Raw genomic sequence first — 55,434 nt, 5'->3', positions numbered from 1 at the left:
TGGTCCCAGGCGTCAGCTTCCGCTTTTTTCAGATTGTCCGGCGTTTTCGCGACACGATGGCATTAACGTTGCGACGCCATATGTGTTCTGAAATTGACCATCACGCGGGAATGCGGGTAGGACTGCGCAGAATTGCGCCTGAGCCAGGGAGAAATTTAATGTCGATCATCGAGCGTGAGGCGATGGAATATGACGTGGTTATTGTCGGGGCGGGACCTGCCGGCCTGTCGGCGGCAATCCGGCTGAAACAGCTCGATCCCGATCTTTCGGTGGTCGTGCTCGAGAAGGGGTCGGAAGTCGGCGCCCATATCCTGTCCGGCGCGGTGCTCGATCCCTGCGGTCTCGACGCGCTGATCCCGGACTGGAAGGATCGGGGCGCGCCGGTAAAGACGGAGGTGACCGAAGACCATTTCCACGTCCTGGGCGAGGCAGGCTCGATCCGCATTCCGAACTGGCCGCTGCCGCCGCTGATGTCGAACCATGGCAACTATATCGTCTCCATGGGCAATGTCTGCCGCTGGATGGCCGAACAGGCCGAGGAACTCGGCGTCGAGGTCTTCCCCGGCATGTCCTGCTCGCAACTGGTCTATGGCGAGAACGGTGAGGTTCGGGGCGTCGTGGCGGGCGAATTCGGCCGCGGCCCGGACGGCGAGCCGACCGAGGCCTACGAGCCTGGCATGGAATTGCTCGGCAAATATGTCCTGATCGGCGAAGGCGTGCGCGGGTCTCTCGCGAAGGAGATCATCGCGAAATACGACCTGCGGACCGGCCGCGACGCGCAGAAATACGGCCTCGGGATGAAGGAGATCTGGGAGATCGACCCGTCGAAGCACCGCGAGGGCAAGGTCTGGCACTCGATGGGCTGGCCGCTCGGCTCGAACGCGGGCGGCGGTGGCTTCATCTACCACGCGGAGAACAACCAGCTCTATCTCGGTTTCGTGGTCCACCTGAACTATGAGAATCCCTATCTCTATCCCTACATGGAATTCCAGCGGTTCAAGCATCATCCGCTGGTGCGCGAACTGCTCGAGGGGGGCAAGCGCGTGGCCTATGGCGCGCGGGCGATCTCGGAGGGCGGCTATCAGTCGATGCCAAAGGCGGCCTTTCCGGGGGGTGCGCTTCTCGGCTGTTCGGTCGGGCTCGTCAACGTGCCGCGGATCAAGGGCAACCACAACGCGATGCTGTCGGGCAAGGCGGCGGCGGAGCATGTCGTCGCGGCGCTGGGGGAGGGTCGCTCCGGCGACACGCTCGAAAGCTACGACACCGAACTGCGCGAGGGGGCGGTGGGCCGCGACCTTAAGCGCGTGCGCAACGTCAAGCCGCTGTGGTCGAAATATGGCCTAACCGCATCGCTGGCGCTTGGCGGGTTCGACATGTGGACGAATAACCTTCTCGGCATCTCGATGTTCGGCACGGTGAAACACGGCAAGACGGATGCGGAGGCGACCGGCAAGGCGGCAAAGTTCAAGCCGATCGACTATCCCAAGCCCGATGGCGTGATTTCCTTCGACAGGCTGACGAATGTTTCCTTCTCGGCGACGAACCACGAGGAAAGCCAGCCCTGCCACCTGAAGCTCAAGGATCCGGAGATCCCGCTCAGGGTGAATCTGCCCGAATATGCCGGCCCGTCGGCGCGATATTGCCCGGCGGGGGTCTATGAATACGTGGGCGAGGGCGCGGATCTGCGGTTCCAGATCAACTTCCAGAACTGCGTGCATTGCAAGACCTGCGACATCAAGGACCCGCCCCAGAACATCAACTGGACGGTGCCGCAGGGCGGCGATGGTCCCAACTACGGGAATATGTGAGCTTCACGGCAACGTGTTGCGACCGACCGGAAAACGGGGGCCCCGGCGGCTCCCGTTTGCGTTGCGGCGGGCCGCTTTGGCGGATAGGCTCCCGTGGACGACAAGCCATGGAGTAGACAGGTGACAGCACGCGCCGGCCGCATGATAATCGCGATGACCGCAGCGGGACTGGTGCTCGCGGGCGGCCTTTCGCCCCGCGCCGCCACGGCCGATGTGGGCGCCTATCTGGCGGCGCGCCAGGCGACGATCGACCGCTCCTTCGAGGACCTGTCGCAATATGCCGAACGTGCGCTCGTGGACGATCCCGAGAATGCCGCGCTGCTCGAAGCGGTGGTGTCCTCCGAACTCTCCATGGGGAATTTCGATGCCGCGCAGCAGGATGCGGAGCGCCTCGACACGCTCGAACCGGGAAACCAGATCGCGGCAATGGCCCTGCTGACCCGCATGGCGCGGGAGGATGACTTCGCCGCGGTGATCGCCGCGCTCGATGACGGCAAAAGCATCAGCACCGTGGTCGACGGGATGTTGCGGGCCTGGGCGCTGGTCGGTGAGGGCGACATGAGCGCCGCGCTCGAGATCTTCGACACGCAGGCCGCGCAGGTCGAGGGGTTTGAATTCTTCGGCCCCTACAACAAGGCGCTGGCCCTGGCGCTGGTGGGCGATTTCGAGGGGGCGGAGCAGACCCTTTCCGATCCCGCGATGGCGCCGACCCGTCTCTCCGTGCTGGCGCGGGCCCAGGTCCTGAGTCAGCTCGAACGCAACGAGGAGGCGCTCGCGCTCCTTGACGAGGCCTTCGGCGGAGCCGAGGACCCCGGCGTCGAAGCGCTGCGCCGCACGCTCGAGGCCGGAGAACGCGCGCCCTTCACCGTCGTGCGCAATGCAAGGGACGGGATGGCCGATGTGTTCTTCGCGGTCGCCTCGGCGCTCGATGGCGGTCTCGACGATGCCTATACCCTGCTTTATGCGCGCATGGCGCAGGAACTGCGTCCCGATCAGGCGAGCTATGCGCTCGCCGTCGCTTCCCTTCTCGAACGGCTCGGACGCCATGCGCTCGCGGCGGAGGCCTTTGCGGCAATCCCGCCGGAGGACCCGGCCTATCCGATGGCGGAGCTCGGACGGGCGAACACGCTCCGCGCCTCGGGGCAAGACGAGGCGGAGCTCGAGGTGCTGCGACAGCTCGCGAAGGCGCGTCCCGAACTCGCGAGCGCCCAGATTGCCCTCGGCGACGCGCTGCGCCGACACGAACGCTATGAGGAAGCCGTGGCGGCCTATTCGGCCGCAGTCGATCTGACCGGGGAGCCGACCCGCTCCGATTGGCCGCTGTTCTTTACCCGCGGGATTGCCCATGAGCGTCTGGGCCAGTGGGAGGAGGCTGAGACCGATCTGCGTCAGGCGCTCGCGCTTCAGCCCGACCAGCCGCAGGTGCTGAACTATCTCGGCTATTCCTTTCTGGAGATGAAGTCCAACCTCGACGAAGCGATGGACATGATCCGCAAGGCCGCCGAGGCGCGGCCGCAGGACGGCTACATCACCGATTCCCTGGGTTGGGGGCTCTACCGTCTCGGCCGGTACGAGGAGGCGGTCGACCCGATGGAGCGCGCGGTCGCGCTGATGCCGGTCGATCCGATCATCAATGATCACCTGGGCGACGTTTATTGGGCGGTCGGTCGCGAACGCGAGGCGCGGTTCCAGTGGGAGCGCGCGCTGTCCTTCGAGCCCGAGGACGAGGATGCCGAACGGATCCGGCGCAAGCTTGACGTGGGGCTCGACCGGGTGCTCATCGACGAGGGCGAGGCGCCGACCCGGAGTCCGAATGACGGTTAAGGTTTTTGCTCCCGCGAAGATCAACCTCACCCTGCACGTCACCGGACAGCGGGAGGACGGATATCACCTCCTTGACAGCCTCGTGGCCTTCGTCGACGTGGGCGACCAGATCACGGCCAGCCCCGCGGCGGCCTCGACGTTCGAGGTGACGGGTCCCTTCGCCGCGGGCGTGCCGACGGACGAGACGAACCTCGCGCTGCGGGCCGCGCGCCTTGCGGAATGGCCGATGGAGATCCTGCTCGACAAGCGGCTGCCGCCGGCCTCTGGCATCGGTGGCGGATCGGCGGATGCGGCCGCGACGCTCAGGGCGGCGGCCCGGCTCGGCGCCACCCCGGTCAGTGCGGAACGGGCGCTCACCCTCGGCGCCGATCTTCCCGTCTGCCTGTCCACGCGTCCCGCGCGGATGACTGGAGTGGGCGAAAGGCTGCGGCCGGTCAGCATGCCGGTCCTGCATCTGGTGCTGGTCAATCCGCGGGTGGAGGTGGCGACGCCCGCCGTCTTCGCGGGGCTTGAGCGGCGCGACAACACGCCCATGCCGGAGATCCTGCCGGACTGGCCGGATGCGCTGGCGATGATCGACTGGCTTTCGACTCAGCGCAACGACCTCGAGGGGGCGGCGGTCGGGATCGCGCCCGAAATCACCGCCGCACTCGCCGCGCTGGCGCAGGCGCCGGGGGCGCGGATGGTGCGGATGTCGGGATCGGGTGCGACCTGTTTCGCACTGTTCGAGGATCGCTATCGCGCCGATGTCGCCGCGGCGCAGCTCACCGCCCGGAATCCCTGGTGGTGGGTCCGCTCGGCCAGCACATTGCCGGTCTGACAGAGCGGGGCTCAGCGCAGCCGTGCCACCACGTAATCGGCAATGTCGGAGAGCATGTCGACGATCTCTCCCTCGGGCAGGACATCGAGCGCCACCTTCGCCCTCTCCGCCCAGTCGAGCGCGACTTGGCGCGTCGCCTCAAGGGCGCCATGCCGGGTCAGAAGCGCGATGGCATGATCGAGATCGCCCTCCTCCTGCCGGCCCTTCTCGATGGTGCGGACCCAGAAGGCACGCTCCGTCGCGTCGGCATTCGCCACAGCCTTGATCAGCGGCAGGGTCAGCTTGCGCTCCCGGAAGTCGTCGCCGACGTTCTTGCCGGTCTGTTCCGAGCCCCAGTAGTCGAGAAGGTCGTCGACGATCTGGAAGGCGATGCCGAGCGCGTCGCCATAGGTGTGGAGCGCGGTAACGACGCTCTCGTCGGCCCGTGCGAGCACGCCGCCCACTTCGGTCGCCGCCGCGAACAGCGCCGCGGTCTTGCCGCGCACGACCTGGAGATAGACCTCCTCGTCGGTTGCCAGATCCTGCGCCGCGGTGAGTTGGAGCACCTCGCCCTCCGCGATGGTTGCGGAGGCATCGGACAGGATCTTCAGCACGCGCATATTGTCCGCGTCCGTCATCAGCTGGAAGGCGCGGGCAAACAGGTAGTCGCCGACCAGAACGGAACTCTTGTTGTCCCACAGGAGGTTCGCCGTCGGACGGCCGCGCCGCTGCGCGCTTTCATCCACCACATCGTCGTGCAGGAGCGTCGCGGTATGGATGAATTCCACCGTGGCCGCGAGATGGACGTGGTACGGCCCGTCATAGCCGCAGGCCCGTGCCGCTGCGAGCGTCAGCATCGGACGCAGGCGCTTTCCCCCCGCCTCGATCAGATGCGCCGTCACTTCGGGAATGCGCGGCGCGTGTTCGGAGGACATGCGGTCCCGGATCAGCGCATTCACCGCTGTCAGATCCTGGGCGAGATGTGCGGCCAGTTTCTCATGCGGCTTCTCGGACGCCTGACGTGACGGCTTGTCAAAGCTCATGGGGAACTCCTCGGCTCGACAAACCTTCCGGTCTGCCGTTAAATCGGGGCGATGAAACAGCTCCTGCGCACAACCGATCCGACCCAGATGGTCTACGCCAAAGCCCTTCTCTCGGGGGAGGGTATAGACTGCTTTGAAATGGACGTCCATATGAGCGTCCTCGAGGGCTCGCTCGGGATTTTGCCGCGCCGGCTGATGGTGCGCGACGATGATCTCGCACAGGCGCGGCGCATCCTGACCGACAACGATTTCGAGCTCGAGGATCTGTGAGCGCGGCCGAACTGACACGCGACGCGTTTCTTGGCGGGCGGCTCCATCTGTGGCAGCCGCGGGCCGGCTATCGCGCCGGGGTCGATCCGGTGCTGCTGGCCGCAGCGGTTCCGGCGCGGCCGGGCCAGTCGGTGCTCGAGCTCGGCTGCGGGGCGGGCGCGGCGGTGCTCTGCCTGAACGCGCGCGTGCCGGGGCTGTCGCTCACCGGGGTCGAGTTGCAACCTTTCTATGCCGAACTCGCGCGACGTAATGCCGCGGAGAACGAGGCGCCGCTGCGCGTGGTGGAGGCGGACCTGCAACGGCTTCCGCCGGAGCTCAGAGCGCAGGCCTTCGACCACGTCATCGCAAATCCGCCCTATTACGAACGCCATCGCTCGACCGCTTCCGAGGATGCCGGTCGCGACGTCGCGCTGGCAGGGGAGACACCGCTTGTCGAATGGATCGCGACCGCGTCCCGCCGCCTCGCGCCCAGGGGATACCTGACGCTCATCCAGAAGGCCGACCGCCTGCCTGAGCTGATCGCGGCCTGCACGGCCCGGCTCGGTTCCCTGCGCGTGCGGGCGATCCAGCCGCGGGTGGGGCGGAAGGCCGAGCTGGTGCTCATGCAGGCGCGCAAGGGCGGGCGCGCCGGCTTTGTTCTCGAGGCTCCGCTCATAATGCACGAGGGGGCGCGCCATAGGGTAGACGGAGAGAGTTACACCCCCGAAGTCCTCAACATCCTGCGAGGTGGCCAGGCCTTGCCATGGAGCGCCTGATCTTTGGCAAAATGTCGCAATCGTTCATGAACGGGTCACTTTGTTGCAAATCAAGGCCGTGACACGACTCGGTTTCTATGGTGCACTCGTTACATAGTTTTCATGGAGCGGTGACGTTCCTGAAGCTAGCCATGACAAGAGAGGAGACGACATGAGCTTGACTTCCCATATCGAAGAACTGAAGAAAAAGCACAAATCCCTCTCGGAGGCCGTGGAACTCGCGCAGCGCTCCCCCAGCGCTGACGGCCTTCGGATCGCTGACCTCAAGAAACAGAAGCTCCGCCTCAAGGAAGAAATCACGCGTCTGAGCACAGCCTGACGCACGGATTACCCGGTTTGGCGGCTTGCGAAAGCGGCCAGACCGGCCCCGGCCGTGACGAGGGCCGCAGCGATCAGAAGCGACAGGTGCGGCACGGCGATCCCCGCCAGAACCAGAAAGACCGTGGACAGCAGCGGAGCGGCATAGGAGGCCGTTCCCAGAAGTTGAATGTCCCCTTTCTTTACCCCGATATCCCAGACATAGAACGCCCCGCCCACGGGGCCGAGGCCGAGGGCGGCGATGCTTGCCCAGCCGGCCGGCGTGGCAGGCCAGACAGTCTCCTCGAAGGTGAGATGGGTCACCGACGCGAGCAGGGCGGCGAGGATGCAGAAGACCGCGACGGAAGCGGTCGTGACGTCGCCGAGGCGACGGGAGACGACCGAATAGCCGGTCCATGTGATGGCCGCCGCGAGCGCGTAGAAATATCCCATGGACGTCCCCTCTCCGATGCCTGAGCCGCCGAGGATGACGAGGGCCGCACCGCCGAAACCGAGGGCGGCTCCCAGGATGTGCAGCGGGCGCAGGCGCTCGCCGGGCAGAAGGCCGGAAAGCAGCACGATCATCAGCGGCCAGAGATAGGTGACGAGCGAAGCTTCTGCCGCGGGAGCGTGGCGCAGCGCGGAAAAGAACAGGAAATGGAAGCCGAAGATCCCGAGCGTGCCGAAGGCATAGACGCCGGGTGAGACGCCGGACAGTTCCTTCCAGGCGTTTCGCCGCCACAGCCAGACAAGACCGATCGCCCCGCCGACCGCGAAGCAGAGCGCGTTGAGCTGAAGCGGGGGCACCGGCGCGCTGCCCACCGTGAACAGGGCGAGCAGCGCCCAGAGCAGCACGGCGATAAATCCGAGGGTGGTGGCGGTCTTGCGGGTCATGGGCGCGATTTAGCCATGCGCCTCGGGTGGCTCAAATGAAAAAGGGGCCGCGCGGTGGCGACCCCTCCTTGCGGAAATGCGTGAGCCTCAGGTGAGATACTGTCCGCCATTCGCGGTGATCGTCGACCCGGTGATGAACCCGGCCTCGTCGGAGGCAAGGAAGACCACGCAGCGCGCGATATCCTCGGGTTCGCCGAGCCGTCCGACGGGAATCGTGGCGATGATGGACTCGCGCACCTTCTCGGGGACGGCCATCACCATCTCGGTGGCGATATAGCCGGGGCAGATCGCGTTGACCGTAATGCCGGCGCGCGCCCCTTCCTGTGCGAGCGCCTTGGTAAAGCCGAGATCGCCCGCCTTCGCCGCCGAGTAATTGGCCTGGCCGAACTGGCCCTTCTGGCCATTGATTGAACTGATGCTGATCACGCGGCCGAATTTCCGTTCGCGCATGCCGGGCCAGAGCGGATGCGTCATGTTGAACAGGCCCGACAGGTTCGTGTCCATCACCTGAGTCCATTGCTCGCGTGTCATCTTGTGGAACGGGGCGTCGCGGGTGATGCCGGCATTGTTCACGAGGATGTCGATCGGGCCGAGCTCGGACTCGACTTTCGCGATGCCCTCGGCGCAGGCGTCGTAATCGGCGACCGACCATTTATAGGTCTTGATGCCGGTTTCCTCAGTGAATTTGCCGGCGGCCTCGTCATTGCCTGCGTAATTGGCGGCGACGGTGTAGCCCGCGGCCTTCAGTGCCTTGGAAATCGCCGCGCCGATCCCGCGCGACCCGCCGGTCACGAGTGCAACTCTGGACATGGGTTCTCCTCCTCATCTAAATTTCTGTTAGAAATCTTGTTATTAAAATTATTCCTCATTCGCAACAATATTGCTGCGCGAATTTGGAAAATCTCTCTCCTGCACGGCTCGGGACGCAGGTCCGTCACCGTCCATCTCACGCTCATGTGGTGCCGGAGATCAAGTCGTTTTTCGCATGAAGTGTCGCGGGTGCGGATGGGTATGAAAAAGCGGGGCGCGCTGCGCCCCGCCACATCTGCCCCTGCCGGGCTTTGCTCAGTCGCGCTCGACGCAGAGGGCAACGCCCATGCCGCCGCCGATGCAGAGCGTGGCGAGACCCTTCTTAGCGTCGCGTCGCTGCATCTCGAAGAGCAGTGTGTTCAGTACCCGCGCGCCCGAGGCGCCGATGGGATGTCCGATAGCGATCGCGCCGCCGTTCACGTTGACGATCGCGGGATCCCATCCCATGTCCTTGTTCACCGCGCAGGCCTGCGCCGCGAAGGCTTCGTTGGCCTCCACGAGATCGAGATCCTGGGGCTTCCAGCCCGCCTTTTCGAGCGCCTTGCGAGAGGCGTGGATCGGTCCGACGCCCATGATCGCCGGGTCGAGGCCGGCCGTGGCGTAGGAGGCGATGCGCGCGAGCGGCCGGATGCCACGTTTTTCCGCGTTCTCCGCGGACATCAGCAGTACGCCGGCTGCGCCGTCGTTGATGCCGGAGGCATTGCCCGCGGTGACCGTGCCCTCCTTGTCGAAGGCGGGGCGGAGTTTCTGCATCGCCTCGATCGTAGCACCCTTGCGGATGTATTCGTCATCTTCGACGACGGTTTCGCCCTTACGGGTCTTTACGGTGAAGGGGATGATCTCGTCCCTGAACCTGCCGGCCTCCTGGGCAGCTTCCGCCTTGTTCTGGGAGGCGAGGGCGAACTCGTCCTGCTGCTCGCGCGAGATCTGCCATTGCGCGGCGACATTTTCGGCGGTGTTGCCCATGTGGTATCCGTTGAACGCGTCCCACAGCCCGTCCTTGATCATCGAATCGATGAACTTCAGATCGCCCATCTTGTGCCCCTGGCGGAGATTGGCGAGATGGGGCGACATCGACATGCTCTCCTGGCCGCCGGCGCATATGATCTCCGCATCGCCGAGCAGGATGTGCTGCGCTCCGAGCGCGACGGCGCGCAGGCCCGAGCCGCAGACTTGGTTGATGCCCCAGGCGGCCGATTCCTTCGGCAGTCCGGCGTTGATATGCGCCTGGCGGGCGGGATTCTGCCCTTGTCCGGCAGTCAGCACCTGACCGAGGATCGTCTCGGACACCTCGCCCTTCTCGATGCCGGCGCGCTCCACCAGCGCCTCGAGGACGGCCGCGCCGAGGTCATGGGCGGGCGTGTTGGCAAAGGAGCCCAGAAAGCTCCCGACGGCGGTCCGCGCTGCGGATGCGATGACGACATTGGTCATGGTGATTATCTCTCTCCCAGTATGTCTGCGGGGCAGATTGCCCAATGGCGGCAATCTTTGCAACTTTGTTGCGCGCTCCCTGCTTAAAGCTCTATGCTGCGCGCGCAGCATTTTCAACCGGCAATGCGTCGGGGCTGTGAAAATAGGCGGATCATCCGGCCTTTTTCCGCGCCTCCCCCGTGCGCCAGGCCGGGTTGATGGTGGCGGCGCCGAAATAGTGCCCCTGCATGCAGTCGATGCCGATGGAGGAGAGATAGCGCGCATCCGCTTCCGTCTCCACGAATTCGGCGACCGTATACATGTCGAAATGTTTCGCAACCGAGACGAGCGCCTGGGCGAGAACCTGGTTGTCGGGACTCGTCGCGATGCCGCGGATGAATTCGCCGTCGATCTTCACCATGTCGAAATAGAAATCCTTGAGATAGCGGAACGCGGTGAAGCCCGCCCCGAAATCGTCGAGCGCGAAGGAGACGCCCATCTCCTGAAGATCCGACATGAAGACGGCGACGAGATCGGGCATGATCATGGCGGAGCTCTCGGTGATCTCGAGGATCAGCCGCTCCGCGATGGTGACGTCCCTTTCGATCCCGCGGAGCAGCGTCTCCCTCCATCGGGGATAGCCGATGGACCGTGCGGACATGTTGATTGCGAGCCGCAAATCCTTGTGCCGGTCGAGGGCCTCGAGCCCCAGTTCGAGCGAGAGGCAGTCGAGGATCCGGCCGGTCTCGCTGCGCTCCGCGATCTCGATGAATTCACGGGCCGGGATCACGCGGCGGGTCTGATCGAGGACGCGGACCAGCCCCTCGTAGAAGGCGGGTCGGTCGGGGCGAAGCGTCTGGACGACCGGCTGGTAGGCAAGCATGACCTGCTTGTTGCGAAGCGCGTCCCGCACCATGTCCATCGTCCGCTGGTCGCGTTCGGCAATTGCGGCGGACAGGGGGCTTCCCATGTCGTCGTAGCCGTAGATCGAATCGTTCATGCCGTCGCCCTGCCTGCACAATCGGATGCCTTTCCCGAAGATCGTCGGGGGATCCTAACGGCAGGTAAATTCGCCAATTCCGCTCAAATTTGCGGAGAAGGTATCTAAAATCTTCAAACCGCATCGTCGAAGCGTAATTTCCACAGGACGGCGGCTCCGCCCGCAACTTCGTGCGAGTTTTCGTCGAATTTTGCCCTTTCGTCCGGCGCTAGAGGCACCGTCACCTCTCTCCGCCGGCGCGTGCCCTAAGGCGCCGAAGCGAGCCCGTACTGGCGCAGCAGCTCTTCGGTCAAGGCCTTCGCGGAGGAGGAAAACCACTCCGCGTCCCCCGTCATCCGCGCGATTTCCTGCCCCTCGGGGTCTATCAGGACTGTGACCGGCAGTCCCAGCACCGCCATGTCGCGGGCGAGCGCGCTCTGCGGATCCAGGAGCACGGGCAGCGCCGTCAGGTCTGTCTCGTCGTAGAACTTGCGGATGGCCGGCAGCGGATTGCGCCCTGTCGCGACCGTCAGCACCTCAAGCCCCTCCGCGCCATAGGCCGTCTGAAGCGCGTCGAGCTCCGGCATCTCCTTGCGACAGGGCGCGCACCAGGTCGCCCAGAAATTCAGGAGGACGAGCTTGCCCGAATGATCCGACAACCTGTGCTCGCCCCCCTCCGGATCGGTGAAGACGACATCGCTGACCGGCTTCGGCGTGTCGTGAAAGGACAGTTTCTGGAGACTGTCCTCGCGCAGCGCCGCCGCCCTCTCCAGATCCGCGCCGGACGCGGGAATTGCGCCAAGGCTCAGGGCCGTATAAAGGGTGGCGGCAATCAGTTTTTTCAGCATGCGGGACACATCCATGGCCGACAAGAAATCAAATGCGATGTGGGGCGGGCGGTTCGCCGCGGGGCCGGATGCCATCATGGAAGCGATCAATGCCTCCGTCGATTTCGACAAACGCCTCGCCTCGCAGGATATCGCGGGGTCGCGGGCCCATGCTGCGATGCTCGCCCGACAGGGCATCCTCAGCGATAACGATGCGGAGGCCATTCGGAAAGGGCTTCTCACGGTTTTGTCAGAGATCGAGGCGGGTGAGTTCACCTTTTCCACCGCGCTCGAGGACATTCACATGAATGTTGAGGCGCGCCTGAAGGAGATCATCGGCGAACCCGCCGGGCGCCTGCACACGGCGCGGTCGCGCAACGATCAGGTGGCGACCGATTTCAAACTCTGGACCCGCGATCAGATCGACGCGGCGATCTCCGGGCTCGAGGCGCTGATCCGTGCGCTGATCGCGCAGGCGGAGGCGGGTGCGGACTGGGTGATGCCGGGTTTCACCCACTTGCAGACCGCGCAGCCGGTCACCTGGGGTCATCACATGATGGCCTATGTGGAGATGTTCGGGCGCGACATGTCCCGCTTTGCCGATGCGCGCGCGCGGATGAACGAAAGCCCGCTCGGCGCCGCCGCGCTCGCGGGGACGGGGTTTGCGATCGACCGGCACATGACGGCGGAGGCGCTGGGCTTCGACCGCCCTGCGGCCAACTCGCTCGATGCCGTGGCCGACCGCGATTTCGCGCTCGAATTCCTGTCCTCGGCCTCGATCTGCGCGATGCACCTGTCGCGCTTCGCCGAGGAACTCGTGATCTGGTCCTCCGCGCAATTCCGCTTCGTCACCCTGTCGGACCGCTTCTCCACCGGTTCCTCGATCATGCCGCAGAAGAAGAACCCGGACGCGGCCGAGCTCATCCGCGCGAAGATCGGCCGCATCGTCGGCGCGATGATCGCGCTCTTCACGGTGATGAAGGGGCTTCCGCTCGCCTATTCCAAGGACATGCAGGAAGACAAGGAACAGGTCTTCGACGCTGCCGACACGCTGATGCTGGCGCTTGCGGCGATGACTGGTATGGTGTCGGACATGACCGCGAACGTGGACAAGCTGCGCGCCGCGGCGGCGTCCGGCTTTTCGACGGCGACGGATCTGGCCGACTGGCTGGTGCGCGAGGCGGGGCTGCCGTTCCGGGACGCCCATCACGTCACCGGTGCGCTCGTCGCGATGGCCGAGACGAAGGGCGTGGACCTGCCCGATCTGACCCTTGCGGAGATGCGCTCCGTTCACGATGCGATCACCGAAGGCGTGTACGACGTCTTGACGGTTGAAAATTCCGTCGCCTCGCGCACAAGCTATGGCGGCACGGCGCCCGAACAGGTGCGTGCCCAGATCGCGCGGTGGAAGGAGAGGCTTGGATGAAGCGTATCGTTGCGGCCCTGACGGTGGCGGTCGGCCTGTCCGCCTGCGGCGTCGAAGGAGAGCCCGTTCAGCCGGAAGTTCACGCGCGGACCACGGTCGGCGTGAATTCGAAGTGGGGGAGCTATACTGACACCTCCGTCAACATTCACTTTCCGTTGAATTTCCCCACGAATTGACGCGCCTCCGCCGCGTTCCGAAAGAGAGCCCATGGATCATTTCCTCTACAAGAACGGCGTGCTTCATGCCGAGGATGTTTCGCTGTCCGAGATCGCCCAGCAGGTCGGAACGCCGTTCTACGTCTATTCCACCGCGACGCTTACGCGGCATTTCAGGCTGTTCGACGAGGCGCTTGCGGGAATGGATCACCTCGTCTGTTTCGCGATGAAGTCGAATTCCAACCTCGCCGTACTGAAGCTCATGTGCGAGCTCGGCGCGGGCATCGACGTGGTGTCCATCGGCGAATATCTGAAGGCGAAGGCGGCGGGCGTGCCCGGTGAGCGGATCGTGTTTTCCGGCGTGGGCAAGACGCGCGCGGAAATGCGGCAGGCGCTCACGGGCGGCATCCGGCAGTTCAACGTCGAAAGCGAGCCCGAGCTCGAGGCGCTCGACGAGGTGGCGGTGTCGCTTGGCGTGAAGGCGCCGGTGGCGATCCGGGTGAATCCCGACGTCGATGCGAAGACCCATGCGAAGATCGCCACGGGGAAATCGGAGAACAAGTTCGGCATTCCGATCTCGACCTGCCGCGAGGTCTATCGCCGCGCGGGCGCGATGGCCGGGATCGACGTGATCGGGATCGACGTGCATATCGGCTCGCAGCTCACCGAGCTCGAGCCGTTCGAGCTTGCCTTCTCCAGGGTCGCCGAACTGACCGGGGCGCTGCGAGCCGACGGGCACGACATCCGCCGGCTCGACCTCGGCGGCGGCCTCGGCATTCCCTATGAGCGTTCGAACACCGCACCGCCCCTGCCGGTCGAATATGGCGAGGTGATCCGGCGCACCGTGGGGCATCTCGGCTGCGAGATCGAGATCGAGCCGGGGAGGCTGATCTCCGGGAACGCCGGATTGCTCGTCTCCTCGGTGATCTATCTCAAGCATGGCGCGGGGCGCGATTTCCTGATCCTCGACGCGGCGATGAACGATCTCGTGCGGCCGTCGATGTATGACGCGCATCACGACATCGTGCCGGTGATCGAACCCGAGGCCGGTGCGGAACAGTCCGCCGTCGATATCGTCGGCCCCGTCTGCGAGACCGGCGACACCTTCGCCAAGGCGCGCCACATGCCCGCGCTCGGGGAGGGCGATCTCGTCGCCTTCCGTTCCGCGGGGGCCTATGGCGCGGTGATGGCCTCGGAATACAATTCGCGTCCGCTCGTGCCGGAGGTCCTCGTGAAGGGCGATCAATTCGCTGTCATCCGGCCGCGCCCGAGCTATGAAGAGATGATAAACCGGGATAGCATTCCGGTGTGGCTCTGAACGTCCCGCGATCCGGCGCGGCGCGAGCGGGCCGGATTGGCGAGACCGATGGCGTTTGACCGAAAGCTCGATCAGGATCTGACCAGGAGCCTCGCCCGACGGGTGAGGACTGCGCTGCGTGCCACATGGGCGGGGCTGCTGTTCGAACGCGCCGGTCAGGCCCTCTGGCCCTTCTTCTCGCTGCTGTGCTTCTTCACGGGTCTTGCCCTTCTGGGGGTCCACGATCTCTTTCCGACCTCCTTGCGCATGGGGCTGCTGATCGGCGCGGGCGTCGTTCTGCTCGTCGCCTTCGCGCTCGGGCTGCGTCGGTTCCGCCTTCCCGGCAAAGGCTTGGCTCTCGCCCGCGTCGATGCGAGGCTGCCGGGCCGTCCGCTTCAGGCGCTGAGCGACGCGCCGCTCGCCGGGGCGGGAGATCCTGCCTCCGAAAGCCTCTGGGCTGCGCACCGGCGGCGCATGATCGACCGACTGGTCGCAGTGCGGGCCGTCGCGCCGATGCTGCGCCTTGCACCGCGGGATCCCTTCGCGCTGCGGCTCGTCGCACTGACGACGCTCGGCATGGGGCTCGTCTTCGGCTCTTTCGACCGGGCGCGCACCGCGGGCGATCTCGGCACGGGCGGGCCGGAGATCGCGATGGGTCCGATCTGGGAGGGTTGGGTGCGACCGCCTTCCTATTCAGGCAAGCCGACGCTCTATCTCGGCGACCTTGGAGAGGGCTTCGAGGTGCCAAAGGGCGCCGACGTGACGGTCCGTTTCTATGGCGAGGACGGCGTTCTGACGCTGCGGGAGACCGTCTCGGGAGAGACACCCTCCGAGGCGCGCGATTTTCCCATCCGGCAGGAGGGCGAGATCGAGATCGACGGTCCGACCGGCCGTCTCTGGAACGTCGCGCTGCAACCCGACCGGCCGCCCGAAGCCGAACTCGTGGATGCGATGACCCGCGCCCCGTCGGGCGAGATGCGGCAGAATTTCCGCCTCAGCGACGATTTCGGCGTCGCGCGCGCGGTCCTGACGATCACCCGCGACCCGGAGGCCGTGGAAGCGCGCTACGGCTACCAGCTTCCGCCCGAGGATCGTCCGGCGGTGGAAGTGCCGGTCGCCCTGCCGCAGACAGGCAATCGCGGCGAGATAGAGGGGATGATCGCGGAAAACCTCGCAGAGCATCCCTTTGCCGGGCTGCCGGTGCAGATCTCGCTCACCGCGTGGGATGAGGCCGGGCAGGCGAGCGAGGAGGCGCTTGGGGAGGGGATCCTGCCGACGCGGCGGTTCTTCGATCCGCTGGCGGCGGCGATCGTGGATGTGCGGCGCGAATTGTTGTGGAACCGCGAGAACGCCACACGGGCGGCGCAGGTGCTGCGCGCGGCGACGGTGGACCCCAACGAGGTCTTCGACAACATGAACGATTTCTTCCGTCTGCGCGGCACCGTCGACCAGATCGAGACGCGCGAGGGCGCGCTCACCGACGAGCAACTCGACCAGATCGCGCAGGAGCTCTGGGAGATCGCGGTCGAGCTTGAGGACGGCGAGCTGAAGGAGGCGCTTGCGCGGCTGCACCGGGCACAGGAACGTCTCAGTGAGGCAATGCGCGACGGTGCCACCCCCGAGGAGATCGCCCGGCTCATGGAGGAGCTGCGCGAGGCGACCCGCGACTACATGCAGCAGCTTGCCGAGCAGCAGGGCGAGCAGGAGGACGGCACGGATCAGCCGGATCAGGGCGAGCAGGGTCAGGAGATCACCCAGGACCAGCTCCAGGAGCTGATGGACCGGATCCAGGAACTGATGGAGCAGGGCCGGATGGCCGAGGCGCAGCAGCTTCTCGACATGCTCGCAGAGATGCTCGAGAACATGCGGGTGACGCAAGGGCAGGGCCAGGGGCAGGGCAACCAGCAGATGCAGGGCCTTCAGGACATGCTGCGCGACCAGCAGGAGCTGAACGACGACACCTTCTCCGACCTTCAGGAGCAGTTCGGGCAGCAGCAAGGGGGCCAGCAGGGCCAGGACCAGGGGCAGCAGCAGGGACAACAGCAGGGTCAGGACGGTCAGGGCGGAGAGCCCGGAGGCCGGCAGCAGGGGCAGGGCGGCGGACCCGACGAGGGGACGCTTGCCGAGCGGCAGCGCGCCCTGCGCAACGAACTGAACCGCCAGCGCCAGCAGATGCCCGGCGGGGGCACGGGGGGCGATGAGAACACGCTCGGGGGCGCCCTCGACCGTGCGGATCGGGCGATGGACGAGGCCGAGGACCGGCTTGCCGAGGGCGATCTGTCCGGCGCGCTCGACAATCAGGCCGAGGCGATGGAGGCCCTGCGCGAAGGCATGCGTCAGCTCGGCGAGCAGCAGGCCGAAAATCAGCAGGACCAGCAGGACGGGCAGCCCGGACAGGACGGCGGCAACAACGGTGCCGATCCGGCGCGCCGCGATCCGCTCGGGCGATCGGCTGGCGACACGGGACGGTTCGGATCCGACGAGGAGCTCTATGAGGGCGAGGACGTCTATCGGCGGGCGGAGGAACTGCTCGACGAGATCCGGCGCAGGTCGGCCGAACAGGAACGCTCTGCGGAAGAACGAGATTATCTGAACCGGCTGCTCGACCGGTTCTGACCCGCGGCGTCAGGGCCCGGATCAGGCGCCGTTGAGCTGGTTGAGAAGGGCGTTGAGCCGCGCGCCCGCGTTTTCCATGATCCCGTCGAGCCATGTGCGGAAAGCATTGGCCCCGGAGATGTACCCCTCCATCGCGGAGGCGAGGGCGGGCACCCGTCCCGCGATCATCGGCGCAAGAACGTAGAGCGCCACGAGCAGCACCGAGACCAGCACGAGGACCGAGAACGCGGTACGGAAGCCCGAGCGTTCGGCCCGTGCGCGGCGGGTCTCCGCATCGGGCACGGTGCCGTCCTCGTCCCGGTCGGAGGCGGGGCTGAGTGTCGAGTTTATCTCCTCGATATCGGGCAGGAGATCGCGGCGCTTGGCCGTCGCCGCGCCAGTTCCCGCGGCGGCGCTCGCGGCACTCTCGAGCCCGCGCAGCCGGGCCATCCGGTCGCGCAGGCTTTGTCTTGCGGGATCCTGCGCCGGCTCATCGAGCCCGAGCTCGGGTTGGCTTTCGAGCGTGTCGGGCGCGCCGCGGCGCATTTCCTGATCGAATTCGACCTCCGCACGCAGGATGTCGCGCACGCTTTCCTTGATCCCGGACCCGCGCGGCGCAGGGAGCGGACCCTCCGCCGCGGCGATCTCCGGCTCGTCCTCCACTTCACTGAGGCCGGGCATCGCGTCTTCGTCTCCGGCCGGGACATCCTCCGGTTCTGCGGCGCCGGCGTCGTCGGCGGGATCCTGCCCGGCCGGGGCCGCGGTGGCGGCAGAGGCAGAGGGGGACTGTTCGGAGGCGGGAAGCTCGTCGGATTCGGACGTGTCGAAGGCGTGAACGGGAGGCACCGGCACCTGGGCATCCTCTGTTTCGTCCTCCGCCTCGGCGCCCGTCGGGGCGTCATATCCGAGCTCGTCGGCCAGATCGGCGTCGAGATGCGGCGGATTCTGGAACCAGGTGTGGCCGCAGTTAGAGCACTGCACGTCCCGGCCCGCGTCGGGGATGACGCGGGCGTCCACCTCGTATTGGGCCCCGCAATTGGGACAAATCAGCCGCATAACTACCCTCACCAGCACCGTCGGGGCATTTGGCGCCACTTGTTTTTCGGAAGTGTTAACGGTCCCGAAAAGATTGTCCATGTTTTTGCGACAGTTGGATTGAAAGCTTTCAGCCGGTGAGGCAAAACTGTCGCGAACGGGCGACAGGGGTTTCATGTGATCGAGTTTCAGGATGTGAGCTACGGCTACGGCGGGCGGGAGCTGTTGACGGAGATGTCTCTCTCTCTGCCTCCGGGTTCCTTTCATTTCCTGACCGGACCTTCGGGCGCCGGGAAGACGACCTTTCTGAAACTCTGCTATCGCGAGCTTCAGGCGAGCGCGGGGCGGGTCACGCTCTTCGGGCAGAACACGCGCGAGATGGGCCGGGACGAGGTGGCGCAACTGCGGCGCCGGATCGGCGTGGTGCATCAGGACTGCCAGTTCCTCGATCACCTGAGCCTTGCCGAGAACGTCGCGCTGCCGCTCACGGTGGCGGACCGGCCGCGCATGGATCAGGACCTCGCCGATCTTCTCGCATGGGTCGGGCTGTCGGACCAGGCGCGGTCTCTGCCGCGTGAGTTGTCGGGCGGGGAGCGGCAGCGCGCCGCGCTCGCCCGCGCCGTGATCATGTCGCCGGAGGTCATCCTCGCCGACGAGCCGACGGGGAATGTCGACTGGGACATGTCCCTGCGGCTCCTGCAACTGCTCATCGAACTCAACCGGATGGGAAAGACCGTCGTGATCGCCACCCACGACCTGCATCTCATCCGCCAGTCGAAGGCGCAGGTCCAGGCCCGCGTGCTGCGCATCTCCAACCGCCGCATTCAGCAAGCGGGGGTCGATCTGTGAAGACCCTCCTGCTTTCGGCCCTGAAGATCAACGAGCGCGCGCAGGGGCGGGTGGTGCCGCCCTCCGGCTTCACCGCCCGGCTCACTGTGGTCACCGCCGCCGCCATGGCCTTTCTCGCCGTCTTCGCCCTCGCGCTGTCACTGGCGACCGGGCGACTTGCGGAACGCTGGGGCAACGAACTGGCCCGTGCGTCCACCGTGCGGATTTCCGCCCCCGCCGATCAGATGGCGGCGCAGACCGCCGCCGCGCTCGCGGTGCTCGAGACCACGCCGGGGGTCGCCTCGGCGCGGCTTCTGAGCGCAGAGGAGGAGCGCGCCCTGCTCGAACCCTGGTTCGGTCCGTCGCTGCCCGTCGACACCCTGCCCCTGCCTGCGCTGATCGAGGTGGTCGAGGCGCCGGAGGCGGGCTTCGACGCCGAAGGGCTGCGCCTGCGGCTCGCGGGCGAAGCGCCGGGCGCGGTGCTCGACGATCACACCCGCTGGCGGCGGCCGCTGGTGAAGGCGGCCGAGCGGCTGCGCCTTCTGGGATACCTCTCGCTTCTGCTCATGGCGGGCATCATGGCCGGGATGATCACGCTGGCCGCCAACGCGGCGCTTGCGGCCAATGCGCAGGTGATCGGCACCCTGCGCCTCGTCGGGGCGACCGATCGCTTCATCGCCGGCGCCTTCGAACGGCGCTTCACCCTGCGCGGATTCGGCGGTGCCCTCGCCGGAGCGCTGCTCGGCATGATGGCGGTGGCCCTCCTGCCCGGCGCCGATACCGAGGCGGGACTGCTCACCGGGCTCGGCTTCTCAGGCGTAGACTGGCTCTGGCCGCTGGCCGTGCCGGTCCTCGCCGCGCTCGTCGCCTTTGCCGCGACCCGCTTCGCCGCGCGGCAGGCGCTGAGGAGGTTGATGTGATGCCCTATCCTGTCCAGTGGCTCCTCTCTCTCATCTTCATCATCCAGATGTACCTGGCCATGGCCGTCTGCGCCCTGATCTTCACGCCTTTCGTGCTGGTGCGGCGCGACATGGCCTTTGTCGCGGTCCACAGTTATTGCCGCTGGGTGCGGTTCTCGGCGCGGGTGATCGTCGGGCTCCGCTCCGAAGTGCGCGGGGAGGTCCCCGCCGACGAGGTGCTCGTCGCCTCGAAACACCAGAGCTTCTTCGACATCATCCTCCTCTGCGGCGCGCTTCCGCGTCCGAAGTTCATCATGAAGAAGCAGCTCGTCTGGGCGCCCATCGTCGGCTTCTACGCGCGGAAGATCGGCTGTATCCCCGTCGATCGCGGCAAGCGCGGTCAGGCGATCAAGAGGATGATCGCCGATGTGAAATCCGGCGCGGCAATGCCGGGTCAGCTCATCATCTTTCCGCAGGGCACGCGCGTCGCGGCGGGGGCGAAGATGCCCTACAAGATCGGCACCGGCGTGCTCTACGAACAGACCGGGCAGGACATCGTGCCGGCGGCGACCAATGTCGGCGTGTTCTGGCGGCGCAAGGGGATCTATCGCGGTCGGGGAACGGCCGTGCTCGAGTTCCTGCCGCGCATTCCGGCAGGACGTAACATGAAGGAGGTCATGGCCGGGTTGGAAGAGATGGTGGAAACTGCGTCCGACCGGCTGATGGACGAGGCGGGGTTCACCTTTCCTCCGACGGCATGAGTGTCATCTTGCGGTGATCTTCCGCGGATAAGGAAACGGCATGATGAAACCCGTTCAGGATATTTCGGAGCTCGAGGCGCTCTATGGGACGCCCGGTCCGGCAGCGACGGAAAAGGTGGCGCGGCGCCTGACGCCGGAGTTCCGGACATGGATCGAATGCTCGCGCTTCTGCATCCTCTCGACCGTCGGCCCCGAGGGGACGGATGCCTCTCCCCGTGGCGACCGCACTCCGGTGGTCCGCGAACTCGACGCCGGGACGCTCGCGCTGCCCGACTGGCAAGGCAACAACCGCATCGACAGCCTGCGCAACATCGTGCGCGATCCGCGCGCCTCGCTGATGTTTTTCGTGCCGGGATCGAACAACGTGGTGCGGGTGAACGGGCGGGCCTTCGTCACGCTCGACGCGGAGCTGCGCGAAAGTTTCGAGGTGAACGGAAAGCACCCGCGCTCGGTGATCGTCCTCGGGATCGCGGAGATCTATACCCAATGCGCCCGCGCCCTGATGCGGGCGGGGCTTTGGGAAGGGCGGGACGAGAGTGCCAGCCTGCCCACGGTCGGAGAGATCCTCGCGTCCCTCACCGACGGCCGGGTCGGCGGCAAGGCCTATGACGAGGAGTGGCCCCACCGCGCCGCGGGCAGCATGTGGTAAGAGGAAAGGCCGCGCTTTCGCACGGCCTGTTTCCTTTGTGCCCCAAATACTCGTCTCTCAGGCCGCCAGTCCCTTCGAACCCATCTCGAGGAATTTCTTGCGGCGATCCTTGAGAAGCGTCTCGGGCTTCTTCTTCTTCATCGGGGCGAGCATCGTTTCGATCGCCTTGCCCACGGCGGCGATGGCCGCGTCCCGGTCGCGCTGCGCGCCGCCCAGCGGTTCGGGGATGATCTGGTCGATGACGCCGAGCTTGTGCAGGTCCTGCGCGGTCAGGCGCAGGGCCTCCGCCGCCTCGCGCATCTTTTCCGAATCCTTCCACAGGATCGAGGCGCAGCCCTCGGGCGAGATCACCGAATAGACGGAATGTTCGAGCATCGCGACCTTGTTGGCGGAGGCGAAGGCGACCGCGCCGCCGGAGCCGCCCTCGCCGATGATCACGGAAATCATCGGCACCTTGAGCTGGAGGCATTTCTCCGTCGACCGTGCGATGGCTTCGGACTGGCCGCGCTCCTCCGCGCCCTTGCCCGGATAGGCGCCGGGTGTATCGACGAGCGCGATCACCGGAAGGCCGAACCGGTCCGCGAGGTCCATCAGGCGGATCGCCTTGCGATAGCCTTCGGGACGCGCCATGCCGAAATTGCGCTCGATGCGGGACTTGGTGTCATGGCCCTTTTCCTGTCCGATGACGACCACCGGCTGATCGTTGAAGCGCGCGAGCCCACCCATCACCGCATGGTCGTCGGCAAAATTCCGGTCTCCCGCCAGCGGCGTGTATTCAGTGAAGAGCGCGTCGATGTAATCCTTGCAATGCGGCCGGTCGGGATGGCGCGCGACCTGGCATTTCCGCCAGGGCGACAGGTTCTTGTAGAGATCCTTGAGCATGTCGCCGGCCTTCTTGTCCAGGGCGGCGGCTTCCTTCTCGACATCCATCTCCTCGTTCGCCCGTGCCAGGGCGCGCAGTTCTTCGGCCTTGCCTTCGATCTCCGCGAGCGGCTTTTCGAATTCGAGATAGTGAGTCATGGGGACCTCCGGGCGACGTGCTGTCCCCGTATATGGCGATTTTCGCGGCAGGGTGCAACTCGCGAGCCGGGCCGGTCCGCGGAGGAGGTGACGAGCATCCTGGTCCGGCGCCTCGAGGCGCGTGCCCTGTCGCGGCAGGTCTTGCTTTCTCCCCCCGACCTGCGAGTGGGGTCAGTTGCCCGCGATCAGCTCGGCCTGCGCGACGATCACCTCGGCCTGCTTGATCGAGGCGATATCGACGAGGCGCCCCTTGTAGACCGTCGCGCCGCTGCCCGCGGCCTTGGCCTGTTCCATGGCGGCGAGGATCTCGCGCGCCTCCGAGACGGCTTCTTCCGAGGGGGTGAAGACCTCGTTGGCGAGCGCGATCTGTTTCGGATGGATCGCCCATTTGCCGACCATGCCGAGGGTCGCGGAGCGGCGCGCCTGGGCGCGGTAGCCCTCGTCGTCGGAGAAGTCCCCGAACGGCCCGTCCACCGGAAGGATGCCATGGGCGCGGCAGGCGGCGACGATGGCGGCCTGCGCCCAGTGCCACGGATCGGAATAATGCCGGGCGTCGCCGTGGAGCATGTAGTAATTTTCCTGCGTGCCGCCGATCCCTGTGGTCTGCATCCCCATGGAGGCCGCGAAATCCGCCGCGCCGAGGCTCATCGCCTCGAGCCGGGGCGAGCTTTTCGCGATCTCCTCGACATGGGCGATGCCGGCGGCGGATTCGATGATCACCTCGAAGGCGACCTTCTTCGCCCGTCCCTTCGCCCGCTCGACCGCGGTCACCAGCGCGTCCACCGCATAGACATCTTCGGCACATCCCACTTTCGGGATCATGATCTGGTCGAGCCGCTCGCCCGCCTGTTCCAGAAGGTCCACCACATCGCGATACCAATAGGGCGTATCGAGCGAGTTGATCCGCACCGAGAGCGTCTTTTTTCCCCAGTCCACGCCGTCGATCGCCGCGACGACATTGGCGCGGGCCGCATCCTTGTCACCGGGCGCGACGGAATCCTCGAGGTCGAGGTTGATCACATCCGCCTCCGACGCCGCCATCTTCGCGAACAGCTTCGTGTTCGAGCCGGGTCCGAAAAGCTGACAGCGATTCGGGCGGGCGGGGGGCGTCGGTTGCAGGCGGAAGGACATTTCAAATTCCCTGAGTAACGATGTTTCCGATTTGTAGTTTGTATTGGTATTATGTTGCTCTATGTCTCGCAACACCCATTTTGCGACTGCGGCAAATCCCGGCCTCGGGGCGCAGAGAGATTTATTTTCTGCCTGTTTGTTGATCATGTGAAGAATTCCGCCGGATTTAGGAGATTTTCCGGGACAGGCTCCCGAACCGTTCGGCCTCCGGCCCGAAATAGAGAACACCTTGCGGCGATTCCCCCTCATCCTATCTGAAGCACAAATGGAGAGACGCCATGATCCAGACGCCTTATCTGCTGTTCCTCGGAGACGCCCCGGACCCCCTCGCCGCCAAGGTCGCGCAGGGGATCAGGGACTGGCGCCCGGAATTTGCCGTCGGGCAATTCCGCATGGAGGGCTGCAAGGCCGACATGAAGCTGCCCGACATGAGCCTCGCGGAGGCGAAGGCGGCGGGGGCGAAGACGCTGGTGATCGGCGTGGCGAACCGCGGCGGGGTGATCTCGCCGGCGTGGAAAAAGGTGCTGATCGAGGCGCTCGAGGAGGGGTTCGATCTTGCCTCCGGCCTGCACAACCTGCTCCGCGACGAGGAAGACCTCGCGGCGGTGGCGAAGGCTTGCGGACGGACGCTCCATGACGTGCGGGTGCCCTCGGTGAAATATCCCATCGCCAACGGCGAGAAGCGGCGCGGCAAGCGTTGCCTCGCCGTCGGCACGGACTGTTCCGTGGGCAAGATGTATACGGCACTTGCCATGGACCGGGAGATGCGCGACCGAGGCCTCAAGTCCACGTTCCGCGCCACCGGCCAGACCGGCATCCTCATCACCGGCGATGGCGTGCCCCTCGACGCGGTGATCGCGGATTTCATGGCCGGGTCGATCGAATGGCTGACGCCCGACAATGACGAGGACCACTGGGACCTGATAGAGGGGCAAGGGAGCCTGTTCCACGTCTCTTATTCCGGTGTCACCATGGCGCTCGTGCATGGCGGCCAGCCGGACGCGCTGGTCCTCTGCCACGAGCCGACGCGGGCGCATATGCGCGGGCTGCCGGGATATAACCTTCCCTCGCTCCCCGCGCTGCGCGATCTGGCGCTGGAGCTTGCGCGGGTGGCGAATCCCGCCTGCGAGGTGATCGGCATCTCGGTGAACACACAGCATCTGGACGATGAGGAGGCGGTGGCCTACCTCGCCCGCGTCGAGGAGGAGATGGGTCTGCCCGCCGTCGATCCCTTCCGCCAGGGAGCCGGACGGCTCGTGGATGCGCTCGTGGGAAAGCGCTCTGACCTTGCGGCCTAGGTCGCAAGGTCGGTAAAGGGCGCGAAACGAAGGACAGGAGACCCCATGAAGCTCGACGTCACCGCCGAGGCGTTCCGCCTTGCCGAAGTCTTCACCATTTCCCGCGGTTCGCGTACCGAGGCCAGGGTGCTCACCGTCCGCGCGACGCAGGGCGAGGCGGCAGGATGGGGCGAATGCGTGCCCTATGCGCGCTATGGCGAAAGCCTCGAAGGCGTGGCGGCGGAGATCGGGGATCTGCCCGAGGGGATCACACGCGCGAGTTTGCAGGAGGTGCTGGGTCCCGGCGCAGCACGGAATGCCGTCGATTGCGCGCTCTGGGATCTCGAGGCGAAGCGCTCGGGCAAACGGGTCTGGGATCTGCTCGACCTGCCCGCGCCGATCCCGATGATCACCGCCTACACGCTCTCGCTCGCGGCACCCGAGGAGATGGAGCGCGCGGCGGCGAAACACGCGCATCGCCCGCTTTTGAAGATCAAGCTCGGCACGCCCGACGACATGGCCCGGCTCGAGGCCGTGCGGCGCGGCGCACCGAAGCCGGAGATCATCGTGGACGCGAACGAGGGCTGGACGGCCGAGGTCTATGCCGATCTCGCGCCCCATCTCGTGCGTCTTGGCGTGACGCTCGTGGAGCAGCCCCTGCCCGCGGGACAGGACGACATGCTTGCGGAAATCGCGCGTCCCCTGCCGGTCTGTGCCGACGAATCCTGTCACGATCGTGCAAGCCTGCCGGATCTGAAGGGCAAGTACGACGTGATCAACATCAAGCTCGACAAGACCGGCGGACTCACCGAGGCGCTCGCACTGCGCCGGGCGGCGCGGGCGGAAGGCTATGGCATCATGGTCGGCTGCATGGTCGGCACCTCGCTTGCCATGGCGCCCGCCACGATCATCGCCCAGGGCGCGCGCGTGGTGGACCTTGACGGCCCCCTGCTTTTGGCGGAAGACCGTTCCGAACCCCTGCAATACGATGCCCAGGGGGTGCACCCGCCTTCGCGTGCGCTCTGGGGCTGACCCCGCGATCCTATCCCGCGACCTGAGGAGACCACGATGACCCGTACCGTCTATGTCAATGGCGACTACCTGCCGGAAACCGAAGCGAAAGTGTCGATCTTCGACCGCGGCTTCCTGATGGCGGACGCGGTCTATGAGGTGACTTCCGTTCTCGGCGGCAAGCTCATCGACTTTCAGGGCCATGCCGCCCGCCTTCAACGCTCCCTGGGCGAACTGGAGATGATTTCGCCGGTGACGATGGACGAGCTTCTGGAGATCCATCACCAGCTGATCGCGCGGAACGATCTCGACGAGGGCGGGATCTATCTCCAGATCACCCGCGGCGCCGGTCCCGACCGGGATTTCGTCTGGCCCGACCCCGAGGAGGTGAAGGGCGGCATCGTACTCTTCACCTTCGCCAAGAAGCTCACCGCGGGTAAATCGCTCGACGAGGGCATCAAGGTCGTGTCGATGGAGGACATCCGCTGGGGCCGCCGCGACATCAAGACGACGCAACTCCTCTACCCTTCCTTTGCCAAGATGCAGGCGAAGAAGAAGGGCGCGGCCGACGCCTGGCTCGTCGAGGATGGCTTCGTGACCGAGGGTTCCTCCAACAATGCCTATATCGTGAAGGACGGCGTCATCATCACCCGTCAGTTGTCGACCGACATCCTGCACGGCATCACCCGCGCCTCGATCCTGAAATTCGCTGCCGAGGCGCAGATGAAGGTTGAGGAACGCCCCTTCACCATCGAGGAGGCGCAGCAGGCCGACGAGGCCTTCGCGACCTCCGCGACGGGGTTCTCGCAGCCGGTGGTGGAAATCGACGGGGTCCGGATCGGCGACGGCAAGCCGGGTCCGGTGTCCAGGCGCCTGCGCGAGATCTATATGGAAGAGATGCCGAAAACAGCGCTCTGAGCGCGATGTCGGACAGGAAGAAAGCCCGCCGATCCGACGGGCTTTCTCATTCGGTCCCCGACGCGATCACACGGAGATGGTGAACATGGCCGATGTGTCCGCGGGCAGATCGGCGAGCCTCAGCCCTTGCAGAAGGGCGACCTGCTGCTCGAAAAGCTCGAGGATCAGCCCGTCTTCCGTCTCGCGTATGACGATCTCTTCGTCCTCGTTCACGCCGGAGAGATCGTCACCGAGCACGTCGATCACGAGATTGTCCTCTGCGGGGTCGAAATCGGTGACAGTCACGATCTCCTTGACCATGTCGATCGAACTCGCGACATAGATCTCGTCCGCACCAGCGCCGCCGGTAAGCGTGTCGCCGTCATCGCCGGCCAGGCGGTCGTCGCCATATCCGCCATGGACGATATCGGGACTGTGTTCGTCCTCGTGATCATAGGCGAGCAGGACGTCGTCGCCCAGATCCCCGTAGATCGTGTTGCTGCCGCGGATGTCTATGATCAGGTCGTCCCCGTCGCCGCCGCGGATCAGATCGTCGCCGGTCTGCATCTCCAGCGCCATCGTCAACTCCCCGACCGTACTTGCGTAGAGTATCGAGGTGCCGCTCTCGTCGTTGCCGTCGCCCAGAAAGATGGCGTCATTCCCCGGTCCGCCTTCGACCAGGTCGGGATCGGCATTGCCGAAGAGCCTGTCGTCCCCGCCCTCGCCAAGGAGGATGTCGGTGCCCGCGCCGCCGAAGACGGTGTTGTCCCCCGGCCCGGCGCGTACCTTGTCGTCGCCGCCGCGTCCGTCGATCCGGTAGGGTTTGTCTCCGAGGATGCGAAAGTTATTGTCCCCTTCGGTTCCCGTTAGCCGGAGAACGTCCGAAGGCTCTTCCTCCGGTGTGGCCCCGCCCGTGCTATCGTCCTCAGGGGGCGGGTCGGTATCCTCCGACCTCTCGGCGTGGTGATCGTCGTCATCGTCGGAGTCGAGAAGAAAAGCCGCCCCGAGAAGTGCCGGCAATGCCAGGAGTAGCCACATCGGGATCCGCCTCCGCAGGAATGAATTCGAAAAATGATTGGTTTCGATGAGTGTTCCACGGCACTAGACGTGCCGCGGACTGTCCTGTCAACGTTTTGTTAACCTGTTGCTCCGCTCCGCGGACAATACCGTGCAAAGGTGGAGACTGTTTCTTTTTCCCGCCCCTCAGGCGCCGTCCTTGCCGACGTTCTCCGCAAACGCCTTCGTGAATTCGTCCTGCTTCGCCGCGTCCGCGTCGGTCTGGTTCTGCGCCTTCCATGCCTCGTAGGGTATGCCGTAGTAAAGCTCGCGCGCCTCCTCCTTCGACATGTCGATGCCGCGCGCGTTCGCTGCCTCCTGCACCCAGCGCGACAGGCAGTTGCGGCAGAAGCCCGCGAGGTTCATCAGGTCGATGTTCTGCACGTCGGGGCGCTTTTCCATCAGATGCGTGCGCAGCGTGCGGAAGGCTGCGGCCTCCAGCTCGGTCATGGTCTTCTCGTCGATCCGGTCCATCGTCTCATCCTTTCAGGCGTTTGGCATAGGCGGCCCTGTTCATGTCGCGCACGTCCACGGACAGGCTTCCGACCGTGGGCATCACCCCGTCCATCGCCCGCAGGACGATGTCGGACAGCCGCGCCTTCGTATCGTCGTCGCGTCCCTCCAGAAGGTAGAGCGTCGCATGCGCGAAGGTAGCCGGTTCGGTGCCGATGCGGAAAAACGGCTGCGGCCGGGCGCGGACCTTGAGCGCCGGGGCGCTGATCTCCGCATCGAGGATCAGCGCCTCGAACACGTCGGAACAGAGCCGGGTCATGTCGTGAGCGGTCTCGAGGCCGTCGGAAAAGTCGATGACTACATGGGGCATGGTCAGAGTCCTGTCTCTGTGAGGGTTCTTGCGAGGATCGGGGCGAGCAGCGCGGCCCAGCGGGCCTGTCCCGCCTCGGTGGCGATGAGATCGGAGCGCAGCTCGATCAGGAGGTTGAGCCGCCCGTGGCGCAGCGCGTGCACGTCGACGGAATCTCCCGGAAGATGGCCGTCATATGGCTCGTTGTCCCCGATCACCAGCCGCTCGCCCATGGCCTCGACCTCTGCACGCAGCGTTTCCGAAGCTTCCAGCGCGGCGATGAACGGCGCGGTGACGCGCTTGTCCCAGGCGGAGAGGACGCCGACCTGCCAGGGGCGTCGCGGCCTGTTGCGCAACTGCGGGGTGAAGGAATGGACTGCACAGATCACCACATCCCCGCGCCGTGCCGCGAGGCGTTCCAGTGCGGCGTGATAAGGGCGATGGAACAACGTGAGCCGGCGCTCGATCTCGGTCGCATCCGCGTGCCGGTTGCGCGGGATGAGCGTGCCGTCGTAGAGCTTCATCAGAAGGGTCGGATCGTCCTCGCCGCGGTTGGGGTCGATCACGAGGCGGGAGAAATCCGTCTCGATGCAGGGGCTGTCGAGAAGCCTGGCAAGTTCCCGAGCGACGCCCCGCGCGCCGACGTCATAGGCGATGTGGCGAGCCATGTCCGACGGCGCGATGCCGAGATCGCCGCCGACCTCCTCCGGAACACGGTTCGTGGCGTGGTCGCAGGTCACGAGCCAGCGCCCCGGACGGTCCTCGCCCCCGATGTGGAACGCTGCGGGATTGGTCATATTCACGTCACCTTGTTCTGACTTTTTTCCAATACGCGCTTTCTGGAGAAAGGGCCAGTTGTGCCTCGTGCCATATTGCGGCATAGAGGGGGCGGCCCACCGCGAAACGACCCATAACCGAAAGGACAAAGGCAGTTATGAGACGCCTTCGGAATGTGAAGATCGTGGCCACGCTGGGGCCTGCTTCCAATGATTACGACACGATCCGCGCCCTCTCCGAGGCCGGGGCCGACGTCTTCCGGCTCAACATGAGCCACGGCGATCACGAGGAGATCCGCGCCCGTCATGCGATCATCCGCAAGGTGGAGACCGATCTCGGTCGGCCGATCGCCATCCTCGCCGATCTTCAGGGGCCGAAGCTGCGCGTCGGCAAGTTCGGCTCGGGCGCGCATGATCTCGAGGAGGGCGACCGGTTCCGCCTCGATCTCGACGATGCGCCGGGCAATGGCGAGCGTGTGCAGCTCCCGCATCCGGAGATCTTCGCCGCGCTCGAACCGGGCGCGACCCTGCTGGTCAATGACGGGAAGATCCGGCTCAGGGTCGAAGCCTGCGGCAAGGACCATGCCGATTGCGTGGTGCTTGTCGGCGGCACGATCTCCGACCGCAAGGGCGTGAACGTGCCCGACGTGGTGCTGCCGCTCGCCGCCCTGTCGCCGAAGGACCGCAAGGATCTGGAGTTTGTCTGCGACCTCGGCGTGGACTGGCTCGCGCTGTCCTTCGTGCAGCGGCCCGCCGACGTGGAGGAGGCGCGCGAGCTTGCCAAGGGGCGCGCCGCCATCCTCGCCAAGATCGAGAAGCCCGCGGCGGTCCAGGCCTTCGAGGATATTCTCGCGGTGTCCGACGGGATCATGGTCGCCCGCGGCGATCTCGGCGTCGAGCTTCCGGTTCAGGCGGTCCCGCCGATCCAGAAACGCCTGACGCGCAAGTGCCGTGCGGCGGCGAAGCCGGTGATCGTGGCGACCCAGATGCTCGAGAGCATGATCGAAAGCCCGATGCCCACCCGTGCCGAGGTCTCCGACGTGGCGACAGCGATCTACGAGGGCGCCGATGCGATCATGCTCTCGGCGGAATCCGCGGCGGGCAACTACCCGATTGACGCGGTGTCGACGATGAACAACGTCGCCATCGAGGTGGAAAGCGATCCGACCTATCGCGAGGTCATGGATGCCTCGCGCTCGCGGCTGAACAAGGAAACCGTGGCCGACGCCATCGTCTCGGCCGCCCGCGAGATCGCGGAGACCACGGATGTGAAGGCCATCGTCTGCTATTCCGAGAGCGGCACGACCGCGGCCCTCACTGCGCGCGAGCGTCCGCATGTGCCGATCATCGCGATGACCTCTCGGCGCAAGACGGCGCGCAAGCTCTGCCTCTACTGGGGGATGCACTGCATCATGACGGGCGAGGTGGAACGCTTCAAGATGGCCGTGGTGAACGCCGCCCGCGCGGCGCGCACGTCCGGGTTCGCGACGGAGGCGGACAGGATCGTCGTCACCGCCGGCATTCCCTTCAACCAGCCGGGCTCGACCAACATCCTGCGCGTCGCGCCCTGCGAGGAACGCTTGATTTTCAACACCGATCCCGAATAATGGCGCTGCTACTCCGCTGATTTCAGGAGGCGGTGCCATGGATACGGATCTTTTCCTCGTGCTCGGAACGGCGATCTGCGTGCTCGCCCTCCCCACCTTGGCAAGCGCCTATTCCGACGGGCGCCCGCCGCGTGCGGCGGGGGTCATGGTGATGATCGGCGGGATCCTCCTGATCCTTGCCGTGAGCCGCCATCCCGGCGGCTATGCGGTCAGTGACATCCCCGAGGCGCTGACCCGTGTGATCGGGCGTTATTTCTGAGAAATCCCTTGTTTATGGCTTGCCAAACGCCCCGCCGGGCTGTAGTTGCACGCCCTCATGGTGCGCGTCCGGCGATATGGCATGCCGAGTCGCGCGATAAACCATCCGACCTCATGCGAACAAGGAGATGGAAATGCCTAAGATGAAGACGAAGTCGAGCGCCAAGAAGCGCTTCAAGGTGACCGCCACCGGCAAGGTCATCGCGGGTCAGGCCGGCAAGCGCCACGGCATGATCAAACGCACCAAGAAATTCATCCGTGACGCCCGTGGCACCACGACGCTCTCTGCGCCCGACGCGAAGATCGTCAAGGGCTACATGCCCTACGACCGCTGATAGGAGGAACGAAGAATGTCCCGTGTTAAAGGTGGTACCGTCACCCACGCCCGTCACAAGAAGGTCCTGAAGGCTGCCAAGGGGTACTATGGTTCGCGCTCGCGCAACTTCCGCACCGCGACCCAGGCCGTCGACAAGGCCAACCAGTACGCGACCCGCGACCGCAAGGCGCGCAAGCGCAATTTCCGCGCGCTCTGGATCCAGCGCATCAACGCCGCCGTGCGCAGCCATGACGAGGCGCTGACCTATTCGCGCTTCATCAACGGCCTGTCGCTCGCCGGTATCGAGGTGGACCGCAAGGTTCTCGCCGATCTCGCGATCCACGAGCCCGAAGCGTTTGGCGCCATCGTCGACAAGGCGAAGGCCGCGCTCGCGTAAGCTCCCCCAAGGGGATCAAGCATTCTGGAAGCCGCGGACCTGACGGGTCTCGCGGCTTCTTGTCTTTTGGACCTCCCGTGATACGAAGCGGGGGACGGAAAACAGAGGGTTCGGGATGGACGATCTGAAGAACAAGTATCTCACCGCCATTCTCGAGGCGGGGGACGAGACGACGCTCGAGGACATCCGGCTTCAGGCGGTCGGCAAGAAGGGCGAAGTGGCGCTCAAGATGCGCGAACTGGGCAAGATGAGCCCGGAAGAGCGGCAGGAGATGGGACCGAAGCTCAACGCGCTGAAGGACGAGATCAACGCCGCCCTGGCCGCAAAGAAGGTCGCGCTCGAGGATGCCGCTCTCGATGCCCGCCTGGCCTCCGAATGGCTCGACGTGACCCTGCCCGCCCGGCAGCGCCCGCAGGGGACCATCCACCCCATCTCCCGCGTGTCCGAGGAGATCTACGCGATTTTCGCCGATCTCGGTTTCGCCGTCGCCGAAGGTCCGCAGATCGAGGACGACTGGCACAATTTCGACGCGCTGAACATTCCCGCCCATCACCCCGCGCGGCAGGAGCATGACACGTTCTACATGCACCGCGCCGAGGGGGACGAGCGCTCCCCCGACGTGCTGCGCACCCATACCTCGCCGGTGCAGATCCGCGCCATGCTCAAACAAGGCGCGCCGATCCGCATCATCGCGCCGGGCCGGGTGTATCGGTCGGACTACGACCAGACTCACACGCCGATGTTCCACCAGGTCGAGGGCATGGCCATCGATCGCGACATCTCCATGGCGAACCTGAAATGGGTGCTCGAAGAGTTCTACACCGCCTTCTTCGGCACCAAGGTCAAAACCCGCTTCCGCGCCTCGCACTTCCCCTTCACCGAACCCTCCGCCGAGGTGGATGTTCAGTGCAAATGGGAAAACGGCACCGTCACCGTGGGCGAGGGCGACGACTGGCTCGAGGTCCTCGGATCCGGCATGATGCACCCCAAAGTCCTGACCGCCGGCGGCATCGACCCGAAAGAATGGCAAGGCTTTGCTTTCGGCATGGGGATCGACCGTCTGGCGATGCTGAAATACGGCATCCCGGATTTGCGCGCGTTCTTTGATTCTGACCTGCGCTGGCTGCGTCACTATGGGTTTAGCGCGCTGGGGACGCCGACGCTGGCGGGGGGTATTCACGGGTGAAACTTTTCAAAAGATATTTACAGTCCACCTTGTTGCTTGGTCGTTTTCGTCGGGGCGCTAAGGATGGCGAATGGGTCGCGGGCACTGCTACTGGAGTGGGTGTTGCCGGATTAGGTGCAGCGCAGATGTTGTCAATGCTAGGTCTGTCGGCTGTTACGCATAGTTCGGGAGCTGCAATTCTCACGGGTGCCGGAGGGTATATCGCGGGCACTTATGGGGTTGCTGCGATTGTGGCAGTATTACTGGCCCCGATAACTATCTTTATCTTGGTTGTTTGCGTGATCGTAGGGATAGCCGCTTTAGTCCTAAGTAAGCGTCGGAGTGCACAAAAATGAAATTCACACTCTCCTGGCTCAAGGAGCATCTGGAAACCGAGGCTTCCCTCGATGACATCCTCTACGCGCTGACCGATCTCGGGCTCGAGGTCGAGGGTGTCGAGAACCCGCGCGACCGGCTCCGCGGCTTCAAGCTGGTCAAGGTCAAAGAGGCCGTGCAGCACCCCGACGCCGACAAGCTTCGGGTCTGTCAGGTCGAGACGGACGAGGGCATGACCCAGATCGTCTGCGGCGCACCGAATGCCCGCGCGGGGATCACCGCCGTGCTCGCCAAGCCCGGCATGTATATCCCCGGCCTCGACATCACCATTTCCGTGGGCAAGATCCGCGGCGTCGAATCCCATGGCATGATGGCGTCCGAGCGCGAGCTGGAGTTGTCGGACGAACACAGCGGCATCATCGAGCTCGAGGGCGGCGAGATCGGCATGGAATTTGCCGACTGGCTGGCCGAACACGACCCGGCGAAGGTCGACCCGGTGATCGAGATCGCGATCACGCCGAACCGCCCCGACGCGCTGGGCGTCCATGGCATCGCCCGCGATCTCGCGGCGCGGGGGCTTGGGACGCTGAAACCGCTCACGACGGAGAAGGTCGCGGGCACTTTTCCGAACCCGATTTCGGTGGAGATCACCGAGGCCGCGAAAGACGGCTGTCATGTGTTTGCCGGACGCCTGATCCGTGGGGTGAAGAACGGGCCCAGCCCGGCATGGCTTCAGGACCGGCTGACGGCTATCGGTCTGCGCCCGATCTCCGCGCTGGTCGATATCACCAATTTCTTCACCTATGACCGCAACCGCCCGCTGCACGTCTTCGATGCGGACAAGGTCGAGGGCGGTCTGGTGATCGACCGCGCCAAAGGCGGCGAGGCGCTTCTGGCGCTCGATGAGAAGACCTATGCCATGCCCGAGGGCGCGCTGTGCATCTTTGCCGGCGGCAAGGTCGAAAGCATCGGCGGCATCATGGGCGGTGAGGAGACCGGGGTGAGCGGGGAGACGGTGGATGTCTTCCTCGAGGCGGCGGTGTGGAACACGCTCGACATCGCGAAGGCGGGCCGCGCCCTGCGGATCAATTCGGACGCGCGCTACCGCAACGAACGCGGCATCGACCCCGCCTATAACCGTCAGGCGATGGAGGACGCGACGGCGATGATCCTCGCTCTCTGCGGCGGGGAGGCCTCCGAGGTCAGGGTCGCGGGTGCCGAGCCGGACGTGGTGCGTGCCTATCGGCTCGACACCGACCGCGTGCAGTCGCTTGTCGGAATGGAGATCGCGCCGGAACGTCAGGTCGCGATCCTCGAAAGCCTCGGTTTCGAGATGGAGGGCGAGATGGCGAAGGTGCCGTCCTGGCGTCCCGACATCCTTGGCGAGGCCGATCTCGTGGAGGAGGTCGCGCGCGTCGAGAGCCTGACGAAGCTCGAGCCGAAGCCGATGAGCCGTCCGAGCGGCGTGGCGAAACAGATCCTGACGCCGATGCAGGTGCGCGAGAGCGCGGCGCGGCATCAGGCGGCCGCGCTCGGCTTCAACGAATGCGTGACCTACAGCTTCATCGACGGGACATCGGCGGCGCTGTTCGGCGGCGGCACGGATGCGGTGCGGCTCGAGAACCCGATCAGTTCGGAAATGAGCCACATGCGCCCCGACCTCCTGCCCGGCCTGCTCGCCGCGGCGGCGCGCAACCAGGCGCGCGGCTTCGCGGATCTGGCGCTCTTCGAATGCGGCCCGGCCTTCTTCGGCGGGGAGCCGGGGGAGCAGCGGGTGCAGGTTTCCGGCCTGCGCGTGGGCGCGACTGGGCCGAAGGACGTGCATGGCGAACGCCGCGCGGTCGACACTTTCGACGCAAAGGCGGATGCGGAGGCCGTGCTCGCCGCCATCGGTGCACCCGCGAAGGCGCAGGTGCTGCATGGCGCGTCCGGCTGGTTCCATCCGGGCCGCTCGGGACGGATCTGCCTCGGCCCGAAAAAGGTGCTGGCGGAATTCGGGGAGCTGCATCCGAAGGTGCTCAAGGAGATGGGAGTGAAAGGGACCGCTGTCGCCTTCACCGTCTATCTCGAGGAGGTGCCGATGCCGAAGGGCGGAAAGATCGCGCGCCAGGCCTTCTTCACCAACGACTTGCAGGCGGTGGAGCGCGATTTCGCCTTCGTCGTGGATCGCGACGTGCGTGCACTCGACGTGATGAATGCGGCGGGCGGCGCGGACAAGGCGCTGATCGAGGAGGTGCGCCTCTTCGACGAGTTCGTCGGCGGCAGTCTTGGCGAGGGCAAGAAATCCCTTGCGATTACCGTGCGAATTCAGCCCACCGAGGGCACACTCAAGGAAAAGGATCTCGAGGAGCTGACCGCGCAGATCGTCGCGAAGGTCGGGAAGGCCACGGGCGGCACGCTGCGCGGCTGAGACCAGAGCATTTCGACAGGGGAAGCGGCGCCTATTCGGCGCCGTTTTTCAGATCCACGATCACATAGGGCACGTCGCGCGTCACATCCGCCGCCTCGAAGCGATAGGGCAGGGTGGCTGTCCTGACGGGCGGAAGCGTTTCCTCCGCCGGCACCAGTTCATGCGCGGCGAGCGCGGCGCGGATCCGTTCCGGCTCGGCAATGCCGACGACGACGAGGCGCGACAGGCCCGCCGGGACATGTCCCGAGGGATGGTTGGCCAGCGCGATCCAGTCGGGGCGCAGGTATTTCAGGTTGCCGGTGAAGTAGAAGTTGAAGCTGACGACGGCGGGCGGCTCGGCCCCTTCGGGCAGGTCGGCCTCTATGGCCTGCGCCAGCACTTCGATGTCAAGCGAGTCGCTGCCCGCCCCGCGCAGCCGCGTGTCGGCCATCGCCACCACGATCAGGAGCGCGAGGAAGGCGCAGAAGCGCAACAGGTTGCGCGTGATGCGCGGTGTGAACGTGGGCGCCACCCGGAGCATCAGGCCGAGCGCCATCGGCACGAGCAGGGGCAGGAGCCAGCGCGCCTGGACATCCGTCACGCCGAAGGCGATCACGGGCAGGGCGATGACCGCAAAGCCGAGCGCCGGGCCGCTCATCAACCATTTGGCAAGCGATGAGGCCGGCTCGAGCGAAAGGGCGCGGCGCCCGAACGGAAGGCGTGCGACGACGAGCGTCAGAAGCAGCAGCGCCAGCGCGGTGAGGGCCTCAATCAGCATCGTCACCACGCCGAGCAGCGGACGCGGCAACCCCTCGATCGCCGGGCCGTGATAGAGTGTCTGGCTCTGCGCCATGGCCGCCGCGCGATTCGACAAGATCCAGGCATAGGGCCCGGCGAGGATGGCCAGGGCGATCAACGCCGTGAGCAGCAGGTCGCGCCGCCAGAGCGCGCGCCTTATGTCCGGAAACACCCCGGCCATGAGGAGAAGCGGCAGCGGGAAGAGCCAGTAGTTGTATTTCGTGAGCCCGCCGAGACCGATCGCCACGCCGAGGGCGACGGCATGAGACAGATGGCTCTCGCCGCTCTGCGCCTCCGCGATCCGGCGGGCCATGACGTTGAGCGTCGCGCCGATCAGCGCGAGCATGGCGATGCTGTGCGACCCGGCGCGCTGTCCTTCCCACGAAACGTTCGGCAGGAGCAGGAGCGCGAGCGTGCCGAGAATGGCCACGCGGGTCGGCACGAGCCGGCGCAGCGCATCGAAGGTAAGCGCGTAGGCGGCGAAGAGAAGGGCGTTCTTTGCGAGGGCGATGGAGAATGTCGTCGGTCCGAAGACATGGAAAACCGTCGCCTGCCACCAGTTGTAGAGCGGCGTCTGGGGGCCGTAGCCGAACCGGTAGTCCTGTGCGAGGACGAACATTTCCGCTTCGTCGTACTCGAACGTCCCGCCGAGCAGCGTCCGCAGGACGGTCTGGATCGCGAAATAGGCGAACAGGATCCGGAGAAAGAGCGCTTCCTGCGCCATGTCGCGTTGCATCTCGGGCTACTCCGCGCGGGCGTGTTGAAGAAGGATGTTCAGCGGGCGCGCGCCATGGCGGGAGGGAAGGGAGAAGTCAGTGGGCTCTCCGAACGCCGCGCCCTGGGCATGGCGCCAGTCCACGCGCGCGGTGACCCGGCGCAGTACCTCCGCGTTCTTTTCGCGTGTCAGAAGGAGGAGGTTGCGCGTCTCCACCTCTCGGGCCGAGGCCGGAAGGTCGGAGCGCACCGGCCAGTCGGGGCGCAGGCGGGCGAGGTTTCCGCCGACGTAGAAGTCGGCCACGATTACCGTGTCTTCGGGAAGGTGCATGTCTTCAATGACGCTCACGAGCGGAGCGAATTCCACATCACGGCGCGCGCCATCCTTGTACCGGTCATAGGTGAGCCCGGCAAAGACGAGCGCCGCCACGACGCCGAGAATGGCGAGATAACCGCGCAAGGCACCGCGCCCGAGCCGGGGCGCAAGGCGCAGGAAGATCCCGATCACGAGCGGGATCACGATCGGCAGGAGCCAGCGCGACGCGATATGCCCGGCCTCCGAAAGCCACACCGCCGCGAGACCGCCGAGGGCAAGGAGCCCGCCCATGCGCAGAAAGAGCGTGGAGAGCGGGGAAACCCGTGCCGGAGCGGTGCCACGGCGTGTGGCCAGCCAGAGCGCGCCCGTGACCAGCGCCGGAAGGACGATCAGTGTCGCGAGCCCCTTGAGGTAGAGCGGAACGCCCTCCGGCAGCCATGCGCGGGCGCTGTTCTCGAGCGCGATCTTGCCGACGGAGGAGAGGGCGAGATCCCGGTTCGCCGCCATCCACGCGTAGGGTCCGGCGACGATCGCCGCCGCGATGACCAGCGCGGGAAGCGCGCGCGCGGTCAGAAGCCGGCGGCGCAGGTCCGGCATCGTCAGGAGGGCGAGCAGAAGGCCGGCCGGCACCGCCCAGTAATTATATTTCGCGATCCCTCCGATCCCGAGGGCGACGCCCAGGAGCGCCCAGTGCCGGAGTGCGCCGGTCCGCAGCGCCCAGAGGAAGGCGCAGATCGTTGCGGAGATCGCGAAGAGGAGCATGTTCGAATGGGTCGTGGCGCGTTCCGCCTCCCATGCGATGTCCGGGATGAGAAAGAGCGACAGCGTCGCGAGCGTGGCCGTGCGCGCGGGGACGGCTGCGCGCAGCCCGGTGAAAAGCAGCGCATAGGTGCCCCAGAGCAGGGCGTTCTTGAGCAGCGAGAGCGCGAAAAGGGTTTTCCCGAAGAGCGCGAACAACCCGATCTGAAGCCAGTTGTAGAGCGGGAGCTGCGGCCCGTAGCCCCAGCGCAGCCCCGGCGTCATCAGCATCATCTCCGCCTCGTCGGTCTCGAGCGCTCCGCCGAGCGTGACGCGCAGCACGATCTGTGCCGCGAAATAGAGCGTGATCGCGATGAGAAACAGGCGCGCCGCGCGCCTGTCCTCAGGGCTCTCTGCCGTCTGAAACATGTCGGGGATCATCGGATGCGCCATTCGCCTTTCGGTGGTTTCGCGCACCCTATCCCTTGGCTGCGAAGGGGTCTATCGCTTCATTCCGGGCGCGGCGGAATGTTCTTCGCGCGCTGGACCGCCGGTCGGGCGTAGAAGCGTTCCACATATGCCGGCACGTTCTTCAGGTCGTTGTAGCCTGTCACCTCCTTCGCGCCGTAGAAGTCGAGCGCGTTGAGCCAGGGAGCGAGCGCGATATCGGCGATGGAATAGTCGTCCATGATCCACTCGCGGCCCTCGAGCCGATTCTCGACCACGGCGAGAAGGCGCTTCGCCTCGGCGATGTAGCGGTCGCGCGCGGTCGGATCTTCCATCTTCGCGCCCGCGTACCTGTAGAAGAAGCCGAGCTGGCCGAACATCGGGCCGACGCCGCCCATCTGGAACATCAGCCACTGGATCGTCTGGTAGCGGGTCTTCGGATCCTGCGACAGGAACTTGCCGGTCTTCTCGGCGAGATAGATCAGGATCGCGCCGCTCTCGAACAGCTCGATCTGCTGCCCGCCCGGCCCGTTCGGGTCGATGATGGCGGGGATCTTGTTGTTGGGGTTCAGCGACAGGAATTCCGGGCTTTTCACATCGCTGTCGGACAGGGTGACGAGGTGCGGCTCGTAGTCGAGCCCCATCTCCTCGAGCGCGATCGACGCCTTGACGCCGTTGGGCGTCGGAAAGGAATAGAGCTGGAGCTTCTCGGGATATGCGGCGGGCCAGCGGGCGGTGATCGGGTGGGACACGGCGTTGGGCATTCGGTGAGACCTTTCTCTTCGGATGGTGCGTTTCTAGTTAATGCTCTGAATTTCAAAATAAATACTGTCCGCTGTGCGGCAATATGTTATGCAATGTGCGTCTTCGACGGAGAATTCCGCAAGACGCTTGTGGGACAAAGAGCGGGAAAATCTCTCATGTTCAAGGAATTCAAGGCCTTTATCGCCAAGGGCAATGTCATGGACATGGCCGTGGGCATCATCGTCGGCGCGGCCTTCACCGCGATCGTCAATTCCGTCGTGACCGACCTGATCAACCCGATCGTCGGACTGTTCCTCGGCGGTTTCGATTTCACCAACAACTATGTCGTGCTCTCCGGCAGCGTACCCGAGGGTGCTTCGCTCGAGGCGGCGCGGGAGGCCGGGGCCTCGGTCTTCGCCTATGGCGCCTTCGCCATGGCCGTGATCAATTTCCTGATCATCGCCTTCGTGGTGTTCATGCTGGTGCGTTACGTCAACAGGGTGAAATCGCTCGCCGAAAAGCCGGAGGAAGTGGTGCCCGAAGTGCCGACCGGCCCGTCCGAACTCGACGTGCTGATCGAGATCCGGGACCAGCTCAGGCGCGCCTGACGGCTACAGCCAACGCCGGAACCGCCATGAAAGGCCCGTCGGACCACACCGGCGGGCTTTTTTCGTTGCCGCTTGTCGGAACCGGGCGGCTGTGGGAGACTGTCTCGTGGAACCGGACAAGGGCAGGACAAAAGACGCATATGGGCAAAATCGACGAGACAGATCGCCGGATTCTGCGGATATTGCAGCGCAGGGGAAGGATTTCGAACGCGGATCTCGCGCAGGAAGCCAATGTGTCGAGCTCGGCCTGCCATCGCCGGGTGCAGCGGCTGGAGGCCGAGGGGATCATCCGCGACTATGTCGCCCTGCTCGATCCGCGCCATCTCGACCGGCGCGCGACGGTCTTCGTCGAGGTGACGCTGGCGAGCCAGGCCGACGACATCCTCGCGGCCTTCGAGAAGGCGGTGCGCAAGCTGCCGGATGTGCTCGAATGTCACCTGATGGCGGGGAAGGCGGATTACATCCTGAAGGTCGTGGCCGCCGATACCGAGCATTTCGCGGAGGTGCATCGCCAGCTCGTGCGTCTGCCCGGCGTGCAGACGATGCAATCCTCCTTCGCCATGCGGACGGTGTTCAAGACGACGGCCCTGCCGGTGTGACCGCGCGAAGGGTCTTTGTGCCGCGCGCCGTAACCGTGGTACCGTTCCGCGTGTCGCAACTGGGAGGACAGCGGCAATGGACCATTCAAGCCACGCAGATTACGTGATTTCCACCATCGAATCGGCGGCCGTCGGCACGCGCCTCACCGCAAGCTGGCGCCGCTCGCTGATGAAGCACGGGCTCCATCCCGGCCACGGGCGCGGGCCACGCCGCTTTTCGGGGCGCGAAATCGCAGAACGGCGCGAAAGGCTCGGCGCCTTCCGCGATCTCGCCTCGCCGAAGCTCGACCAGCTCTTCCAGATGGTCGGAAATACCGGATGTTCCGTGCTGATGACCGACCGCGACGGCATCATTCTCGACCAGCGCTCGAAGGACGGGGATGCCGGTACGTTCCAGGCCTGGGGCCTCTGGACAGGCTGCGACTGGTCGGAGGCGGCGGAGGGCACGAACGGGATCGGCACGTGCCTGGCGGAGGAACGCCAGGTCACGATCCATCGCGACGAACATTTCCTGTCCCGCAACACCGCCATGTCCTGCATGGATGCGCCGATCTTCGGTCCCGACGGGCGGCTCATCGCCGCGCTCGACGTTTCGTCCTGTCGTGCCGATCAGACGGAGGCCTATGCACGCCTCATCGCGGGCGTGGTCGCCCAGACTGCCAGACAGATCGAAACGGACGCCTTCCGCGCGGCCTTCGCGGGCGCGCGGATCCTTTCGCCGCAGGAGGAGCGTCCGGAGGGCGCGCTGCTTCTCGCGGTCGATCAGGACGACCTTGTCATCGGGGCGACGCGGGCGGCGCGCAGGGCCTTCGGACTCGGGCCCGGCGCGTTCGACCCACGTCCCGCCTCCGACATCCTCGGGCGGGACACCACCGCGTCCGCGCTCGAACGCGCCGAACGGGCGGCGCTCCGCCGGGCCATCGCGCGGACGGGCGGGAATGTCTCCGCGGCCGCGCGGGAACTCGGGATCGGGCGGGCCACGCTCTATCGCCGGATGAAGCGGCTGGGAATCGGCGAAACCTGAGCCCACCTGTCTCAGCCCTGAGACATTGCCGCGCCGCGGCGTGGCGCGGCGGGGGTGACCGCCACCGTCACGGAGCGCCACAGTTCCTCCCGGAGGATGACGCGAGGAGGCGTCATCCGCGGTTCAGAGGAGGAACACATGAACGTCCAGTCCGAGACGAGCGCGACCTACGCCTCGCCCTTCAAACAGCGCTACGACAACTTCATCGGGGGCAGGTTCACCCCGCCTGTGAACGGCAAGTATTTCGACAACATCACCCCGATCACCGGGGAGACGGTCTGCGAGGTGGCCCGCTCCGATGCGGCCGATATCGAGCTCGCACTCGACGCCGCACATGCCGCGAAGGTCGCCTGGGGCAGGACGCCCGCGGCGGAGCGCTCGAATATCCTTCTGAAGATCGCGGACCGCATCGACGAGAACCTGAAGCTGATCGCGACGGCGGAGACCTGGGACAACGGCAAGCCGATCCGGGAGACGATGGCCGCCGACATTCCGCTCTCCTCCGACCATTTCCGCTATTTCGCGGGCGTGCTGCGCGGTCAGGAGGGCACCATGTCCGAGATCGACGCGGATACCGTGGCCTATCACTATCACGAGCCTCTGGGTGTCGTGGGACAGATCATCCCCTGGAACTTCTCGGTGCTCATGGCCGCGTGGAAACTTGCGCCGGCGCTGGCCGCCGGGAACTGCGTGGTGCTGAAACCGGCCGAACAGACCCCCGCCGCGATCATGGTGCTCGTCGAGTGCATCGCGGATCTTCTGCCCGAGGGCGTGCTGAACATCGTGAACGGCTATGGCGCCGAGGTCGGCGCACCGCTCGCGCGGTCCCCGCGCATCGCGAAGATCGCCTTCACCGGATCGACCCAGACCGGCCGCATGATCATGCAATACGCCACCGAGAACCTGATCCCCGTGACGCTCGAACTTGGCGGAAAATCCCCGAACATCTTCTTCTCCGACGTGATGGCCGAGGATGACGCCTATCTCGACAAGGCGGTGGAGGGCTTCGTCCTCTTCGCCTTCAACCAGGGGGAGGTCTGCACCTGCCCGTCCCGTGCCCTCATCCAGGAGGACATCTACGACGCCTTCGTCGAACGGGCCATCGCCCGCGTGAAGGCCATCAGGCGCGGCGACCCCCGAGACCCGGAAACCATGGTCGGTGCACAGGCAAGCCAGGAACAGCAGGAAAAGATCCTCTCCTACCTGACCATCGGCCGCGAGGAAGGCGCCGAGGTGCTCGTCGGCGGCGAGGCGGAGAAGATGGAGGGCGCACTTGCCAACGGCTTCTACATCCAGCCGACCATCCTGAAGGGTCACAACAAGATGCGCGTCTTCCAGGAGGAAATCTTCGGCCCGGTCGTCTCCGTCACGACCTTCAAGGACGAGGAGGAGGCGCTCCACATCGCCAATGACACGATGTACGGCCTCGGCGCGGGTGTCTGGTCGCGCGATGCGAACCGCTGCTACCGCTTCGGCCGCGCGATCGAGGCGGGCCGCGTCTGGGTCAACAACTACCACGCCTATCCGGCGCATGCGGCCTTTGGCGGTTACAAGCAGTCTGGGATCGGTCGCGAGACCCACAAGATGATGCTGGACCACTACCAGCAGACCAAGAACATCCTGATGAGCTACAACCCGAACAAGCTCGGTTTCTTCTGATCCGGGCGCCATCGCACGGCGCCTCCTTCCGGGGCGGGCGCCGTGCGACCCTCTTGCGCACGCGCCGCCTCCCCTGATCCTCGCAGACATCGGGAGAGAGGCGGCCCCGCGTCCCGCACCGGTCCTGCGCGATGCGCCTTCAGGCGGCGCACGCGCCTTATGTGCTTTCGGTGGACATCCTGCGCGAAACCCGCTAAACGGCCCCATCCTGCGCAGAGGGACTGCGCGATACACTTGGATTTCCCCCGATGCTGACGCCCCTCTCCGACGCGCTCGCCGAGCGCGGCTTCGATACCCTGACCGACGTGCAGACCGCCGTCACCGCCCCCGAGCTTGCCGAGGCGGATCTGCTCGTCTCCGCGCAGACCGGCTCGGGAAAGACCGTGGGGTTCGGTCTCGCCATCGCGCCGACGCTCTTGGGAGAGGCGGAGCGGTTCGGTCCGGCGGGCAGCCCGCTCGCCCTCGTCGTCGCGCCCACCCGCGAACTGGCGATGCAGGTCGCCCGCGAACTGACCTGGCTCTACGGCAAGACCGGCGCGCGTGTCGTGACCTGCATCGGCGGCATGGATGCGCGCGACGAACGCCGCGCGCTCGAACGCGGGGCGCATATCGTCGTCGGTACGCCGGGACGGCTGCGCGATCACATCACGCGCGGATCGCTCGATCTCTCGGACATTCGCGCCATCGTGCTCGACGAGGCCGACGAGATGCTCGATCTCGGGTTCCGCGAGGATCTCGAATTCATGTTGGGCGAGGCGCCGGAGACGCGGCGCACCCTGCTGTTCTCGGCCACGGTGTCGAAATCCATCGTCGAGATCGCCAAGACCTATCAGCGTGACGCCCGGCGCGTGACGACGCTCTCCGACCGCGAGCAGCACAGCGATATCTCCTATCAGGTGATCCAGTGCGCGCCGCGCGACGCCGAACACGCGATCATCAACCTGCTGCGCTTCCACGACGCACAGACGGCCATCGTCTTTGCCAACACGCGCGCCACGGTCGCACGCCTCACGGCCCGTTTCGCCAATCGCGGCTTCTCGGTCGTGAGCCTGTCGGGCGAGCTGTCGCAGGACGAGCGGTCCCATGCGCTCCAGGCACTTCGCGACGGACGCGCGCGGGTCTGCGTGGCAACCGACGTGGCGGCGCGCGGCATCGACCTTCCCAATCTCGAACTGGTGATCCATGCCGATCTGCCAACCAATACCGAGGGGCTTTTGCACCGCTCGGGCCGCACGGGCCGGGCGGGGCGGAAAGGGATTTCCGCTCTCATTGCGCCCGATAACATTTCCAAAAAGGCGGCGCGGCTTTTGAAATGGGCGAAGATCGAGGCGGAATGGACCCATGCGCCGACGGCGGAGGACATCCTCGCGCTCGACGAGGCGCGGCTCATGGAGGATCCCGCATGGGAGGCGGAGCTGCGCGACGATGACCGCGCCTTCGCCGAAAAGCTGCTGGAGAAATTCAGCGCCGAACAGATCGCCGCCGCCTGCCTGCGCCTCTACCGTGCCGGGCTCTCCGCGCCTGAGGAGTTGAACGTGCACACGGCGGCCCGCCCGCAGGATGCGCGTGCGGCCTTCGGACCTGCCGCCTGGGTGTCTCTCTCCGTCGGGCGCAGCAAGGGGGCGGAGCCGCGCTGGCTGCTGCCGCTGCTGTGCCGGGCGGGCAATCTCGAAAAGAGCCAGATCGGCAAGATCCGCATGCAGGACGAGGAAACCTTCGTCGAATTGCGGCAGGATGCGCTGCCCGGTTTCCTCGACCGGCTCGGCGCCGACGGCGTGCTTGAGGACGGGGTCACGGTGACGCCACTCGAAGAGGCGCCCGACACCTCAGCCCCGCGCCGCAGCCCGGCCGGCCGGTTCGAGAAGCCGAAGGGCAAGCCGCGCTACGACAAGCCGCGCGGCAATGGATCGGCCGAGGAATATCTGAGCGAGGCGTCGGAAAAACCCCGCCGCCCGAAATTCGAGAAACCAGCGCGCAAGGCGCGCGACGCGGCGGTGCATGGCGAGGCGAAACCGCGCAAGCCGCGCCAGAAACCGGCGGGCGAGAAACCGCTGGGGCCGAAAGGCGGCGGGTTCAAACCGCGCGGCACCGCGCCGAAACCGCACCGCAAGGGCGGCAAGGGCAAGCCACCGCGCAAGGGCTGAGGCGGGAAAAGGCAAACCCCCGGAGGCTTTCGCATCCGGGGGTCGTATGGAACTTCGTCCCGAAGGACCGTTCGTTCACCGATCAGGAGATCTCAGAGAAGACCCTCGCGCTGCGCTTTCTTACGAGCGAGCTTGCGGGCACGGCGGACGGCCTCGGCCTTCTCGCGCGCTTTCTTCACGGAGGGTTTCTCGAAATGCTGCTTGAGCTTCATTTCGCGGAAAACGCCTTCGCGTTGAAGTTTTTTCTTCAGAGCCCGGAGGGCCTGATCGACGTTGTTGTCACGAACGCTAACCTGCATGTGGTGTCACCACCTTCCTAAGTTAGATTTGCATGAATTGCAGGAAGTGGCCGTATAGCAAAGCGAGGCTAGTTTGTCTAGCATCGTGCCGAATTCAGGAGAACGAAACCGATGCAGAGCACCGCCTATCCCGATCCGACCCGCGAAAACCTGCTGGATGCGGCGCTCCCGCATGTGGTCTTCGACGGCTGGGGGCCCGAAACCTTCAGGGCCGCGGTGAGTGATTCGGGGGTGTCGCCGGCCCTGGCACGGGTCGCCGCCCCGCGCGGTTCCGTCGATCTGGCCGCCGCCTATCACAAGCGCGGCGACCGGGCGATGATCGCGGCGCTCGGGGAGACGGATCTCTCCGCCCTGCGGTTTCGCGACCGAATCGCCCATGCCGTCTGGCTGCGCCTGCAAAGCGTCGACCGGGAGGTGGTGCGGCGCGGCATGTCGCTCTTTTCCCTGCCGCACAACGCACCGGAGGGCACGCGGCTCCTCTGGGAAACGGCGGATGCGATCTGGACCGCGCTGGACGACACGTCGCGGGACGTGAACTGGTACACGAAACGCGCGACGCTCGCGGGCGTCTTCGCCTCCACGGTGCTGTTCTGGCTCGGCGACGACAGCGAAGGCTTCATGGAGACGCGCGCCTTTCTCGAGCGCCGGATCGACGACGTGATGCAGATCGAGAAGGCGAAGGCGGGCCTGCGCGGGAACAAGGTCTTCTCTGCGGCCTTCGCCCTGCCCAACGCGCTCATCGGCATGATCCGCGCGCCCGCCGGGGCCGGACGCACGGATGTGCCCGGCACGCGATCCACCCCGCCGGGAGGTGCGCAATGAGCCTGCCCGAGACGATGCGCGCGGTCGAGATCTCCGCACCGGGCGGCCCGGAGGTGCTGAAACCCTGCACCCGCCCGGTGCCGGTGCCGAAGGCGGACGAGATAGTGATCCGGGTGGCCTTCGCCGGTGTGAACAGGCCGGATGCGCTGCAACGCGCGGGACTCTACGATCCGCCGCCGGGCGCGTCCGACCTGCCGGGGCTCGAAGCCTCCGGCGAGATCGTGGCCGTCGGCGCGGCGGTCTCCGACCGGAAGGTCGGGGAGCAGGTCTGCGCGCTCCTGCCCGGCGGCGGCTATGCGGAATATGTTGCGACGCCCGCCGCACATGCGCTGCCCGTGCCCGAGGGGCTGTCGCTGAAGGAGGCCGCCTGCCTGCCGGAGACCTTCTTCACCGTCTGGACCAATGTCTTCGACCGCGGCGGGCTTCGGGCCGGGGAGCGGTTCCTCGTCCATGGCGGCTCCTCGGGCATCGGCACGACCGCGATCCAGCTCGCCAATGCCTTTGGTGCGCGGGTCTTTGCCACCGCCGGATCGCCGGAGAAGTGCGAGGCCTGCGAGGCACTTGGCGCGGAGCGGGCGATCAATTACCGCGAGGAGGATTTCGTCGAGGTGGCGAAGGCCGAGGGCGGCATGAACCTCATTCTCGACATGGTCGGCGGCGATTACATCGCCCGCAACATCAGGTCTCTGGCCACGGAGGGGCGGCTCGTGAACATCGCTTTCCTGCAAGGCTCCAGGGCGGAGGTGAATTTCGCGCAGGTCATGCTGCGGCGGCTGACGCTCACCGGCTCGACGCTGCGCCCGCAATCGGACGCGGCGAAGGCAGCGATCGCAACGGCGCTCTATGGCAATGTCTGGCCGAAGATCGCGTCGGGACAGGTGCGCCCGGTGATGGACAGCACCTTCGCGCTCGACGACGCGGCGCAGGCCCATGCGCGGATCGAGACGAGCGCGCATATCGGCAAGATCGTGCTCGAAGTCTGAGTATTTGAACAGCAAAGGAGACGGGCGCGCGCTCTCGTCGTCGCGCGGCCGCTGAGCGCGTCAGTCGATCGCCTCGAAGAGTGCGGCGTCGAGCGTGCAGTCCCGGATCACGTCCGCGCCGCACCGGCGCGGCGCGAGGTCGCGGGTAAGGCAGATGCGCACCTCCTCGATGCGCGCGGCCTTGCAGGTCACGGTGATTTCATCGGCCTCCAGACCGGGATTGGCCTTCAGGAAGGCTTCCTCCACCACCGCGGCGGGGAGCTTCACGTCGCGGTCGAGTCTGCGGAATACCTCGGGACGGGCGATGCGGGCATAAGCGGCGCGGGCGGTGTCGAAGTAGCGCTCCGCCGAAAGGCCGGAGCAGCGCCCGTGCTTCTTCCACTGATACCAGGCCGCGCCGTCCGTGCCCATGATATCGGCCATCGCCGCCGTGCGACTGCGCGAGGGGTCGCGTTCGGCGCCGTGGCAATAGGAGGGCCAGCCGGTCTCGTATTGCGGCCAGAGCCCGTGCAGCACCCAGCCGAGCGGGCGGTCGCATTGCGGCGAGCCGCGCGCTGCGCCCTCGAGTGCGCACCAGGTCGGGGACCATGAGAGCGCGAGCACGTAATAGTCGAAATCGCCCGCCTGCTCTCCCTCCGCGCGGGCCGCGCCGCTCCAGAGCAGGGCCGCGGCGACGAGGGCGGTCACGATCCGTTGACGCATTTTCTCTTTCCTCCGGCGGTTTTCGGCACTATACAGCGCCCGTGTTCCCCGACAACGAGAACCCTCCCCACCGGGGAAAGCCCTTTCAGGCGACGGGAAAGATGTATCCGGGGGCAAGACATTCTAAGGAGTGCGTCCTATGGCAAAACCGATCATGGCAAAGGCCACCGCCGTCTGGCTCGTCGACAACACGACCCTGAGTTTCAGGCAGATCGCGGATTTCTGCGGGCTGCACGAGCTCGAGGTGCAGGGCATCGCGGATGGCGATGTTGCGGGCGGTGTGCGCGGTTTCGACCCCATCGCCAACAACCAGCTCACCGCCGAGGAGATCAGGAAGGGGGAGGAGAACCCCCTTCACCGGCTCCAGCTCAAATACAACGCCGCCGCCGTGGGCGAGGAAAAGCGCCGCGGCCCGCGCTACACGCCGCTGTCGAAACGGCAGGACCGCCCGAACTCGATCCTCTGGCTCGTGAAGTTCCACCCGGAGCTGTCGGACGGCCAGATCGCCAAGCTCGTGGGCACGACGAAGCCGACGATCCAGTCGATCCGCGAACGGACCCACTGGAACATCGCGAACATGCAGCCGATCGACCCGGTCGCGCTCGGCCTGTGCAAGCAGTCCGAACTCGACGCCGCCGTGCAGAAGGCCGCGAAGAACCGCGAGGCGGGCATGACGGATGACGAGCGGCGCAAGCTGCTGTCCACCGAGGAATCGCTGGGCATGGACACGGAGCCGAAGATCCCCACCGCCATCGCGGGTCTGGAGACCTTCTCGCTCTCGGGAGATGACGACGACGACAAGGACGACACGGTGCCGGATGCGGACAGCTTCTTCAACCTGCCGGACAATGACGACGACGAGGATGAGGACGACCACCGCTGAGCCCGCCCATCGCCCGCGACATGAGAAAGCCCGGATGGAAACGTCCGGGCTTTTCGCATCTGCGCGACGGGATCAGAGGGACTTGCGGGCGGTGAGCGCGGCGGCGATGGTGCCGTCGTCGAGATAGTCGAGCTCGCCGCCGACCGGCACGCCCTGCGCCAGCGATGTCACCTTGCACCGGCCGGAAAGTTCGTCGGCGATGTAATGCGCCGTGGTCTGGCCATCCACCGTGGCGCCGAGGGCGAGGACCACCTCCCCGATCTGCTCGTCTCCCACGCGCTGCACGAGGGCGGGGATGCGGAGCTCTTCCGGCCCGACGGCGTCGAGTGCGGACAGCGTGCCGCCGAGGACGTGATAGCGTCCCCTGAACACCCCCGACCGCTCCATCGCCCAGAGGTCGGATACGTCCTCGACCACACAGATCTCGCCAGTCGCGCGGCGTTCGTCCGCACAGATGTCGCAGAGATCCGCCGTGCCGATATTGCCGCAGCGGACGCATTCGCGCGCACTGTCCGCGACATTCTGCATCGCCTGGGCAAGCGGCGCCATCAGGCGTCCGCGCTTCTGGATGAGGTGGAGGACGGCGCGCCGTGCCGAGCGCGGCCCGAGGCCGGGCAGCCGCGCCATCATGTCGATCAGGTCTTCGATGTCCTGGCGTCCGCTCACGTCGGTCTCAGAACGGCATCTTGAAGTCGGCCGGGAGGCCGAGGCCTTCGGTCAGCTTCTGCATCTCGGACTGCGCCTTTTCCTGCGCCTTCGCCTGTGCATCCTTGATCGCGGCGAGGATCAGGTCCTCGACCACCTCCTTTTCCGACGGCTGAAAGATCGACGCGTCGATGTCGAGCCCGGTAAGGTTGCCCTTCGCGGTCGCCGTGGCCTTCACGAGCCCCGCGCCGCTTTCGCCGGTCACGGTCATGGTGTCGAGCTGCTCCTGCAACTCGGCCATGTCCTTCTGCATCTGCTGTGCTTTCTTCATCATTCCGGCCATGTCGCCGAGACCGCCCAATCCTTTGAACATTCCGTCATCCTTTCCTGTGGGGAGCCGTCATTCCTCGAACGGATCCCATTCGTCCTCGACCTCCTCGAGCGCCTCGCTCGCCGCGCTGGCGGCCAGCGCGTCGGGGGTGCGGATGTCGCTGATCTTCGCGTCGGGGAAGAGCTCGAACACCTTAGCGACGATCGGGTGCTCCCGCGCCTCGGCCTCGAGCGCGAGACGCGCGGCATCCTCCACCTCGTAGATGGTCCGCGCCTCCTCAGGAGCTTCGGCGATAGTCACGATCCACCGCACGCCGGTCAGGGCGTGGAGCCGCTGGGAGAGGCGGGGGGCCAGGTCCGCGGCCGCATCCCCCCAGGGCTGGAACTCGATCCGGCCGGGGCTGTAGCGCGCGATCCGCATGTTTCTCTTCGCCTCGATGAGCAGGGTGCCTGCGCGGCTTTCCTCCAGCAGCGCGACGACCGCCTCGAAGGAGGTGTAGCGCGCCAGCGCCACGTCGGGGGCCTGCGCCGGCGCTGTCGCTGCGCCGCTCGTCATCACCGGCCCGTGGGTCACTGGCCCGCCTCCGGCCGGGGCGCCCTGCGCACTCACCGATCCGCCGCTCCGCGGCGCGCCGCCGCCGGCGGGGCCGGAGGGCGGGCGGGGCGGCGGGTTCTGCTCGTTGAGGCGGCGCACCAGATCCTCGGGCATCGGCAGCTCGGCCACATGGGTGAGCCGGATGATCGCCATCTCGGCGGCCATCATCGCGTTCGGCGCGGCGGCCACCTCCTCGAGCGCCTTCAGCAGCATTTGCCACATCCGCGACAGCACCCGCATCGGCAGCTTTTCCCCCATCGCGAGCCCGCGTGCGCGCTCGTCCGGGCCGATGGTCGGATCCTCGGCGGCATTGGGCGTGATCTTGATGACCGAAACCCAATGCGTGATCTCCGCGAGATCGCGCAGCACTGCAAGCGGATCGGCGCCATCGGCATATTGCCCGCCCAGTTCCCCGAGCGCGCCCGCGGCATCGCCCGCCATGATCATGTCGAAGAGATCGAGCACGCGGCCCCGGTCGGCAAGGCCCAGCATCGCGCGGACCTGATCGACCGTTGTCTCGCCCGCACCGTGCGAAATCGCCTGGTCGAGCAGCGAAAGCGCGTCCCGGACCGAGCCCTCGGCGGCGCGGGTGATGAGCGCGAGCGCGTCCTGGGCCACGGCACTGCCTTCCTTCGCGGCGATCGTGGAGAGGTGGTTCATCATCACCTCGGGTTCGATCCGGCGCAGGTCGAACCTCTGGCAGCGCGACAGCACCGTGACCGGAACCTTGCGGATCTCGGTCGTGGCAAAGATGAACTTTACATGCGCCGGCGGCTCTTCGAGCGTCTTGAGAAGCGCGTTGAACGCGCTCGTCGAGAGCATGTGCACCTCGTCGATGATGTAGATCTTGTACCGCGCGGAGGCAGCGCGGTAATGCACCGAGTCGATAATCTCGCGTATGTCGCCCACCCCGGTGCGCGAGGCGGCGTCCATTTCCATCACGTCGACATGACGACCCTCGGTGATCGCGACGCAGTGCTCGCACTGGCCGCAGGGTTCCGTGGTCGGTCCGCCCGTTCCATCCGGTCCGACGCAGTTCATGCCCTTGGCGATGATCCGCGCGGTGGTGGTCTTTCCGGTGCCGCGGATGCCGGTCATGATGAAGGCCTGCGCGATCCGGTCGGCGGCAAAGGCGTTCTTCAGCGTCCGCACCATCGCGTCCTGACCGATCAGGTCGGCAAAGATTTCCGGGCGATACTTGCGCGCCAGAACCTTGTAGCCGGTGTTCGTGTCGGACATGCGGTGGCCTCCTTCGTTCGCGCTGTAAGGTAAGGGCGGGGAGGCCCCCCCGCAACCTCATTCGCCGCGTCTTGCGCTCTTTGCCTTCTTCGCGGATTTCACCGTCTTGGAGAACTTGCGTCCGCGGTCGCGCGCCTCGGCAATGGTCTCCGTGTTGCGGGCGTCTTCCTCGAGGAGTTTGCGCCAGCGTTCGACCCGCTCGGGGTCCAGCTCGCCCGCCTCCACGGCGGCGCGCACCGCGCAACCGGGCTCCCCGCGATGCCGGCAGTCGGAGAATTTGCACATCGCGGCCAGCTCGGTGATGTCCTCGAACAGTGTCGCAATGCCTTCGGAGGCATCGTGCAGCGCAAGCTCGCGCATCCCCGGCGTGTCGATCAGCCAGCCGCCCGCGTGCATCCGGTGCATCGAGCGCGCGGTGGTGGTGTGCCGGCCCTTGGCGTCGTCCTCGCGGATCTCCCCCACCTCGATCTCCTCGCCCGTCAGCCCGCGCGCCAGCGTCGACTTGCCGACGCCCGAGGAGCCGACGAGCGCGATGGTCTGCCCCCTGCCGCAATAGCGTTCGAGCCGGGCGATGTCCTCGGCGTCCTTCGCGTTCACCAGCATCACCTCGGCACCTTCATAGATGGATTTCGCCCGCGTCTCGTAATCTTCGGCCGGCATCTCCTCCGGCCTGTCCTTCCTGGTGATGACGATGACCGGCACCGCCTCCGCGTCGAGGGCGATGGCGAGATAGCGTTCGAGCCGGGCCTCGTTGAAATCCTGGTTGCAGGAGGTGGTGATGAACAGCGTATCGATATTGGCCGCGATGAGCTGTGCCTGCGCCGCGATCCCCGCGGCCTTGCGCGAGATGAGCGTCTTGCGCTCCAGAAGGCGGATGAGCCGGGTGCCGTCGGTGAGGGCGAAATCGCCCACGGCCATGTCCGTGGCGACATGATCGCCGGTCAGCGCGATTTCCACGCGCTCGAGCGCAGGGGTGAGGGCGACGACGGAGCGGCGGCGCACTTCGGACAGGCGCACGGGGGTCAGCGTCCCGATCTCTTCGAGGTCGAGCTGGCCGTTGAAGAACTGGGACCAGCCCAGATCGGTGAGATCGGTCGTCATTCATGTCCCGCTGTCAGAAGGGTTGGCCTATATTGCCGCCTGCGGGCATAAGAACAAGACCCGAACGGCGGCGCAGCGCGGAACAGTGGCACGAAGGGGAAGGGTGAGAGGCTGGACAACGACCCAAGCGGGACTCGTTACGGCTGCTTCCTTCCGGACCTGACCGGGTTGGCGAGGTGCTCGCCCGCGCCAACCTCTCGAGGGGTTACATAGTCGCGACGGACCGGGAACGCAAGTCCCGGCCCGCGCTGGTCTGCGCTCAGCCCTGGGGACGCTCCGCCCAGCCCGCGAAGATCTTCTCGAGCCCGACCACGATGTAGTAGAGCACGATCCCGAGGAAGGCGAGGGCGATCAGCACCGCGAACATCAGCGGGTAGTCGGCGTTGATCTTCCCCGAATCGAACAGATGGCCGAGTCCGCGCCCGTGCGGCTCCACGATCTCCATGAGGTTCGTGCCGATGAAGGCGAGCGTCACCGACACTTTCAGCGCCCCGAAGAATTCCGGCAGCGTCTTCGGCAGGGCGATCTTCCAGAAGATCGTCCATTTCGACGCGCCGAGGGAACGCAGGATATCGCGATATTCCGGCTCCAGCGTCGACAGCCCGATGGCGACCGCGACGGAGATCGGGAAGAACGAGATCATGAAGGCGATCAGCACCGTGTTCAGGTCGTGCTGGCCGATCAGGATCAGCGCGATGACCGGCACGACGGTCGCCTTCGGAATGGCGTTGAACCCCACGAGCAACGGATAGATCGCGTCCCGCATCGTGCGCGAAAATCCCATCACCATGCCGATCAGCGTGCCCACGACCACCGCGAGCAGCAGGCCGATGACGGTGCGCCAGAGGGTCTGCCAGCCGTAGATCAGGAACAGGTTCCAGTATTTCGTGTAGGCCGGCAGGAGGTCGGAGGGCGATGCCATCTTGTAATTCGGCCACTGGTTCACCCAGACGACGAATTCCCAGAGCACGAGAAAGATCAGGATGGCGATGGTCGGGGTGGCGATCCGGCGAAAGGTCTTCATCATGCGGCTTTCTCGTCCGTCGCCCGGCCCTGGGCGATCTCGATCTGGTGGCGCAGCCGATGCAGGATCTCGGTTGCCTCCTGGGTGTAGAGCACCTCGAGATCGGTACGACCCCCGAGCTTCACGTTCTCCACATGCTGCGCCGTCGCCGGCCGTCCCGAAAGCACGATCACCTCGTCGGCGAGATAGACGCTCTCGCGCAGGTCATGGGTGATGAGCACGCCGGTAAAGGGCTCCTCGGCCCTGAGCGCATGCATGGTCTGCCACAGGTCCTCGCGGGTGAAGGCGTCGAGCGCGCCGAAGGGTTCGTCCATGATCAGGACGTCGGGCTTGTGGACGATCGCGCGGCACAGCGAGGCGCGCTGGCGCATCCCGCCCGAAAGCTCCGAGGGCCGCTTGTCCTCGAATCCCTCGAGCCCGACGAGCGCCAGAAGCTCCCGCCCGCGGTCCTCCTTCTGTTTCCGGCTCATCTTGTTCGGCACGATCTCGAGCGGCAGGAGCACGTTTTGCAGGATCGTGCGCCATTCGAGCATCACCGGGTTCTGGAACGCCATGCCGACCGTCGACCGCGGCGAGACCACGCGCTCGCCATGGAGCCAGACCTCGCCCGTGTCGGGCTTCATCAGCCCTGCGACGAGCCGCGTGAGCGTGGATTTGCCGCAGCCCGAGGGGCCGACCACGGCGCAGAAATCGCCTTCTGGCACCGAAATGTTGAGATCGTCGAGAACGGGCAGGGGGCCCTTGTCGGTCTTGTAGGCGTGGGTCACGCCGCGGATGTCTATGAGGTTCGTCATTCTACCTTGCCTGATGGAGGACGGGCGGGAGATCCCCGCCCGGCACATGGCCTCACTTGAGCATCCGGACATCCGCGGAAGGCAGGTACTCGTCGGTGAAATACAGGGCCGGATCCGGCTCGGCATTGAACTCGTAGACCATCTTGAGCTGTTCGAGCGATCCCGCGAGCCGCTCCGTGTCGACCGCGCCCAGCCCGTTCTCGAGCACGTAATCGGTCAGCACATTGCCCTCGAGCGCCAGTTCGAGGCGCCGGGTCTCCAGCTCGACATCCGAGGCGGGGTTGTATTTCACCATGTATTCGACCGCGGCCACCGGATCGGCCACCGCATCCTTCCAGCCCATCGCGACGGCTTCGAGAAAGCCGCGGACCGCCTCCGGGTTCTCCGCGGCGAAGTCGGTGTTCACGATGATGCCGTTGCCGTAGAG

At 65.9% G+C, this 55,434-nt stretch carries 56 protein-coding genes and 1 other RNA gene (1 of these 57 cut by a window edge); 31 read left to right on the top strand and 26 right to left on the bottom strand.

What is annotated here, in order from left to right; translation table 11 throughout:
- Positions 1-158: 158 nt before the first annotated feature.
- The 3 genes from P73_RS21490 to P73_RS21480 all read left to right on the top strand — a co-directional run bounded on the left by P73_RS21490 (position 159) and on the right by P73_RS21480 (position 4,452).
- Positions 159-1,808 carry an electron transfer flavoprotein-ubiquinone oxidoreductase gene (locus P73_RS21490; RefSeq protein ID WP_043871159.1) on the top strand — a complete coding sequence of 550 codons (1,650 nt, stop codon included), beginning with the start codon at positions 159-161 and terminating at the stop codon, positions 1,806-1,808.
- Positions 1,809-1,961: 153 nt separating this feature from the next.
- The gene (locus P73_RS21485) at positions 1,962-3,632 is read left to right on the top strand and encodes a tetratricopeptide repeat protein (protein WP_169747685.1); all 1,671 of its coding nucleotides are present in this window, start codon (positions 1,962-1,964) and stop codon (positions 3,630-3,632) included.
- Positions 3,622-4,452: a 4-(cytidine 5'-diphospho)-2-C-methyl-D-erythritol kinase gene (locus P73_RS21480; RefSeq protein WP_043871157.1), complete on the top strand. Its 831-nt coding sequence runs from the start codon at positions 3,622-3,624 to the stop codon at positions 4,450-4,452. Before P73_RS21485 ends, P73_RS21480 begins: the two co-directional genes overlap by 11 nt.
- Positions 4,453-4,463: 11 nt before the next feature.
- Here the strand turns inward: P73_RS21480 and P73_RS21475 are convergent, their stop codons facing one another.
- On the bottom strand, positions 4,464-5,474 hold the full coding sequence (locus tag P73_RS21475) for a polyprenyl synthetase family protein (protein ID WP_043871156.1): 1,011 nt from the start codon (positions 5,472-5,474) through the stop codon (positions 4,464-4,466).
- A 51-nt stretch (positions 5,475-5,525) separates the two neighbouring features.
- Between P73_RS21475 and P73_RS21470 the strand changes: the two genes are divergently transcribed.
- From P73_RS21470 to P73_RS25215, 3 genes are all read left to right on the top strand, one after another.
- Positions 5,526-5,744 carry a putative signal transducing protein gene (locus tag P73_RS21470; RefSeq protein ID WP_043871155.1) on the top strand — a complete coding sequence of 73 codons (219 nt, stop codon included), beginning with the start codon at positions 5,526-5,528 and terminating at the stop codon, positions 5,742-5,744.
- Positions 5,741-6,499 (top strand): tRNA1(Val) (adenine(37)-N6)-methyltransferase, encoded by a 759-nt coding sequence (locus tag P73_RS21465; RefSeq protein WP_043871154.1) that lies wholly within the window; start codon positions 5,741-5,743, stop codon positions 6,497-6,499. Before P73_RS21470 ends, P73_RS21465 begins: the two co-directional genes overlap by 4 nt.
- A gap of 151 nt (positions 6,500-6,650) precedes the next feature.
- Entirely contained in the window at positions 6,651-6,818 is a 168-nt protein-coding gene (locus P73_RS25215; RefSeq protein WP_074743121.1) for a YdcH family protein, read from the top strand.
- A gap of 8 nt (positions 6,819-6,826) precedes the next feature.
- Here the strand turns inward: P73_RS25215 and yddG are convergent, their stop codons facing one another.
- The 5 genes from yddG to P73_RS21440 all read right to left on the bottom strand — a co-directional run bounded on the left by yddG (position 6,827) and on the right by P73_RS21440 (position 11,737).
- Positions 6,827-7,690, bottom strand: a complete 864-nt coding sequence (gene yddG / locus P73_RS21460; protein ID WP_043871153.1) for an aromatic amino acid exporter YddG — start codon at positions 7,688-7,690, stop codon at positions 6,827-6,829.
- Positions 7,691-7,777: 87 nt separating this feature from the next.
- On the bottom strand, positions 7,778-8,500 hold the full coding sequence (gene phbB / locus P73_RS21455) for a beta-ketoacyl-ACP reductase (RefSeq protein WP_043871152.1): 723 nt from the start codon (positions 8,498-8,500) through the stop codon (positions 7,778-7,780).
- A 255-nt stretch (positions 8,501-8,755) separates the two neighbouring features.
- Positions 8,756-9,931, bottom strand: a complete 1,176-nt coding sequence (locus P73_RS21450) for an acetyl-CoA C-acetyltransferase (protein WP_043871151.1) — start codon at positions 9,929-9,931, stop codon at positions 8,756-8,758.
- A gap of 151 nt (positions 9,932-10,082) precedes the next feature.
- Positions 10,083-10,910: an EAL domain-containing protein gene (locus P73_RS21445; protein WP_043871150.1), complete on the bottom strand. Its 828-nt coding sequence runs from the start codon at positions 10,908-10,910 to the stop codon at positions 10,083-10,085.
- Positions 10,911-11,155: 245 nt separating this feature from the next.
- Positions 11,156-11,737, bottom strand: coding sequence for a TlpA disulfide reductase family protein (locus tag P73_RS21440; RefSeq protein WP_174446919.1), 582 nt, complete (start codon positions 11,735-11,737; stop codon positions 11,156-11,158).
- A gap of 13 nt (positions 11,738-11,750) precedes the next feature.
- Here P73_RS21440 and argH point away from each other — a divergent pair, with 13 nt between their 5' ends.
- The 4 genes from argH to P73_RS21420 are packed head-to-tail and all read left to right on the top strand — an operon-like array spanning position 11,751 to position 17,210.
- Entirely contained in the window at positions 11,751-13,142 is a 1,392-nt protein-coding gene (gene argH, locus P73_RS21435; protein WP_043871149.1) for an argininosuccinate lyase, read from the top strand.
- Positions 13,139-13,318, top strand: coding sequence for a hypothetical protein (locus P73_RS21430; protein WP_043871148.1), 180 nt, complete (start codon positions 13,139-13,141; stop codon positions 13,316-13,318). The genes argH and P73_RS21430 overlap by 4 nt, the downstream gene beginning before the upstream one ends.
- Before the next feature lie 31 nt (positions 13,319-13,349).
- Positions 13,350-14,615 (top strand): diaminopimelate decarboxylase, encoded by a 1,266-nt coding sequence (gene lysA / locus P73_RS21425; RefSeq protein ID WP_043871147.1) that lies wholly within the window; start codon positions 13,350-13,352, stop codon positions 14,613-14,615.
- A gap of 48 nt (positions 14,616-14,663) precedes the next feature.
- Positions 14,664-17,210, top strand: a complete 2,547-nt coding sequence (locus tag P73_RS21420; protein ID WP_052453498.1) for a DUF4175 domain-containing protein — start codon at positions 14,664-14,666, stop codon at positions 17,208-17,210.
- Between the two features lie 21 nt (positions 17,211-17,231).
- On the opposite strand, the gene P73_RS21415 is transcribed toward P73_RS21420, so the two are convergent.
- Positions 17,232-18,245 carry a zinc-ribbon domain-containing protein gene (locus P73_RS21415; protein ID WP_052453497.1) on the bottom strand — a complete coding sequence of 338 codons (1,014 nt, stop codon included), beginning with the start codon at positions 18,243-18,245 and terminating at the stop codon, positions 17,232-17,234.
- Positions 18,246-18,401: 156 nt separating this feature from the next.
- Between P73_RS21415 and P73_RS21410 the strand changes: the two genes are divergently transcribed.
- The 4 genes from P73_RS21410 to P73_RS21395 are packed head-to-tail and all read left to right on the top strand — an operon-like array spanning position 18,402 to position 21,361.
- A complete protein-coding gene (locus P73_RS21410; protein WP_043871146.1) occupies positions 18,402-19,073 on the top strand; it encodes a cell division ATP-binding protein FtsE in 672 nt (223 codons plus the stop codon).
- Positions 19,070-19,972 carry a cell division protein FtsX gene (locus tag P73_RS21405; RefSeq protein WP_043871145.1) on the top strand — a complete coding sequence of 301 codons (903 nt, stop codon included), beginning with the start codon at positions 19,070-19,072 and terminating at the stop codon, positions 19,970-19,972. The genes P73_RS21410 and P73_RS21405 overlap by 4 nt, the downstream gene beginning before the upstream one ends.
- Positions 19,972-20,712, top strand: coding sequence for a lysophospholipid acyltransferase family protein (locus P73_RS21400; protein WP_043871144.1), 741 nt, complete (start codon positions 19,972-19,974; stop codon positions 20,710-20,712). Before P73_RS21405 ends, P73_RS21400 begins: the two co-directional genes overlap by 1 nt.
- Positions 20,713-20,755: 43 nt before the next feature.
- A complete protein-coding gene (locus P73_RS21395; protein WP_043872071.1) occupies positions 20,756-21,361 on the top strand; it encodes a pyridoxamine 5'-phosphate oxidase family protein in 606 nt (201 codons plus the stop codon).
- A 57-nt stretch (positions 21,362-21,418) separates the two neighbouring features.
- Here P73_RS21395 and P73_RS21390 read toward each other — a convergent pair whose 3' ends face one another.
- Positions 21,419-22,381: an acetyl-CoA carboxylase carboxyltransferase subunit alpha gene (locus tag P73_RS21390; RefSeq protein ID WP_043871143.1), complete on the bottom strand. Its 963-nt coding sequence runs from the start codon at positions 22,379-22,381 to the stop codon at positions 21,419-21,421.
- A gap of 171 nt (positions 22,382-22,552) precedes the next feature.
- Complete coding sequence (locus tag P73_RS21385) at positions 22,553-23,512, bottom strand: L-malyl-CoA/beta-methylmalyl-CoA lyase (protein WP_043871142.1); 960 nt, start codon at positions 23,510-23,512, stop codon at positions 22,553-22,555.
- A 278-nt stretch (positions 23,513-23,790) separates the two neighbouring features.
- Here P73_RS21385 and dgcN point away from each other — a divergent pair, with 278 nt between their 5' ends.
- Genes dgcN through P73_RS21370 form a run of 3 tightly spaced genes read left to right on the top strand, consistent with a single transcriptional unit; the run spans position 23,791 to position 26,718 of the window.
- Positions 23,791-24,810, top strand: a complete 1,020-nt coding sequence (gene dgcN / locus P73_RS21380; protein WP_043871141.1) for an N-acetyltransferase DgcN — start codon at positions 23,791-23,793, stop codon at positions 24,808-24,810.
- Positions 24,811-24,855: 45 nt separating this feature from the next.
- A complete protein-coding gene (gene dgcA / locus P73_RS21375) occupies positions 24,856-25,821 on the top strand; it encodes an N-acetyl-D-Glu racemase DgcA (RefSeq protein WP_043871140.1) in 966 nt (321 codons plus the stop codon).
- A 36-nt stretch (positions 25,822-25,857) separates the two neighbouring features.
- Complete coding sequence (locus tag P73_RS21370; protein ID WP_043871139.1) at positions 25,858-26,718, top strand: D-amino-acid transaminase; 861 nt, start codon at positions 25,858-25,860, stop codon at positions 26,716-26,718.
- Positions 26,719-26,784: 66 nt separating this feature from the next.
- Here the strand turns inward: P73_RS21370 and P73_RS21365 are convergent, their stop codons facing one another.
- From P73_RS21365 to P73_RS21350, 4 genes are all read right to left on the bottom strand, one after another.
- Entirely contained in the window at positions 26,785-27,735 is a 951-nt protein-coding gene (locus P73_RS21365) for a calcium-binding protein (protein ID WP_043871138.1), read from the bottom strand.
- Between the two features lie 165 nt (positions 27,736-27,900).
- A complete protein-coding gene (locus P73_RS21360) occupies positions 27,901-28,227 on the bottom strand; it encodes a DUF1244 domain-containing protein (protein ID WP_420836124.1) in 327 nt (108 codons plus the stop codon).
- A 4-nt stretch (positions 28,228-28,231) separates the two neighbouring features.
- On the bottom strand, positions 28,232-28,576 hold the full coding sequence (locus tag P73_RS21355; RefSeq protein ID WP_043871137.1) for a 5-carboxymethyl-2-hydroxymuconate Delta-isomerase: 345 nt from the start codon (positions 28,574-28,576) through the stop codon (positions 28,232-28,234).
- A 2-nt stretch (positions 28,577-28,578) separates the two neighbouring features.
- The gene (locus P73_RS21350; RefSeq protein ID WP_043871136.1) at positions 28,579-29,352 is read right to left on the bottom strand and encodes an N-formylglutamate amidohydrolase; all 774 of its coding nucleotides are present in this window, start codon (positions 29,350-29,352) and stop codon (positions 28,579-28,581) included.
- Positions 29,353-29,489: 137 nt separating this feature from the next.
- Between P73_RS21350 and pyk the strand changes: the two genes are divergently transcribed.
- The 6 genes from pyk (at position 29,490) to pheT (ending at position 35,820) form a co-directional block, all read left to right on the top strand.
- Positions 29,490-30,938 (top strand): pyruvate kinase, encoded by a 1,449-nt coding sequence (gene pyk / locus P73_RS21345; protein WP_043871135.1) that lies wholly within the window; start codon positions 29,490-29,492, stop codon positions 30,936-30,938.
- A 37-nt stretch (positions 30,939-30,975) separates the two neighbouring features.
- Positions 30,976-31,197: a hypothetical protein gene (locus P73_RS21340; protein WP_043871134.1), complete on the top strand. Its 222-nt coding sequence runs from the start codon at positions 30,976-30,978 to the stop codon at positions 31,195-31,197.
- Positions 31,198-31,330: 133 nt separating this feature from the next.
- Complete coding sequence (rpmI, locus tag P73_RS21335; protein ID WP_043871133.1) at positions 31,331-31,531, top strand: 50S ribosomal protein L35; 201 nt, start codon at positions 31,331-31,333, stop codon at positions 31,529-31,531.
- 15 nt (positions 31,532-31,546) lie between these two features.
- Positions 31,547-31,909, top strand: coding sequence for a 50S ribosomal protein L20 (gene rplT, locus P73_RS21330; RefSeq protein ID WP_043871132.1), 363 nt, complete (start codon positions 31,547-31,549; stop codon positions 31,907-31,909).
- A 115-nt stretch (positions 31,910-32,024) separates the two neighbouring features.
- Positions 32,025-33,095: a phenylalanine--tRNA ligase subunit alpha gene (pheS, locus tag P73_RS21325; protein WP_043871131.1), complete on the top strand. Its 1,071-nt coding sequence runs from the start codon at positions 32,025-32,027 to the stop codon at positions 33,093-33,095.
- Positions 33,096-33,426: 331 nt separating this feature from the next.
- Positions 33,427-35,820: a phenylalanine--tRNA ligase subunit beta gene (gene pheT / locus P73_RS21320; protein WP_043871130.1), complete on the top strand. Its 2,394-nt coding sequence runs from the start codon at positions 33,427-33,429 to the stop codon at positions 35,818-35,820.
- Between the two features lie 31 nt (positions 35,821-35,851).
- Here pheT and P73_RS21315 read toward each other — a convergent pair whose 3' ends face one another.
- Genes P73_RS21315 through P73_RS21305 form a run of 3 tightly spaced genes read right to left on the bottom strand, consistent with a single transcriptional unit; the run spans position 35,852 to position 39,576 of the window.
- Entirely contained in the window at positions 35,852-37,333 is a 1,482-nt protein-coding gene (locus tag P73_RS21315) for an ArnT family glycosyltransferase (RefSeq protein ID WP_043871129.1), read from the bottom strand.
- Positions 37,334-37,339: 6 nt separating this feature from the next.
- The gene (locus P73_RS21310; RefSeq protein ID WP_043871128.1) at positions 37,340-38,818 is read right to left on the bottom strand and encodes a glycosyltransferase family 39 protein; all 1,479 of its coding nucleotides are present in this window, start codon (positions 38,816-38,818) and stop codon (positions 37,340-37,342) included.
- A gap of 56 nt (positions 38,819-38,874) precedes the next feature.
- Positions 38,875-39,576 (bottom strand): glutathione S-transferase N-terminal domain-containing protein, encoded by a 702-nt coding sequence (locus P73_RS21305; protein WP_043871127.1) that lies wholly within the window; start codon positions 39,574-39,576, stop codon positions 38,875-38,877.
- A gap of 156 nt (positions 39,577-39,732) precedes the next feature.
- Between P73_RS21305 and mscL the strand changes: the two genes are divergently transcribed.
- From mscL to P73_RS21280, 5 genes are all read left to right on the top strand, one after another.
- Positions 39,733-40,164, top strand: coding sequence for a large conductance mechanosensitive channel protein MscL (mscL, locus tag P73_RS21300; protein ID WP_043871126.1), 432 nt, complete (start codon positions 39,733-39,735; stop codon positions 40,162-40,164).
- 140 nt (positions 40,165-40,304) lie between these two features.
- Positions 40,305-40,763 (top strand): Lrp/AsnC family transcriptional regulator, encoded by a 459-nt coding sequence (locus P73_RS21295; RefSeq protein WP_043871125.1) that lies wholly within the window; start codon positions 40,305-40,307, stop codon positions 40,761-40,763.
- A gap of 76 nt (positions 40,764-40,839) precedes the next feature.
- Positions 40,840-41,787: a GAF domain-containing protein gene (locus P73_RS21290; RefSeq protein ID WP_174446918.1), complete on the top strand. Its 948-nt coding sequence runs from the start codon at positions 40,840-40,842 to the stop codon at positions 41,785-41,787.
- Positions 41,788-41,925: 138 nt separating this feature from the next.
- Entirely contained in the window at positions 41,926-43,446 is a 1,521-nt protein-coding gene (gene adh / locus P73_RS21285; protein WP_043871124.1) for an aldehyde dehydrogenase, read from the top strand.
- Positions 43,447-43,694: 248 nt separating this feature from the next.
- The gene (locus P73_RS21280; protein WP_074743119.1) at positions 43,695-45,590 is read left to right on the top strand and encodes a DEAD/DEAH box helicase; all 1,896 of its coding nucleotides are present in this window, start codon (positions 43,695-43,697) and stop codon (positions 45,588-45,590) included.
- A 92-nt stretch (positions 45,591-45,682) separates the two neighbouring features.
- Here the strand turns inward: P73_RS21280 and rpsU are convergent, their stop codons facing one another.
- Positions 45,683-45,889, bottom strand: coding sequence for a 30S ribosomal protein S21 (gene rpsU, locus P73_RS21275; protein WP_043871123.1), 207 nt, complete (start codon positions 45,887-45,889; stop codon positions 45,683-45,685).
- A gap of 111 nt (positions 45,890-46,000) precedes the next feature.
- Between rpsU and P73_RS21270 the strand changes: the two genes are divergently transcribed.
- Positions 46,001-46,711, top strand: coding sequence for a COQ9 family protein (locus P73_RS21270; protein WP_043871122.1), 711 nt, complete (start codon positions 46,001-46,003; stop codon positions 46,709-46,711).
- A gap of 2 nt (positions 46,712-46,713) precedes the next feature.
- On the top strand, positions 46,714-47,694 hold the full coding sequence (locus tag P73_RS21265; protein ID WP_043872067.1) for an NAD(P)H-quinone oxidoreductase: 981 nt from the start codon (positions 46,714-46,716) through the stop codon (positions 47,692-47,694).
- Positions 47,695-47,754: 60 nt separating this feature from the next.
- Here P73_RS21265 and P73_RS21260 read toward each other — a convergent pair whose 3' ends face one another.
- Positions 47,755-48,396, bottom strand: a complete 642-nt coding sequence (locus P73_RS21260) for a ribonuclease T2 family protein (RefSeq protein WP_043871121.1) — start codon at positions 48,394-48,396, stop codon at positions 47,755-47,757.
- Between the two features lie 139 nt (positions 48,397-48,535).
- Between P73_RS21260 and P73_RS21255 the strand changes: the two genes are divergently transcribed.
- Positions 48,536-49,279: a DUF1013 domain-containing protein gene (locus P73_RS21255; protein WP_043871120.1), complete on the top strand. Its 744-nt coding sequence runs from the start codon at positions 48,536-48,538 to the stop codon at positions 49,277-49,279.
- 72 nt (positions 49,280-49,351) lie between these two features.
- Here the strand turns inward: P73_RS21255 and recR are convergent, their stop codons facing one another.
- The 8 genes from recR to P73_RS21220 form a co-directional block, all read right to left on the bottom strand.
- Positions 49,352-49,909 (bottom strand): recombination mediator RecR, encoded by a 558-nt coding sequence (gene recR, locus P73_RS21250; RefSeq protein WP_420836144.1) that lies wholly within the window; start codon positions 49,907-49,909, stop codon positions 49,352-49,354.
- A gap of 43 nt (positions 49,910-49,952) precedes the next feature.
- Entirely contained in the window at positions 49,953-50,297 is a 345-nt protein-coding gene (locus P73_RS21245; RefSeq protein ID WP_043871118.1) for a YbaB/EbfC family nucleoid-associated protein, read from the bottom strand.
- 27 nt (positions 50,298-50,324) lie between these two features.
- Entirely contained in the window at positions 50,325-52,088 is a 1,764-nt protein-coding gene (locus P73_RS21240; RefSeq protein ID WP_043871117.1) for a DNA polymerase III subunit gamma/tau, read from the bottom strand.
- Between the two features lie 57 nt (positions 52,089-52,145).
- A complete protein-coding gene (gene rsgA, locus P73_RS21235; protein ID WP_043871116.1) occupies positions 52,146-53,189 on the bottom strand; it encodes a ribosome small subunit-dependent GTPase A in 1,044 nt (347 codons plus the stop codon).
- Positions 53,190-53,291: 102 nt separating this feature from the next.
- An RNA gene (gene ffs, locus P73_RS25210) (signal recognition particle sRNA small type) lies at positions 53,292-53,388 on the bottom strand.
- Between the two features lie 60 nt (positions 53,389-53,448).
- Entirely contained in the window at positions 53,449-54,213 is a 765-nt protein-coding gene (locus P73_RS21230; protein WP_043872066.1) for an ABC transporter permease, read from the bottom strand.
- Positions 54,213-55,007, bottom strand: coding sequence for an ABC transporter ATP-binding protein (locus P73_RS21225; protein WP_043871115.1), 795 nt, complete (start codon positions 55,005-55,007; stop codon positions 54,213-54,215). The genes P73_RS21230 and P73_RS21225 overlap by 1 nt, the downstream gene beginning before the upstream one ends.
- A gap of 52 nt (positions 55,008-55,059) precedes the next feature.
- Positions 55,060-55,434 carry the final stretch of an ABC transporter substrate-binding protein gene (locus P73_RS21220; RefSeq protein ID WP_043871114.1) on the bottom strand. It continues 633 nt past the right edge of the window, so 375 of the gene's 1,008 nt are visible here — the last part of the coding sequence; the start codon falls outside the window, past its right edge — the gene reads right to left on this strand; its stop codon occupies positions 55,060-55,062.

It is taken from the genome of Celeribacter indicus, assembly GCF_000819565.1.
GTDB lineage: Bacteria > Pseudomonadota > Alphaproteobacteria > Rhodobacterales > Rhodobacteraceae > Celeribacter > Celeribacter indicus.
Note: the sequence above shows the minus strand (reverse complement) of the source record. Positions and strands in the feature narration are given on the sequence as shown.

Excerpts from the sequence above, each read along its gene's own strand:
- P73_RS21450 (WP_043871151.1), bottom strand. The coding sequence starts at position 9,931 with ATGACCAATGTCGTCATCGCATCCGCAGCGCGGACCGCCGTCGGGAGC.
- P73_RS21470 (WP_043871155.1), top strand. The coding sequence starts at position 5,526 with ATGAAACAGCTCCTGCGCACAACCGATCCGACCCAGATGGTCTACGCC.
- P73_RS21385 (WP_043871142.1), bottom strand. The coding sequence starts at position 23,512 with ATGTCCTTCCGCCTGCAACCGACGCCCCCCGCCCGCCCGAATCGCTGT.
- P73_RS21225 (WP_043871115.1), bottom strand. The coding sequence starts at position 55,007 with ATGACGAACCTCATAGACATCCGCGGCGTGACCCACGCCTACAAGACC.
- rplT (WP_043871132.1), top strand. The coding sequence starts at position 31,547 with ATGTCCCGTGTTAAAGGTGGTACCGTCACCCACGCCCGTCACAAGAAG.
- rsgA (WP_043871116.1), bottom strand. The coding sequence starts at position 53,189 with ATGACGACCGATCTCACCGATCTGGGCTGGTCCCAGTTCTTCAACGGC.
- lysA (WP_043871147.1), top strand. The coding sequence starts at position 13,350 with ATGGATCATTTCCTCTACAAGAACGGCGTGCTTCATGCCGAGGATGTT.
- P73_RS21440 (WP_174446919.1), bottom strand. The coding sequence starts at position 11,737 with ATGCTGAAAAAACTGATTGCCGCCACCCTTTATACGGCCCTGAGCCTT.
- P73_RS21260 (WP_043871121.1), bottom strand. The coding sequence starts at position 48,396 with ATGCGTCAACGGATCGTGACCGCCCTCGTCGCCGCGGCCCTGCTCTGG.
- argH (WP_043871149.1), top strand. The coding sequence starts at position 11,751 with ATGGCCGACAAGAAATCAAATGCGATGTGGGGCGGGCGGTTCGCCGCG.
- P73_RS21355 (WP_043871137.1), bottom strand. The coding sequence starts at position 28,576 with ATGCCCCATGTAGTCATCGACTTTTCCGACGGCCTCGAGACCGCTCAC.
- pyk (WP_043871135.1), top strand. The coding sequence starts at position 29,490 with ATGAGACGCCTTCGGAATGTGAAGATCGTGGCCACGCTGGGGCCTGCT.
- P73_RS21365 (WP_043871138.1), bottom strand. The coding sequence starts at position 27,735 with ATGTGGCTACTCCTGGCATTGCCGGCACTTCTCGGGGCGGCTTTTCTT.
- P73_RS21400 (WP_043871144.1), top strand. The coding sequence starts at position 19,972 with ATGCCCTATCCTGTCCAGTGGCTCCTCTCTCTCATCTTCATCATCCAG.
- P73_RS21445 (WP_043871150.1), bottom strand. The coding sequence starts at position 10,910 with ATGAACGATTCGATCTACGGCTACGACGACATGGGAAGCCCCCTGTCC.
- P73_RS21485 (WP_169747685.1), top strand. The coding sequence starts at position 1,962 with ATGACCGCAGCGGGACTGGTGCTCGCGGGCGGCCTTTCGCCCCGCGCC.
- P73_RS21395 (WP_043872071.1), top strand. The coding sequence starts at position 20,756 with ATGAAACCCGTTCAGGATATTTCGGAGCTCGAGGCGCTCTATGGGACG.
- P73_RS21370 (WP_043871139.1), top strand. The coding sequence starts at position 25,858 with ATGACCCGTACCGTCTATGTCAATGGCGACTACCTGCCGGAAACCGAA.
- P73_RS21475 (WP_043871156.1), bottom strand. The coding sequence starts at position 5,474 with ATGAGCTTTGACAAGCCGTCACGTCAGGCGTCCGAGAAGCCGCATGAG.
- P73_RS21350 (WP_043871136.1), bottom strand. The coding sequence starts at position 29,352 with ATGACCAATCCCGCAGCGTTCCACATCGGGGGCGAGGACCGTCCGGGG.
- P73_RS21420 (WP_052453498.1), top strand. The coding sequence starts at position 14,664 with ATGGCGTTTGACCGAAAGCTCGATCAGGATCTGACCAGGAGCCTCGCC.
- adh (WP_043871124.1), top strand. The coding sequence starts at position 41,926 with ATGAACGTCCAGTCCGAGACGAGCGCGACCTACGCCTCGCCCTTCAAA.
- rpsU (WP_043871123.1), bottom strand. The coding sequence starts at position 45,889 with ATGCAGGTTAGCGTTCGTGACAACAACGTCGATCAGGCCCTCCGGGCT.
- P73_RS21480 (WP_043871157.1), top strand. The coding sequence starts at position 3,622 with ATGACGGTTAAGGTTTTTGCTCCCGCGAAGATCAACCTCACCCTGCAC.
- recR (WP_420836144.1), bottom strand. The coding sequence starts at position 49,909 with ATGATGGCGCGGCTGCCCGGCCTCGGGCCGCGCTCGGCACGGCGCGCC.
- dgcA (WP_043871140.1), top strand. The coding sequence starts at position 24,856 with ATGAAGCTCGACGTCACCGCCGAGGCGTTCCGCCTTGCCGAAGTCTTC.
- rpmI (WP_043871133.1), top strand. The coding sequence starts at position 31,331 with ATGCCTAAGATGAAGACGAAGTCGAGCGCCAAGAAGCGCTTCAAGGTG.
- P73_RS25215 (WP_074743121.1), top strand. The coding sequence starts at position 6,651 with ATGAGCTTGACTTCCCATATCGAAGAACTGAAGAAAAAGCACAAATCC.
- P73_RS21415 (WP_052453497.1), bottom strand. The coding sequence starts at position 18,245 with ATGCGGCTGATTTGTCCCAATTGCGGGGCCCAATACGAGGTGGACGCC.
- dgcN (WP_043871141.1), top strand. The coding sequence starts at position 23,791 with ATGATCCAGACGCCTTATCTGCTGTTCCTCGGAGACGCCCCGGACCCC.
- P73_RS21270 (WP_043871122.1), top strand. The coding sequence starts at position 46,001 with ATGCAGAGCACCGCCTATCCCGATCCGACCCGCGAAAACCTGCTGGAT.
- yddG (WP_043871153.1), bottom strand. The coding sequence starts at position 7,690 with ATGACCCGCAAGACCGCCACCACCCTCGGATTTATCGCCGTGCTGCTC.
- phbB (WP_043871152.1), bottom strand. The coding sequence starts at position 8,500 with ATGTCCAGAGTTGCACTCGTGACCGGCGGGTCGCGCGGGATCGGCGCG.
- P73_RS21305 (WP_043871127.1), bottom strand. The coding sequence starts at position 39,576 with ATGCCCAACGCCGTGTCCCACCCGATCACCGCCCGCTGGCCCGCCGCA.
- P73_RS21240 (WP_043871117.1), bottom strand. The coding sequence starts at position 52,088 with ATGTCCGACACGAACACCGGCTACAAGGTTCTGGCGCGCAAGTATCGC.
- mscL (WP_043871126.1), top strand. The coding sequence starts at position 39,733 with ATGTTCAAGGAATTCAAGGCCTTTATCGCCAAGGGCAATGTCATGGAC.
- pheS (WP_043871131.1), top strand. The coding sequence starts at position 32,025 with ATGGACGATCTGAAGAACAAGTATCTCACCGCCATTCTCGAGGCGGGG.
- P73_RS21340 (WP_043871134.1), top strand. The coding sequence starts at position 30,976 with ATGGATACGGATCTTTTCCTCGTGCTCGGAACGGCGATCTGCGTGCTC.
- P73_RS21360 (WP_420836124.1), bottom strand. The coding sequence starts at position 28,227 with ATGGACCGGATCGACGAGAAGACCATGACCGAGCTGGAGGCCGCAGCC.
- pheT (WP_043871130.1), top strand. The coding sequence starts at position 33,427 with ATGAAATTCACACTCTCCTGGCTCAAGGAGCATCTGGAAACCGAGGCT.
- P73_RS21490 (WP_043871159.1), top strand. The coding sequence starts at position 159 with ATGTCGATCATCGAGCGTGAGGCGATGGAATATGACGTGGTTATTGTC.
- P73_RS21255 (WP_043871120.1), top strand. The coding sequence starts at position 48,536 with ATGGCAAAACCGATCATGGCAAAGGCCACCGCCGTCTGGCTCGTCGAC.
- P73_RS21295 (WP_043871125.1), top strand. The coding sequence starts at position 40,305 with ATGGGCAAAATCGACGAGACAGATCGCCGGATTCTGCGGATATTGCAG.
- P73_RS21430 (WP_043871148.1), top strand. The coding sequence starts at position 13,139 with ATGAAGCGTATCGTTGCGGCCCTGACGGTGGCGGTCGGCCTGTCCGCC.
- P73_RS21230 (WP_043872066.1), bottom strand. The coding sequence starts at position 54,213 with ATGAAGACCTTTCGCCGGATCGCCACCCCGACCATCGCCATCCTGATC.
- P73_RS21245 (WP_043871118.1), bottom strand. The coding sequence starts at position 50,297 with ATGTTCAAAGGATTGGGCGGTCTCGGCGACATGGCCGGAATGATGAAG.
- P73_RS21290 (WP_174446918.1), top strand. The coding sequence starts at position 40,840 with ATGGACCATTCAAGCCACGCAGATTACGTGATTTCCACCATCGAATCG.
- P73_RS21280 (WP_074743119.1), top strand. The coding sequence starts at position 43,695 with ATGCTGACGCCCCTCTCCGACGCGCTCGCCGAGCGCGGCTTCGATACC.
- P73_RS21390 (WP_043871143.1), bottom strand. The coding sequence starts at position 22,381 with ATGACTCACTATCTCGAATTCGAAAAGCCGCTCGCGGAGATCGAAGGC.
- P73_RS21315 (WP_043871129.1), bottom strand. The coding sequence starts at position 37,333 with ATGCAACGCGACATGGCGCAGGAAGCGCTCTTTCTCCGGATCCTGTTC.
- P73_RS21310 (WP_043871128.1), bottom strand. The coding sequence starts at position 38,818 with ATGGCGCATCCGATGATCCCCGACATGTTTCAGACGGCAGAGAGCCCT.